Below are 56,881 nucleotides of genomic sequence, written 5' to 3' on the forward strand. Positions count from 1 at the left end.
AGGCGCCGGGCGGCCGCGAAGGCGTCGGTGATGCGGTCGACGTGGGCGTCGGTGTGGGTCGCCTGGAGGGTGACGCGGATGATGCAGCACCCTTCGGGTACGGCCGGGGGGCCGACGGGGTTGGTGTAGACGCCTGCGTCGAGCAGGCGCTGCCACAGCCCGACGCACGCGGCGGGCTCCCCGGCCCGTACGGCGATGACCGGTCCGGCGGGGTCCGCGGTGGACTCTTGGGTCGCCGTCGCCGGGCCCGTGTCGTAGCCGAGGCCTGCGAGTCGTTCGCGGAGGCGGGCGGCGAGGGCCAGGACGCGGTGGCGCCGCCAGGGCTCGGCGATGCTGATCTCCAGGGCGCTCCCGGCGGCCGCCAGGGCGGGCGGGGGCATGGAGGCGGAGAAGAGGACGGCCCGGGCCGCGTAGCGCAGGTAGGTGATGACGCGGGCGGGGCCGGCGAGGAACCCCCCGGTGGAGCCGAAGCACTTGGAGAAGGTGCCGGTGAAGAGGTCGACCCGGTCGTGGACGCCGAGGTGCTCGGCGGCGCCGCGTCCGGAGGGCCCCAGCAGTCCGATGTCGTGGGCGCCGTCGACGATGGTGCGGGCGCCGTGCCGGCGGGCCGCGGCCGTCAGGGCGGGCAGCGGGGCGAGGGCGCCGTCCATGGAGAACATGCCGTCGGTGACGACGGCCTTGGCGGCGGCGGGGTCGGCGTCGGCGAGCAGCCGGTCCAGGTGCGCGGGGTCGCGGTGGCGGTAGCGGAGGCGGTGGGCCGCGCCCAGCCGGATGCCGTCGATCAGCGAGGCGTGGTTGGCGGTGTCGCTGAGGACGAGGTCGCCGGTGCCGAAGAGGGCCGCGAGGGCGAGGTTGGCCTGGAAGCCGGTGGTGACCACGGCGGCGTCCTCGGTGCCGAGGAAGTCGGCGACGGCGGCCTCCAGTTCACCGTGCAGCGGGAGGGTGCCGTTGAGCGTGCGGGCGCCCGAGCAGGAGGCTCCGTAGGTGCGGAGGGCGGCGCCGGCGGCGGCGGTGACCCTGGGGTCGGTGGCCAGGCCGAGGTAGTCGTTGCAGCCGGCCATCACGACCTGCCGTCCGTCCATGACGGCCTCGCCGTCGCGGGCGTGGAGGGGGCGGTAGTAGGGGCGGACCGGCGTGGCGTGAACGGCTTGCAGGAAGGGGGAGTTCAGGGGCTTGTCGAAGAGGTCGGCGGGTCGGTTGCTGTCGGGCATGGGGGCGTGGGGCTCATTCCGTCGGCGGGAGGGAGCTGGGGGCCGTGCACGGGGTGGGGCACGGGAGGAGCGGGGGTGGTGCGCCTGCAGCCTGCCGTGCGGGGACGCGCGGAGCCAGGACGTCGGGGCCGCTTTCACTCACGCGTGGTCCTCATTGGATTTTCCGCTCGTCCCTCTATACGATCGCCCGCCCCTCGACCCGGGTGGTGTACGCCGGTCACCGCCGGGCCCACGCCGGGTTGCGGGGTGGTGGGGCCGGGCGCAAGGTGAGCGTAAAGATCACCCGCCCTGCCCGAAGGAGTTCGTTCATGGGTGCTTCCCGCAGAACCGCCCTCATGGTCTCCGGTGTTCTCTGTGGTGCGCTGGCTCTGGGCGCGACCGGCCCCGCCGTCGCATCGGCCGGATTCCCGCCCCCGATGCCGCCCACCGCGCCCGTCCTGACCGACCCGTCGGCCGCGAATCCCCGGGCGGCCCGCGAAGCGGCCGCCCGCGGCGCCCGGGCCATCGACCGCAACGTGATCGGCCGGCGGGCCGTGGAGGCCGTCGCGAAGTGCTCCGCGGCGGACGCGGACGGGGACGCGGAGCAGGGCGAGAACTGCGCGAAGCTGAAGGGGCACCTGAAAGAACTGCGGCGCGCCCGGGCGGCGCTGGCCGGGCAGGCGAAGGCCGCCCGGCCGGACCTGCAGAAGATGGCCACGGCCACGACGGCCGCCGCCGCGGCCACCGCGTACCTGGCCAAGGACGGCGTCGACGTCTCCGACCTGGCCCGCAGCCCGGGGCACAAGGGCGGGCACAAGGGCGACCGGTACGACGACCACGACTCCCCGGGGCTGCTGTCGGTGGTCACGTGGCTGCTGGGCGGCCTGGTGAGCACGGTCGGCGGTGTCGTCGGCGGGTTGACGGGCCTGGTCGGCGGGGTGCTGCTGGGCATCCTGAGCTGAGCGCCTGCGGAACCGGCGGAGCGGTGCGGGCCCCGAGGGACCCGCACCGCCCTCCGGGCAGACCCCGTTCCCGCCGGCCCCGCGCCCGTACCGCCGCGGCCCTGCTGTCCGCCCTGGCGGCGGTGGCCGCCCTCGGAGGCACGGCGCCCGCGGCCTCCCGCCCCCGGCCCGCGGAGCCCGCGGCACGCGCCGCATCGGCGCCCGCCCCCTCCCCCGGCGCCCCGCACCGGGGCACGGTCACCGGCGCGCGCACCTCCGACCGCTCCGCCGCCCGCGAACGGGCCGCCCGCATCTTCGTGGAGGGCCGCCGGGCCGCCACCACGGCCGGCTCGCTGAGCAACCACGCGCGCACGACCGGCGGCGGGACCGCGACCCCCGAGACCGGCCTGACGCACAACTGGTGGGGCGTCTTCCCGCAGCCCGGCACCCACGACGGCATCATGGCCACTCACAGCGTCGACGCCTCCTACCGGGTCTCGGACGGCGAGAACTTCACCTACTCCCCCACCACCAAGGCACAGAACTCGTGCATGGAGGTGGTCACGGCCTACTGGAGCGGCGGCAACGAGATCTGGGCCTGGGACTGGTGCTCCGACCCGGGAGGACCCGCGAGGACCGTGCCCGTCGACGCCTCGTTCCTCGCCACGTACACGAACGGCGCGACCGGGCGGCCCGCCTACAGCGTGCAGATGGTCCAGGACCACGCGCCGTCCAACCGGTGGTCCGCGTACCTCTACAACCACCGCACGGCCGGCTGGGACCTGCTCTTCCGGAACGCGGGGCGGGACCGGAGCGGGCTCTCGCACGGCTGGGACATGTTCGAGATCTACGCGAGCGTCAACCCCGCGACCGGCACCGGCTACTACTGCGGCGAGGCGCGGAACACCGTCTTCGACTCCAGCTCCGTCGCGCTGCGCAGCCGCGGGGCGTGGAGGCCCGCCCGGCCGGCCGACGCGCCGTGGACCGAGGCCGGCCCTCGGGGCCGTGACTTCCTCTGCCCGCCGCTGAAGTTCCTCCAGGCCGGGGCCAACGACCACTGGACGGTCCGTCAGTAGCCGCACGCGGCGGGGAACACGCCGCCGGGACCGCCGGACGACCCGGACGCCTACGCACAGTGATCAACCCACCAGAACTCATGAGCGGGCGGCGGCGAAAACCGAAGGTGCGCCAGGGGAAGAGGACTACCCGGCCCCGGCCGCCGTCACACGCTGCGTCACCGGAGCGGGGGAGAGATCCCCGGATCCGGCCTCCTCCGCCCGGTGGATCCCCCGAGAGTTGCCCTCATGAGCCTCACCACTGCAGGCAAAACTCCCGGACCCGTCCGCTTCTACCTGGCGTGCGACCACCACGGCTGCACCACCCACACCACCTTCGACCTCGTCATCCCCGACCCCGGTCCCTCGCGCGACGACGACCTGTGGGGACACCTCCTGCACCACACGCACACGGCCACGCCCCACATCAAGGAGCTCGGCTGGAGCTACCTCCACGGCAACGGCTACACCTGCCCGACCCATCAAGTGCCGGCCCTGCCCAGCGCCTCCTGACGTCCCGTCGAGGCGCCTCCCGGCTCCGGCCCCTGCCAGGGGGCCGGGCCCGGGCCGGCAGGACGGCCCCCGGCCCCGTCCCGGCACCCGGCGCCCGGCAGCGCCCCCCGCAGGTGGCATGCTGACGGCGTGAGCAGACCGGAAATCCATGTCACCGTCGCCCCTGAGCTGCAGCTCTTCGTCAATTCCGAGCTGCGGCGCAAGCGCGCGCCCGTAGCGATCGACGCGTCGTCGTCGCTGGGCCACGTCGTCGAGTCCCTGGGCGTCCCGCTCACCGAGGCCGGCCGGCTGCTCGTCGACGGACGGCCCGCGCCCGCGGCCCACGTCCCCTCGGCGGGGGAATCGGTGGAGGTGTGCGCGGTCGAGCGCCCGCAGCAGGTGCCCGGCGCGCCGCTGCGCTTCCTCCTCGACGTGCACCTCGGGACGCTCGCGCGCCGGTTGCGCCTTCTGGGCGTGGACGCGGCCTACGAGAGCGAGGACATCGGCGACCCCGCCCTCGCGGCGCTCTCCGCGGCGGAACGCCGGGTGCTGCTCAGCCGTGACCGCGGGCTGCTGCGGCGGCGCGAGATATGGGCCGGCGCCTACGTCTACAGCGACCGGCCCGACGAGCAACTGCGCGACGTCCTGGGCCGCTTCATGCCGGTGCTGGCGCCGTGGACGCGGTGCACCGCCTGCAACGGGCGGCTCGCGGACGCCGAGAAGGACATGGTGGCGGAGCGGCTGGAGCACGGGACGCGGCGCACGTACGACGTCTTCGCGCAGTGCACGGCCTGCGAGCGCGTGTACTGGCGCGGGGCGCACCACGAGCGGCTGGAGGCCATCGTCGAGGACGCCGTGCGGGAATTCGGCGGACGGGCGGTGTGAGCCGCCCGCCGGGGCGTGCCGTACCGCTGAGGGCGGCGTGACGGAATGTAGCGTGCTGTCCGGATTCCGCAAGCCGGTTCCGACTCCGGGAGCCGGTCGCGCACGGGAGCCGTCGCGTCCGGAGGACGGTCATGCTCAAAGGATTCAAGAACTTCGTCATGCGCGGCGACATCGTCACCGTCGCCGTGGGCCTGATCATCGCACTGGCCCTCAGCACGCTCATCAAGGCGTTCACCGACTTCATCATCAACCCGATCATCGCCCGGGCCCAGGGCGGGCATTCGATGGGGCTGGGCTGGCAGCTCGGCCGGGCGGGCAACAAGAACACCTACCTGGACCTCGGCTCGTTCCTCTCCGCGGCCGTCTACTTCCTCGTCTTCATGGCCGTGGTGTACTTCTTCATCGTCGTCCCGTACAAGCACGTGCAGGCGCGGCGCGGGGTCGTGGTCTTCGCGGAGCCGGGCCCGCTCAGGACCTGCCCGGCCTGCCTGTCGGAGGACCTCCCCGCGGCGGCGCTCAAGTGCCGCTACTGCGGCAGCGAACAGCCTCCGCCGGCCGCGCCGGGCGGGCGGCCCGCGGCCGGGGCGCGCTGAGGGCACAGGGCGAGCCGGGGGCCTGCGCCGTGCGGGCCCGCGGCCGGCGGCGACCGGCCCCGCCCGCCGGGGTCAGGGCCAGGTGCGGTTGCGGGCCTCGGCGCGGGCGCGCCGCTCCTCCGTCCGGATGCGGCGCTCCTCGGCGGCCCGCCGCACCCCCTCGGCCCGTCGCTCCGCGTAGCCGTTGGGCTCCACGACGTGGAAGCACTGGCCGCAGACGTAACCGCCCTCGGGGCCCTCGATGACCGGATTCAGACAGTCCTTACACAGCATCACGACAGCATTCGGCCGGGAAACAAGACTCCACCATTATTCCGCCCGCCTCCCGCAGCGGCAGCACAATCCGTCGCCATCAGCCACCCGGAGTAACCGACCTCTCGCGCGATACCACTCCCCTATATACGTCCTATAGGGCATTGTGAGGCCGCGCGGGCGCACCGGGAGCTGCTGGGCGATGAAAGATACGACGAAGAGGGCCGCAAGCAGGCGTTGTGCGGTCACGGCAGGCGTAGTCGCCGCACTCGCGGGGGTGACGGGGTGCCCGGGGCCGGGCCACCCGGCCGATCCGGTCCGGGAGCGGGCGACGGAGGAGGGCGGGACGCACACCCGCCCGGGCACCGGGGTGCGAACGGCGCCGCCCGGGCCGGCCCGCACCGGATTCACCCTGGTGGCCTCCGGCGACGTCCTGCCGCACGACGAGATCATCCGGCAGGCGCAGCAGGACGGTGCCCGGTCCGGACGCCCGGGCGGCAGGGGTAAAGGCGCCCGCAAGGAGCCCGACTTCGGTCCCATGTTCGCCGGGGTCAAAGGGACGGTGTCCGCGGCGGACCTGGCGATCTGTCACATGGAGACGGTCTACGGCAGGAGGGAAGGGCCGTTCCGCGGCTATCCGTCCTTCGTCTCGCCGCCGCAGGTCGCGCGGGCCCTCAAGGAGACCGGGTACGACGCGTGCTCGACGGCGTCCAACCACACGACGGACGCGGGGAGCGCGGGGGTCGCCCGTACGCTCGCGGCCATGGACGAGGCGGGGCTGCGGCACGCGGGATCGGCGCGCTCGGAGGCCGAGGCGCGGCAGGTCACGCTCCTGCGGGCGGGGCCCGCCCGGGTGGCTCACCTCTCCTACACCTACGCGACCAACGCTCCCGTTCCGGAGGGCCGCCCGTGGATGGTCAACCTGACCGACCCGGCGCGGATCCTGTCCGACGCGCGGGCCGCCCGGGCGGCGGGGGCGGACGTCGTCGTGGTGAGCATGCACTGGGGCACCGAGTGGCAGAGCGAACCGGACGGGGAACAGCTGTCCCTGGCCCGGCAGCTGACGCGGGCGGGCGGAACGCGGCGGCCGGCCGTCGACCTGATCCTCGGCACGCACAACCACGTGCCGCAGGCCTACGAGAAGGTCAACGGCACGTGGGTCGTCTACGGGATGGGCGATCAGCTCGCCGGGAGGATGATCAACCCGCAGGGCGAACCGGACCGGCGGGGCAACGAGAGCACCATCGCCCGCTTCACGTTCGCCCCGCCCGCCCGGGAGGGCTCGCGCTGGCGGGTCGTCAAGGCCGAGTTCCTCCCGCAGATCACGGACCACGGCCCGCCGTGGCGCGTCCTGGAGCTCCCTCCCTCACTGCGCGCCCGGCCGGGCGGGCGGGCCGACCTGGAGCGGGCGCGGCAGGAGATCACCGAGGTCGTGCTGTCCCGGGGTGCGGCCGGGGACGGCCTGACGCCCGCCCGCTGACGGGGCCGGCCCGGTGCGGGCGGTTCGTGCGGGGGCCGCGGATCGTGACGGCGGCTCAGCCCATCGCGGCCCGGGTGGCGGGAGAGTCCTCCAGGGTGCCGCGGTTGACCTCCTTGCACAGCGGGACGGCGCTGACGTTGCCGACGTAGGCCGCCGCGACCCAGGTGGGCCGGGTGCGCAGCATGTACCAGACGTCGTTCCCGCCGACGCTCTGGGCGTGGACCTTGCAGCGCAGCCCGATCTTGGCGCCGCGGCCGAAGGTTCCCCGTACGGCCGAGTCCGTGCTGGGGTACATCCGCTCGTTGACGCCCGTGGGGCTGGTGATGGTGCCGGCGGGGCGCTGCGGCACCGGCGGGACGCCGGGGCCCGAGGCCGCCTGGGCGGATCCGGCGACCAGCAGCGAGCCGGCGAGGGCGGCCACCACGATGGCGTCCGTCGAGATCTTCTTGCTGCGGGCTGCGAGGGTCCTGGGCATGGGGGCTCCCTGTGTGAGGGGTTGATGAAGCAATGCCGACGTACCACGCCGCAATCCCGATTAAACCCGGGTAAACCACTATCAGTCGGACGGGGGTGACTCCTTGCGGGCCCTGCTCGGCTGGACGCGCTTGGGCTCGCCCTTCATCTTCGGGTGCTCCGGCGGGTAGGGCAGGTCGCCCAGGCCGTGCTCGCGCTCGTCCCGGTCGGCCAGTTCCAGGGCCGCCTCCAGCCCGCACGGCCGGTCCTCCATACCCGCGTGCAGATCGCCCAACGCCTCGAACCGGGCCGGCATGGTGGCCAGGTCGAAGTCCTCGGGCACCGCGTCGCCGGCCACCTCGTCCCACGTCAGCGGTGCGGAGACCGGAGCGTGCGGGCGGGGCCGCACCGAGTAGGCGCTGGCGATGGTGCGGTCGCGGGCGGTCTGGTTGTAGTCGACGAAGACCTTGGCCCCGCGCTCCTCCTTCCACCACGCCGTGGTGACCTCCTGCGGCGACCGCCGCTCCAGCTCGCGCGCGACGGCGATGGCCGCCCTGCGCACCTGGACGAACGTCCACCGCGGCGCGATGGGCACGAACACGTGCAGCCCGCGCCCGCCGGAGGTCTTGGGCCAGCCGGTCAGGCCCAGGCCGCCGAGGACCTCCCGGAGTTCCAGGGCGGCACGGACGGCGTCCGCGTAGCCGGTGCCCGGCTGCGGGTCGAGGTCGATGCGCAGCTCGTCGGGGTGCTCGGTGTCCGTCCGGCGCACGGGCCAGGGGTGGAAGGTCAGGCAGCCCAGGTTCGCGGCCCACAGCACGGCCGCGGCCTCGTTGGGGCAGATCTCGTCGGCGTAGCGGCCGCTGGGGAAGGCGATCCGGCCGGTCGGGATCCACTCGGGCAGGTTCTTCGGCGCCCGCTTCTGGAAGAAGGACTCCCCCTCGACCCCGTCCGGGTAGCGCTCCATCGTGGTCGGGCGGTCCTTGAGCGCCCGGACGATGCCGTCGGCGACGGCGAGGTAGTAGCGCGCCAGGTCGTACTTGGTGAAGCCGCGCTCGGGAAAGTAGACCTTGTCCGGGTGCGACAGCCGTACCGTCCGCTCCCCGGCGGTGAGCTCCAGCGCCTCCTCTGCCATACCCCTCACGCTAGAGGCCCGCGCCGCACGGCGCCTGCGGGCGGCGGTGCCGGGAGCGCGGGGCGCGCGCGAGGAGGCGGCCGGGGCCCGGGGCCCGCACAATCGCGGTCATGGATCTCCCCGTGATGCCCCCGCTGCAGCCGATGCTCGCCAAGTCCGTGGCGAAGATCCCGCCCGGCATGCTGTACGAGGCGAAGTGGGACGGCTTCCGGGCCATCGTCTTCCGCGACGGCGACGACGTCGAGCTGGGCAGCCGCTCCAGCAAACCCCTCACCCGCTACTTCCCGGAGCTCGTCGAGGTCTTCCGCGAGCAGTTCCCGCCCCGCTGCGTGCTCGACGGGGAGATCGTCGTCAGCCGCGGCGGGCGGCTCGACTTCGACGCCCTGCTCGAACGCATCCACCCGGCCGACTCCCGCGTCCGCCATCTGGCCGAGGTCACCCCGGCGAGCTTCATCGCCTTCGACCTGCTCGCCCTCGGCGAGGATTCCCTGCTGACGACCCCGCAGCGGGACCGGCGGGACGCGCTGACCTCGGCGCTGCAGGGGGTACGGGCCCCGGTCTACATCGCACCCGCCACCTACGACCTCGAGACGGCCCACGCGTGGTTCGAGCAGTTCGAGGGCGCCGGGCTCGACGGGGTCGTCGCGAAGCCGCCCGCCTCCCCGTACCGGCCCGGCGAGCGGGCCATGGCCAAGATCAAGCACGAGCGGACCGCCGACTGCGTCGTCGCCGGGCTGCGCCATCACAAGAGCGGGCCCGTGGTGGGCTCCCTGCTGCTCGGCCTCTACGACCCGGCCGGGCGGCTGCAGCACGTCGGGGTCTGCGCCTCCTTCCCCATGCGCCGCCGGCAGGAGCTGATGGAGGAGCTCGAACCCCTGCGGATGGACACGGCGGAGGGGCACCCGTGGCAGGAGTGGGCCACCGAGGAGGCGCAGGCCACCGGCCGGATGCCCGGCGGGCCCAGCCGGTGGACCGGCGCCAAGGACCTGTCCTGGGTGCCCCTGCGCCCCGAACGGGTCTGCGAGGTCGCCTACGACCACCTCCAGGGCGACCGCTTCCGGCACACCACGCAGTTCCGCCGGTGGCGCCCCGACCGCGAGCCGCACCAGTGCACGTACGCCCAGCTGGAGGAACCCGCGGCCTACAAGCTGGCCGACATCCTCCGGCTGTGAGGTCCGCGGCGGGCGCCGCCCGCGGCGTCCCCGCTCAGAGCGTGCGCAGGGCGGGGAGCAGCTCCCTCCCGGCCCAGTCCAGGTACGGGGCCTGCTGGTCGCCGCCGATCTGGACGAGGGCGACCTCGGTGAACCCCGCCTCCGTGTAGGCCCGCACCGCCTCGACGAAGCGGTCCGTATCGGATCCGCAGGGGATCGCCTTCGCGACGTCGTCCTTGGTGACGAAAGCGGACGCGGAGGCGAAGGCCGCGTCGTGCGGCAGCTCGGAGTTGACCGGCCAGCCGAGCCCGAACCAGCGGAACTGTTCGTGGGCCCGTTCGACCGCCGCGTCGTGGTCGGTGTCGTAGCAGACGGGCAGCTGTCCGATGCGGGGCTTGCCCGCGCCCCCGTGGCGGTCGAACTCCTCCAGCAGCTCCCTGCGGGGCTCGGTCGCGATGACCATGTCGGCCAGTTGGCCCGCCAGGCGGCAGGAGTGCTCCCCCGACACGGCGATGCCGATGGGCGGAGGCGGCTCGGGAACGTCCCACAGCCTGGCGTGTTCGACGTCGTAGTGGGTGCCGTGGTGGGTGACGAGCTCCCCGTCCAGGAGCGCCCGGATGAGGAAGACCGCCTCTTCGAGCATCTCGAGCCGGACGCTGACGCCCGGCCAGCCGCGTCCGACCACATGCTCGTTGAGGTTCTCGCCCGACCCGAGCCCCAGGCGGAAGCGCCCCTGCGAGAGCAGTTGCACCGTGGCCGCCTGCTGGGCGACGACCACGGGGTGGTAGCGCGTGGTGGGACAGGTCACGAACGTCATGAGCGGGATCCGCGACGTCGCCTGCGCCGCGGCCCCCAGGACGGCCCACGCGTTGGGCGCATGGCCCTGGGACGCGAGCCAGGGGAAGTAGTGGTCGGACGTGACGGAGAAGTCGAATCCCGCCTCCTCCGCGCCCACCACGTGCGCGACCAGCTCACGAGGGCCCGCCTGCTCGGTCATCATCGTGTATCCGATGCGTACCACCGCACTTCTCCTCCGATTTCCCCTTTTTCGGATCCCGTTCGGCGTAATCCGACGTGTCTGACGGGTCGGCACCTGTCACTCTGTCTGGAATGGACAGATAGGCCGATATGAAATATTGGGGGATCTATGGCACATAAGTCCCGGCGACACACGGCCCGGCCCCGCAAGGCCCGGGCGTCGACGACGAGAACCACAAGAGCGACGAGACCGGCGGGAACGAAGAAGAAGACGAGGAGCCGGGCCCTGCGCTGCGGCGCGGTCGTCCTGGTGTGCGCAGGGGCGCTGTCACTGGCCGGTACGGCCTGCGAGGCGCTGACGGAGGACGACGACAACCTCGATGCCACGTCCCCGTTCTGGGTGGAGCCGCGGGGGCCGGCGGCCCGTCAGGTGCGGGTCTGGCAGGAGCAGGGGCGCGAGGACGACGCCGTCGTCCTGCAGCGCATCGCGAAGGAGCCCGTGGCGGTCTGGCTGACCGGTGACGATCCGAAGGCACAGGCCGAGAGCGTCACCCGGCAGGCCGAGCGCAGCGGGGTCATTCCCGTGCTGGTCGCCTACAACATCCCCCAGCGCGACTGCGGTCAGTACTCGTCGGGCGGTGCTCCCGACGCCACCCACTACCGCTCCTGGGCCGCGCGGGCCGCGGCCGGGATCGGCTCGCGCCGGGCCTGGATCGTCCTCGAACCGGACGCGCTCGCCCAGTGGGCGTCGGGCTGCGTCCCCGCGGCGGCCGCCAAGCAGCGCCTGGCGCTCATCGCGCAGGCCGTGCGGACCTTCAAGTCCAAGCCCGGCGTCTCCGTCTACATCGACGCGGGAAACCCGGGCTGGATCCGGGACCACAACATGATGGTGACGGCGCTCACCGAGGCGGGGATCGCGGAGGCCGACGGGTTCGCGCTGAACGTCTCCAACTTCCACACGACGCCCGTCACCCGCGCTTACGGCGACCACCTCTCCGCCCTGCTCGGCGGTGCCCATTACGTCATCGACACGAGCCGCAACGGCAACGGCCCGCTGCCGGCGCCGCCGGAGGGCGGGAAGAAGAAGGACGACCACAAGAAGGAGAAAGAAAAGGAGAAGGAGAAGAAGCCGGAGGAGAAGAAGGAGGGCGGCAAGGAGGAGGACAAGGGGCAGCGGCAGCCCGTGCCGTCGGCCGCCGAGGCCAGGAGGGCCGTGGGCACGCGGGAACCCGGGGACGGAGCGGAACCGGAGGACGGGGAGGAGGAACACGAGCCCGAGTCCTGGTGCAACCCGCCCGGGCGGGCGCTCGGCGCCCCGCCCAGCACCGCCACGGGGAACCCGCGCATCGACGCCTTCCTGTGGATCAAGCGGCCCGGGGAGTCCGACGGCGCCTGCCGCGGCGCGCCGCCGGCGGGCCGCTGGTGGGCCGAGTACGCGCTCGACCTCGCCCGCGCCACGCCGTCGCACCTCATGCCGCCCTCCCTGGAGGCCGGGCAACCGGAAGTCCCCCTCCTGCCGTCCGTGCTTCCCGCCGATCCACCGGGCGGCGCACCGGCCGACGGCGCGCAGGCGCCCGCCGCTTCCGCCCCCGCGTCCGCTCCCGGGCCCGCGCCGGCACCCGTGCCCGCCCCGGTCCCCGCACCCGCCACGGCGCCGAAGGCCGGATCGGCCCAGGGGCCCGCTCCCACCGCTCCGGCGGCGCCGCCCGCCGGGCCGCCCACGGATCCGCCCGGCGACAAGCGGGTTCCGCACCTTCCCGGCCCGGGCCCGGCAGAGCCGGGGCATCATGGGTGAACGACTGACCGGGCGGGTGCGGGGCTGACGCGGAGGGCTGCGATGAACCCTGACGGACGGGTCAACCGAACGGTGGCGTTCATCGCCGGCGCAGGGCACTCCGGCACTACGCTCCTCGGGCTGCTACTGGGCACGCACACGTCGGTCTTCTACGCGGGCGAGGCGTGGAACAGCACGCGCCTGGGTGCCGTGAAGGACAACGGGGAGACGGTCCGGTGTATCTATTGCGGCGCCGGTTGCCCCGTGTGGGCCGGCCTGCGCCCGGGCAGCGACGGCCTGGGGGCGGCGGGCTCGCCGGACCTGTACGAGACCCTGTCCGTGCGGTCCGGGCGCCCCGTCGTCGTGGAATCGACCAAGGCCGTCCGCTGGATCGAGATGCAGGCGGCAGCGGTGCGGGACGTCGTCCCGGCCCATCTCCTGCTCCTGGGCCGGGACGGACGGGCCGTGGTGAATTCGCAGCTGCGCAAGTACCCCCGCATCCCGGTGCGCGAGCACGCCGGCAAGTGGGCGGCGCAGATCCGCGCCTCGGAAGAGCTCGCCGCCCGCTGGCCGGGCCCCGTGTCCCGCCTCCATTACGAGGACCTGGCCACGAGGACCGAAAGCACGCTGCGGCGGCTGACCACCTCGCTCGGTCTCGCCTTCGAGCCCGCGATGCTCGATCCGTGGAACAGCGAGCATCATCCGCTCGGCGGCAACAGCGGAACCCATTTCCTCCTCGCCCGTTCGCGCGGCTCGCGCGCGAACGGCGCGACACCGGCGGTCGTCCCCGTCGACGCGGCCAAACGTGAGCACTACTCCCGGCATCCGCCCGCCGTGGTGCTCGACCTGCGCTGGCACCAGGAGATGCCGGAGGACGCCCTGGCGGTGTTCGAGGAGGTGGCCGGCGAGGTCAACATCCCCTACGCGCGATAGCCCCTCTGCACCGGTCGCCGCGCGGAGACCGGTGCAGAGGCACGCTGTGCGCGGCCTGCGCGCTCCGGGGCCGTCAGTAGTGCCAGCGAGGCTTGCCGCTGTCGCTGCCGCAGATGATGGACCGGCCCTGGGCGTCGTGCGTGCGCGACCCGACGTCGGACGAGCGGCAGTACTGGCCCGCCTTGTAGCAGTTGCCGGCGTTGGAGCGGATCTCGCAGGTCGTACCGGCGTTGCCCGGCGCGGGCGTACGGGCCGCGGGGCCGGCCTCGCCGGTGTGCCCGGCGGCGGGCGGGGTGGCCGTCTTGCGCGGCGGCTTCGGCAGGACCGGCGAGGGCGCCGCGCTGCGGGAGGGCGCGGTGGCCGGAGCTTCCGACGGCAGTTCCGAGGGCGAGGGGGACGGGGTCGCGGACACCGGGGCGGAGACGGAGGGCGAGGACTTCTTGCCCGGCGACGTGTCCTCGTCACCCCCGGTGCAGCCGGCCAGCGTGAGCACGCCGGCCAGGGCTATTCCGCAGGCGGCGGCCCAGCGACGGCGAAAGACCGAGGGAGACGGGGGCGGGGAAACCGGGGAGGTTTTGGAGGAAGACATGGCCAGAGGACTCCACGAGCGGAACGGGCAGGGGAATAGCCGCACTTCGAAATCCGCGATTCCGCTTTGTTGCGGACACGGGAAATCGCTGCCGACACGTGGGGGGAACCAACTTGGCTCACCCACATTAGCGGCATCACACCACGCAGGTGAACCAAGATCTCAGGGAAATGCGCGGCCGTCCTGGCGGTGCTGTGCCGTGTGCGGGACGGGAGTTGACCGGCCGGTTCCCGCCCGCGCCCGGCCCGTTCGGCCCGCTCGGCGATCCGCGCGGTCTGGAATGATGGCGCCGTGGACGAAGAAGCCATCCCCGTGCTTTATGTCGAGAACGCGAGCACAGCGGTCGCGTGGTACGCCCGGCTCGGTTTCGCCGAGCAGTGGGAACACCGTTTCGAGCCGGGCCTCCCCGCGTTCGTCGAGGTGGCACGCGGGCCGGTGCGGCTGTTCCTGTCGGAGCATCAGGGCGACGCCCGGCCCGGCACGCTCATTTATCTGCGGGTCCGTGATGTCGACGCCGTCGCCGCCGAGTTCGGCGTCCCGCCCGTTTCCGCCCCCTGGGCGCGCGAGATCGAGTTGCAGGACCCCGACGGCAACCGGCTGCGCGTGGGAACTCCCGTTCATTGACGGACGCGGCACGGACCGGGCGGGTGCCCGGCCGGCCGCCCGCCGCCCCTGCCCCGGAACTCCTCCGCTTTGTTGACCGAATATCGACGTTTCGGTCGCGTGAAGCGCGGCTGCGCCGCTTCCCGACTTGGAGTCGTTGATCGCTGGTACTACCATCCAACTGGTTGCCTAAGTCAACTGCTGGCAATCGTACTGCCGCATCAGGAGGAATCACCCATGACCGCCACGGCGCAGCAGTTCCGCACATATGTGGAGCGGAACCTCGACGTCCTGGGAGCCGAACCCACCAGGACGGCCGTCGTTCACCACGACCGCCGCGTCACCGCCGGCGAACTCCGCGACCTCGTCCACCGCATGGCCCGCGCGCTGCTCGCCCAGGGCGTCCAGCGAGGGGACACCGTCACCCTGCTCAGCGGCAACCTGCCCGAGACGATCGCCGCCCGCTACGCCGCCAACCTGATCGGCTGCTCGGTCAACCACCTCTACAACAAGCTGGCGGCCGATGTTCAGGCCAACATCATCCGCGACGTCGAGACGCGCGCCCTGATAGCCGACCCCGCCTACGCGTCGCGCGCCGCCGAACTGGCCGCGCTGACGGAGGTCCGCACCGTCCTCTCGCTGGGCCCGGCCGAGGTGGGCGCGGACCTGCTGGAGCTGTCCGCGGGCGAGTCCGCCGAACCGCTCGGCGGACTCGCCCGCCCCGAGGACATCTGCATGATCCGCCACACCGGCGGCACCACGGGTCACCCCAAGGCCATCTGCACCGCCTTCGAGCGGCTGCCCGGCTTCCAGGACGACGTCGACGAGATCCTGGAGCCGGAGGGCACGGACGAGGACGGGATGCGGCAGCTGGTCTGCACGACGCTCGCCCACGCCGCCGGCCTGCTGGCCGACGTCACCCTCCGCACCAGCGGCGGCACGGTCGTCCTGCTCGACGACTTCGACCCCGCGGAGGTCCTGGCGGCGATCGAGCGCGAGCGCATCACCCACATGTTCCTGCTGCCGCCCCTGCTGTACCAGCTCATGGACCAGCCCGAGGTGGAGCACACCGACACCTCCAGCCTCCGCAACATCACCTACGGCGGCTGCCAGTCCTCCCCCGCCCGGCTCGCCTCGGCCGTCCGGCGCTTCGGCTCCGTGCTGACGCAGTTCTACGGGCAGAACGAGGCGGGCGGCATCAGCGTCCTCGGCCCCGAGGACCACGACCCCGGCAACCTGGACCGGCTGCGCACCGCGGGCAAGGCCATGAAGGGCGTCGAGATCGCGATACGCGACGAGTCCGGCCGCGACCTGCCCACCGGTGAGCACGGCGAGGTCTGCGTGCGCTCCGAGCACATCATGCAGGGGTACTGGAAGCAGCCCGAGCTCACCGCCGAGGTCCTGCGCGACGGCTGGCTGCACACCGGCGACATCGGGTTCCTGGACGACGAGGGCTACCTGACCATCGTCGACCGGCTCAAGGACATGATCGTGGTGGTCGGCGGCCACGTGTACACCACCGAGCTCGAGGACCTGCTCAACACCCACCCGCAGGTCCTGCAGAGCGCCGTCTTCGGCGTCCCGGACGCCAACCGCATGGAGCACGTGTACGCGGCGGTGGTGGCCGCCCCCGGCAGCGAGCTCGACGAGAAGGAGCTGCGCGAGATGGTGAACCGCGAGCGCGGCGCCATGTACGAGCCGGCTCGCATCTCCTTCATCGACGCCCTCCCGCTGACGGACGCAGGCAAGCCGGACAAGAAGCTGCTCCGGCGCGAGGCGGAGGCCGAGACGGAAGCCGAGGCCGCAGCCTCGATGTGACCCGCAGGGCCGGCCGTCGCGCCGCGGCCGGCCCCTCGGCGAAACCATTCGGTCGTCACACCGAGAGTCGTCACACACCGACCCCGGGCCCGCAGCGCCGGCCCGGGGTCGGTGCAGGTCAGCGGCCGGAGTCGAGGGCCGCCTGCTCCGTGGCCTGTTCGGCTCGCAGCTGGGCGGCCACCGTGTCCGTGCGGGCCCGCAGGGCGAGGACGCGCTCGCCGGTCTTGGTGCCGTGCAGCGGCGGCTCCGCGGGGAGCACGGGGATGCCCTTGGCCTGGGCCGTGAGCACCAGGCTGTGCATGACCTCGGCCTGCTGGGCCAGCAGGGCCGTGCTGAACATGTTGGCCCGCAGGGTCTTCTTCATGCCCAGCGCGCCGCGGTAGGTGATCTCGCAGGCGACGTTCACCGTCTCCAGCCGCTGCTCGCCCGCCTGCTCGAGCGCGGCGAGCATGACGGAGGCGAGGCCCTCGACCACCTTGGTGACGACCCACTTCCGCCCGGGGAGCATGGGCAGGAGGTCCCGGATCCGGTCGATCTCGGCGTCGAGCGCCTCCGTGGTCATGGCGCTGAAGGCGTCGTGCAGCTGGAGGTGGACGACCTTGTCCCAGGGGATGTCCTCGCCGTCGAAGCCGACCGACTCGGGTCCGAAGCGCAGCGCGCCGATGCCGTCCAGCGGACGCAGGGCCTTGGCGGTGATGGCAGGGACCTTGGGGTGGCGGCAGATCAGGGCGCCGAGGGAGAACTCCCACTCCACGGGTGTGGGCGCGGCGGGAGCGGGCAGCGAGCGCAGGACGGACAGGACCCAGTCGCCGGAGGCGTTGGTCCCTGCGCGCCCGGCGTCGACGCCGCGCTGCACGGCGTGGGCGACGTCCTTGCCGAAGGAGGTGGCCGCCGTCCCCACCTGGTCGCCCAGGTTCTTCACCCGGTTGAGTATGCCCATGCCCTGACCCCGTTTCACCTGCGTTGTTCGTGTGGCGGCGACACTTTACCCAGTGATCGGGACGGGCGGCGCGGCGCTCGCTCCCCGGCGGAGGGAGGGAGAGAGGGCCCGGTCCGCGAGGCCGGCGATCGGCAGCCGTTCGTTCGCCGGCGGAGCGGCCGTGCTCACCCGCACCAGGGGTCTCGACTAGCCTGAGGGCACAATGAACCGTTTGATGACGCCATGGGGCGAGCTGGGCCTGACTCGTTTCCCCGAGGACCCCCGCGACCGGCTCCGAGCCTGGGACGCCGCCGATGAATACCTCCTCAGCCATCTGGCGGGGAGCACGGAGACCGCGGACGGCCCCACGGACCTGTCCGGCACGGTGGCCGTGCTGGGCGACCGGTGGGGCGCGCTGACCACCGCCCTCGCCGCGCCGGGCCACGGCCCGGTCCAGATCACCGACTCGTTCCTCGCCCAGCAGGCCACCCGTCTGAACCTCGAGCGCAACGGCGTCGCGCCCGGCGCCGTCACCCTGCTGTCGACGCAGGACGCCCCGCCGGACCGCATCGACGTCCTGCTGGTCCGCGTGCCCAAGAGCCTCGCGCTCCTGGAGGACCAGCTGCACCGGCTCGCACCCCGGCTGCACGCGGGGACCGTCGTGGTCGGCACCGGCAAGGTGACCGAGATCCACACCTCGACGCTGAAGCTGTTCGAGCGGATCGTCGGCCCCACCCGGACCTCGCTGGCCGTGAAGAAGGCCCGGCTCATCTTCTGCTCGCCGGACCCCGCCCTCCCCCGGGCCGCGAGCCCCTGGCCCCACAGCTACTCGCTGCCGCTGGGCATCGGCCCGGCCTCCGGGCTGACGGTCACCAACCACGCCGGCATCTTCTGCGCCGAGCGGCTCGACATCGGCACCCGCTTCTTCCTGCGCAACCTGCCGCAGCGGCGCGGCCCGGAGCGCATCGTGGACCTCGGCTGCGGCAACGGCATCGTCGGGACGGCCGCGGCCCTGGCCAACCCGCAGGCCGAGGTGGTGTTCGTCGACGAGTCGTACCAGGCGGTGGCGTCCGCGGAGGCCACCTTCCGGGAGAACGCGGGCGAGCGGGCCGCGGCCGAGTTCCGGGTGGGCGACGGGCTGTCGGGGATGCCCGCCGACTCCGTGGACCTGGTGCTCAACAACCCGCCCTTCCACTCCCACCAGTCGACCACCGACGCGACGGCCTGGCGCATGTTCACCGGGTCGCGTGCCGTGCTGCGGCCCGGCGGGGAGCTGTGGGTCATCGGCAACCGTCACCTCGGGTACCACGTGAAGCTGCGCCGTCTCTTCGGCAACTGCGAGATGGTGGCGAGCGACCCGAAGTTCGTCGTTCTGCGGTCGGTCAAAAACTGAACTTTCCCCACCGGGAGACCCCACTGGCGGGCAGTGATCCAGATCACTGCCCGCCAGTGGTTTAAGGCTTCTGAGGGCCCCTTCGGCCATGGCATGATCATGCCGTTACCGGCGGGTAGCCGTCCGGTTCACCCGTCCATGCCGTGTGATGCGGGCCGGAGTGCGTACTCCCCCGGCCTGCCCCCACCTCACGCTCCCGAGGATCGAATTTGCGCAAGCCCGCACGATTCATAGCTTTACCCGCCATCACCGCTGCCTCTCTGCTCGCCACCGGGTGCTCCGCGGCCTCCGGGCCGTCCGGCAGTGACACCGGTGCCGGCACCGAGCAGGCCGCAGCGGCCCGACCGCCCGCCGCGGAACCCCAGCTCGCCGTCCGGGCCGCGCCCGAGGGCGCGGGCGCCCCGACCGCCGTGGCCCGCCCGTCCGGCTCCGGCAAGACCGCGCAGAAGTCCTCGCTGAAGGTCGCCTCGTTCGACCGGAAGAGCGGACGCGCCGTCATCTCCGGCGCGGCGAAGCCCCCGAAGGGCCTGGCCCCCGGCCGCACCCCCACGCCCTCCGGCTCGGCAAGCGCCGGAAGCAGTGCGGCTCCCGAGAAGAGCAACCAGGTGGACGTCGGCGACATCATCGCCAGCGCCCCCGCCCCCGGCGCCCCCGACGGTGTCCTCGCCAAGGTCACCAAGGTGCTCGGCAAGACCGAGAAGGGCACCGAGGTCAACACCGCCCCGGCGACGATGGGCGCCCTGCTGGGCGACGCCAAGGCCGGCGGATCGGTCCCCGTGGACCCGTCCACGGTCGGCGTCGAGCCGCTCGTCAAGGGCGTCAAGGTCTCCTGGGCCAAGACCGGCGACCTGCGCTTCGGGCCCAAGGGCGCGAAGCTGCCGCTGGGCAACCTGCGGATCGACGTCGGCACGTCCATCGCCACCGCCAAGGACGCCCCCGCGTCCGCCTCGGCGTCGGCATCGGGCTACGTCCAGCTGGCTCCGGAGGTGAACTTCGCCTACGACGGCGGCGGTTCCGGCTTCGGCGGGGCACCCGCCGGCGCCTCGGTGTCCCTGTCGGGCGACTGGTCCTCCCAGTGGGAGCTCAAGGGCCAGGCCGCCGCGTCGACGGACGGCAAGCCGCTGCGGCTGCCGTTCGCCAAGCTGCACGCCTCGCCGGTCATCCAGGTCGGCGCGGTGCCCGTCGTGGTCAACCTCGGCCTCACCTGCTACCTGCAGGTGGACGCCGACGGCCACGTCAACGTCGACGTCAAGGAGGACCTCAAGGGAGGCTTCCGCGTCGGCGGCGAGTACACCAAGGGCAAGGGCTGGTCGCCGGTCAACACCTCCGACATCACGGCCACGTCGCCGCAGGCGTCGGTGGAAGCGGCCGGCAAGGTGAAGGCCACGCTCGGCGCCGAGGCCTCCGTCGGCCTGTACGGCGCGGTCGGCGTCACGGCCGACGTCGCCCCGTACCTGCGGGCCGAGGTCGAGGGGCGGGCCGCCGCGGCCGCCGACGGCTCGGCTTCGGCCACCGGCAAGTGGGCCGCGTACGGCGGGCTGGACCTGGCCGGAGCCCTCCAGCTCCAGCTGAAGATCTTCGGCACGCCGATCTTCCAGAAGCCCATTCCGCTGGGCTCGCTCCACAAGGAGTGGAAGCTCGCGGGCGGAGAGGGAACCGTCTCCACGGCGGGCCGCCGCAAGTAGGCCCCGCACAGGCGGGCAAGAGCACCGGTACGCGCTCCCGAAGCGCGTACCGGTGCTCTTCCCTTTCGGCCCCCGTGCTCCTACTCCTTGGACGCGCGCAGCGAGTAGACCATCGGCACGCGCGGGCGGCCCTCCGGGAGGCGGTAGACCGTGCTCCCGCCTCCCCGGCTGCCGCTGGTGTCCTGTCCCCGGACCATGTCGTCGAGGAACTCGAACAGCGTGAAGTCGTACTCGTGGAGGAACTCCAGCCGCAGCCCCGCCGCGCTCACCGCGCTCACCACGTCGCCCATCGTGTGCAGCCACTCCACCGAGCGGTTGTGCCGCGTCGGGGCGCTCATGTCGGCGTACGAGCCCGGCTCGTCGTAGGTGAGCGGCCCGCGGGCGAAGTAGTCCTCGGCGAAGGCCCTGCCGTCCTCGCCCAGGCACATGGCCACGGGGTGGAACTCCGCCAGGTACAGGAAGCCGCCCGGCGCGATCAGCGAGGCGGCCGTACGGGCCCAGCGCTCCAGGTCGGGCAGCCAGCACAGGGCCCCGAAGCCCGTGTAGACGATGTCGAAGGTCTCGCCCCGCAGCGCGGCGGGCGCGTCGTACACGTCCGCCTCGACGAACCGGGCCCGCTCCTCCCCCACTTCCGCCGCCAGGTCCCGCGCCGCCTCCACCGCCGCGCCGGAGAAGTCCAGACCCGTCACGTCCGCACCCTTGCGGGCCCAGGACAGGGTGTCGGTGCCGATGTGACACTGCAGGTGCAGCAGGCGCTTGCCGGTGACGTCCCCGACCTCGTCCGGCTCGAACCCGCGCAGGTCGTTGCGGCCGGCCCTGAACCCCGCGAGGTCGTAGAAGGCGCTGCCCGTGTGGAGCGGAACCCGCTCATCCCACATCGCGCGGTTGGTCTCGCGCCACCCCTCCGCACGACCGGCCCGCCCGCTGTCCGTCTGTCCACTGGTCGTCGTCACGTGCGTGACGCTAGCGGGAGGGCTCGCGGACGGGCCAACGGTTTTCCCGGACGGGCCGCCGGCCCCGGGCGCGGGCGCACCCCCAAGTGCGGGCGCCCGGAGGCCGTGCCGTGGCGCGGCCCCGGGCCCGGCTCCGTGTCCACGCCCGCGTGCGGATCAGGCGGGCGTGGACAGGCTCGCCGGGCGGTCGGGCCGGCGGCACCGTTCCCCCGTGAACCGGCGCGGTGCAGCGCCGGTGAGACCACGTTAGGTCCCGGCGGGCGGGTGCGGACACGTCACGGATGCACGGTTGTGCGCCGGTTTCTGTCACGGGTGCACGGTGACCAGGCCCGGCTCTCCCCGGTGCGACGCCTCACGCGGCGCACATGACGCAGCCGGGCCGGGAACCGAGGTCCACTTCCTCCAGGGCGGCGCACGCGAGGACCACTTCGTAGAGGTCGCCGCCGCCCGGGACGAGCCGGCGGCCCAGCAGCTGCTCGGCGCCGCGCAGGTGGTCGCGCACGGTGCGGGGGTGTACGCCCAGGCGGGCCGCCGTCTCCTCGACCGCCGTGTTCTCGGCGATCCACGTGCGCAGGGTGCGGCGCAGGTCGCGGTCGGCGGCCGCGAGGCGCCCGAGGAGTTCCTGCGCCCAGTCGCGGACGGGGCCGGCCGCGAGCAGGCGTTCCAGGCCTGCCGGCCGGGAGCCGTCGTCCGCCGCCGTGCCGGGGGCGGCGGGGGGCATCTGCAGCGCCAGGTGGAGTGCGGCGCGGGCGCGTACGTCCGCGAGGTCGGCGCCGAGCAGGGCGGCCGTCCTGTCCATCCGGGCGCGGACGGTGTTGCGGCTGATGCCGAGGATCTTGGCCGCGTTGACCGCCGTGAACTCCAGCCCGAGGCCGACCGTGGCGAGCAGGGGGCCGCGCCCGTGGTGCGGCAGCGTATCCAGCGGCCGCAGGACGCGGGCGGCCCAGGCGCCCGAGGCGGCCGGGTCGAGGAGGGCGGTCAGCCGGGTCTGGGGCAGGTGTTCGGCGACCCGGCCGGGCCGGTAGCGGGCCACGGCCAGGGCGCGGGCGGCTTCGCCGTAGGCGTCGGCCAGTTGCGCGAGGGGGTGGAGGCCGCCGGAGCCGAGGAAGACGCCGGGGTGCTCTTCGACGAAGCGGTGCAGTACGGCGGCGACGTCGTGGTCGCCGGCGTCGTGGGCGGCATCCTCCTCCGGCCCGCCCCGCCGCGTCGTGGGGGCGACGACGATGAGCTGGCTGTCGTACGCGGCGCAGCGCACGGCCAGGGCGCGCTCCCCGGTGGCCTCTTCGCATGCGCGGACGAGGATTTCGCGCCGGTGGCCGGGGAGTTCGAGGACGTGGACGCGGGCCGTGTCGGCGTCGAGCAGGCCGGAGCCGAGGCCGGCGGCGGTGCGCTGGGCCAGGGCGACGTCCCCGCCCATGAGGAGCTGGAAGACGGCGAGCCGCAGGCATTCCGTGGCGCGTTCCGCGCTCCGGCGCTGCTCCTCGGCCTCGCGGGCCTTGAGCAGCAGGGCCAGGACGGCTGCGGCGTGGCCGAGGAGGGCCGCGTCCTGTTCGCCGAACGGCCGGGGCAGGGCGGCGGCGAGGACGGGGTGCGGGGCGCGGCGTCCGAGGGCTACGAGCCGCAGCTGCCCGTGGTGGTCGTCCACGGCTGCGGCGTGGAGCCGGCCACCGGCGACCTGGCCGAGCAGTTCGCCGGCGCGTGCGGCGAGTTCCCGGTGGGCGGCGGCTTCGGCGCGGGAGGCCGGGCCGGTCAGGGGTTCTCCGTCCCGTCCGGCCAGGGTGACGGCGCCGCCGAGGGCTCCGGCGAGCCAGGTGACCAGGCGGCGGACGGACGCGTCGTCGCCGCTCTCCCCCGCGCGTGCGAGGTCCAGCAGCCGGTTCAGCCGGGCCGCGTGGTCGTGTGACTGCCCCCGGAGTTGTTCGCCGCCGTCTTCTGTGACCACAAGGCCACCCCTTTCCCACCCTTTTCACCCTTTCCCCCAGGCTACTTGAGGGCGCGCGGAGTGCTCGCGCCGTTGTACGGAGGTGCGTTGGGCGTGTGCACGCCGGGGGGCGCGTGCCGTGGCGCGGCAGGCCGGTCGCACTGCGGGTGGAGCGTACGCAGAGGCGGTTCGCGCGTTGTGCTGGGTAGGGAGGAGCCAGGCGTCACGGATGAGCACCTGCGTGACGGGACGAGACGTACGGGGAGGGAAGTCACGTTGATCCGTCTGGCGCGGGGGGCTACGGGTTTCCGGGGGCCGCACGAGGCCCCTCTGCCGCGGACCGAGGCGGCGCTGTTCCGGGCCGCCTGCTTCACCGCGGCCATGGAGGCCCGGGGGCGGGCCGGTGAGATGGTCCCCGGCGAGATGCACACGTTCCGCCATGCGACCCTCACCGACGGGTACGGCCGGGCGTTCACCGCGCTGGGCCACGTCCATCTGCCCGTGGTCGCCTTCACCACCGACGCGGTCAGCGAGGGCAAGCCGGTTCCGGGCTTCGCGGACCCGCCGCTGTGGGCGCAGGCCTTCGAGACGGCGGGGCTGCAGGTGATGGGGGTCAAGGAGCTGATGACGCCCTTGGAGGAGGTCGACGTCACGGACCTGACCCCGGCCGAGCTGACCGAGATCCGCTACTGGAAGCCCGCGTGCCTGGGGGACGTCCTGTTCAACTGGTGGGACTGACCGGCGGGCGGGCCCCGATCCCCGCCCGCCCGTCCGGGCGCGGACGCGGCGGTGTACGGTCTGGTGTCCGTCGGCCGGAGGACGGTGAAGGCCGCAGAGCGAGAAAGGCGGAGGTGGCGTCGCGATGACCCCTCGCCGCAGTGCCGGTCCCGGCGCGCCGACCTTCACGGAGCGGGCGCGCCGGCAGCAGATCATCGAGAGCACCATCGACCTGATCTCCACCCGGGGCTATCCGGCGACGTCGCTGTCGGCGATCGCGGAGCGGGCCGGGATCTCCAAGGCCGCGGTCCTCTATCACTTCTCGTCGAAGGACAACCTCACGCGCGCGACGTTCGCGCAGGTGCTGGAGCAGTTCGGCGCGTACGTCACCGAGCGCGTGGAGCGCGAGGCGGATCCGCTGGACGCGCTCGTCGCCTACGTGCGGGCGATGGTCGGCTATCAGCAGGCCAACCGGCGGCACGTGCGGGTCATCACCGAGATGCTCCTCGACGACGAGGGCGGCACGCAGCTGAAGACGCCGGGCCGGCACGACACCGGCGGCCGCTGGCAGGCCCTGGCGGAGCTGCTGGCGGCCGGGCAGGCGGCGGGCCGGCTGCGGGCGTTCGACACGCGGGCGGTGGCGCTCGCGATCGGCGGGGCGATCGACGGGGTGGTCGCGCACTGGCTCGCCGACCCGGACGTCGACCTCGGCGCGGCGGCCGAGGAGCTGGTGACGTTCACTCTCCACGCGGTCCGGGCCCCGGCCTGAGCCGGGTGCCCGTCGCGGTGTGCGCCGGGGCCTCGCGAAGCCGGGTGCGCTACGCCCTCGCGAAGGCGGGCGCGTGCTCGGGCCGTATCCCGATGCCGCCCAGGTAGGCGGTGACCGTGCGCAGGGGTGCCGCGCGGCGCAGGAGGCGCATCGGCAGGGGCAGGGCGGCGGCGTCGAGGGTGCCGTCGAGGGCGCTCCGGATCAGCCGGTGCTCGCCCAGCTGCGACTGCTGCACCAGGGCCGTCGGCAGCCGCCGGCGCTTCTGCACCCGGGCGAGGTCGTGGAGGCTCACCCTTCCCTCGCGCAGCGGGCCGGCGAGGATGCGGGCGGCGGCCACGGCGTCCTGGATCGCGAGGTTGACGCCGACGCCGCCGACGGGCGACATGGTGTGGGCCGCGTCGCCGATGCAGAGCAGGCCGCCCGCGTACCAGCGCGGCAGCCGTCCCATCGTCACGTCGAGCAGCTTCACGTCGTCCCAGGAGCGGATGGCGCCGGTGACGTCGGCGTCCCAGCCGAAGAGGCCGCCGAGCCGGTCGCGGAACCACTGGACGTCGTGGGTGCGCAGCTCGGCGTCGCGGCCCTTGGCGATGAGGTAGGAGGTCTGGAAGTAGGCGCCCCGGTCCATGGTGACCGCGGCCTGCCCGCCGCCGAAGCGGGCGAAGACGCGGCCGTCCTTGACGCCGCCGCGGGGTGCGTCCACGCGGACCTGCCAGACGTCCATGGGGACGTCGAACTCGTCCTGGGCGAGGCCGGCTTCCCTGCGGACGACGGAGCGGCGGCCGTCGCAGCCGACGGTCAGGGCGGCCTCGATCTCGCCGGGCGTGCCGTCCTCGGCGGTGTAGCGCACGCCGGTGATGCGGCCGCCCTCCTTGCGCAGGCCGGTGACCTCGGTGCACATGCGCAGGGTGAAGGAGGGTTCGGCGGCGGCCGCGCTCGCCAGCAGGTCGAGGAAGTCCCACTGCGGGACCATGGCGATGTACTTGTGGCGGCCGGGGATGCGGCGGAAGTCGGCCGCGACGACGGTGGTGCCGCCGATCTCCATCCGCATCTCCTCCAGCTTGGGGAAGGGCAGTTCCGCGAACCGCTCGCCCAGGCCGAGCTCGTCCAGCAGCCGCAGGGTGGAGGGGTGGACGGTGTCGCCGCGGAAGTCGCGCAGGAAGTCGCGGTGCTTCTCCAGGACGGTCACCCGGATGCCCGCCCTGGCCAGCAGCAGTCCCAGCATCATGCCCGCAGGCCCGCCGCCCACCACACAGCACGTCGTGCTTTCCATGATTCCCGCCTCTCGCCGCGCATGACTCCACGCATGACTCTGACCGATCGGTCAGCAATCTAACCGATCGGTCAGGCGGCGCACACGGGAGGGCCCGAAAAGCCGTCAGGAGCGGGGGCCGGCCCCCGCCTTCACGCCGTCAGCACTTCCCCTTCCGCCGCGTCGGCGCCCGCCGCGGCCGCGGCAGCCAGCTGCTCCATGGACAGGTTCAGCACGGAGGCCAGCGCCACGATCGTGAAGAAGGCGGGCGTCGGCGCGCGGCCGGTCTCGATCTTGCGGAGCGTCTCCGCGGACAGCCCCGAGGCAGCGGCGACCTCCACCATGCTCCGCTCGCCGCGCGCCTCGCGGAGCAGGGCGCCGAGCATCTCGCCGCGGCACCGCTCCCAGGGGGTCAAAGGGGTCCTCACCATGCACCCGATACTAGACCGTGATACTAATACCGGTATAAGAATGCCGGTATAAAAATTGGCAGTACGTCGAGGGGGTTCGGAACCATGGTGGAGATCAAGACCGACGGTGAACTGGAGGCCATGCGCGCGGCGGGCCGGGTCGTCGCCCATGCGCTGACGGCGGCCCGTGACGCCGCGAGGACCGGAGTACGGCTGCGGGAGCTGGACGAGGCGGCGCGCGCCGTGCTGAGCGAGGCCGGGGCGAGCTCCCCCTTCCTCGGCTACCGGCCCTCCTTCGCCCCCACCCCCTTCCCGGCGGTGATCTGCGCCTCGGTCAACGACGCGGTCGTGCACGGCATCCCGGACGACTACGCGCTGCGCGACGGCGACCTGGTCAGCATCGACTGCGGCGCCCGGCTCGACGGGTGGACGGGCGACTCCGCGGTGAGCTTCATCGTCGGCACGCCCCGGCCCGCCGACACCGCCCTCGTCGACGCCACGCAGCGGGCCCTGGACGCCGCCATCGCCGCGGCGGTCGTCGGCAACCGCATCGGGGACATCGCCCACGCCGTCTCGACGGTCGCCCGCGCCGGGCGCTACGGCATGCCCGAGGAGTTCGGCGGTCACGGCATCGGCCGGCAGATGCACGAGGACCCGCACGTCCCCAACTGGGGACGCCCCCGCAGGGGCCTGCCGCTGCGCCACGGCCTGGTCCTCGCGATAGAGCCGATGCTCATGGCGGGCGGGCGCAACGACTACCGCACGGACCCCGACGGGTGGACGCTGCGCACCGTCGACGGCAGCCGCGCCGCGCACATCGAGCACACGGTCGCCATCACGCACGACGGCCCGCGGGTGCTCACGCTGCCGTGAGGCTGCCGTGAGCCGGTCGCAAGACCGCCGGCGCCCGCTCAGGCGGAGAACTGCCGCATCAGCCGCACCCCTTGGGCCGGCGTCATGTGCGGCAGGTACGCCTTGCCGATGGCGCGGGTGATGGCGGGGAGGGCGGCCGGGTCCGGATAGGCCATGTACATGGGGTGGTACTGCGGCTGGAACTTGGACTTGAAGGTCAGCAGCGACCGGAAGCCGTAGACCGGTTCGAGGACCTTGCCCCCGTAGTCGAGGATCCGCTGGAGCGCCGCAGGCGGCTCCTCCGTGGCCTTGCGGGCGAGCGGGGCGCCCGAGAGGCTGAGGAAGCGGGCGCCCTCCTCCTGGAAGCCGAGCGCGGCCGAGGCGATGAGGAATTCCATCGAGCCGCGGAAGCCCGCGGCCCGGCGCCGCATGAAGTCCAGCGTCCAGCCGACCGGCCGGCCCGCTTCGTAGACCGGCATCCAGCTGGTGATGCCGTGCACCGTGCGGTCGGCGTCCACGGCGATCAGGCAGCGCACGGCCGGGTCGTCGAGCTCGTCCAGGCCGCCGAGGGTGAAGCCCATCTCCGGCAGTCCCTTGTCGGCGACCCACTCCTCGGAGATCGAGCGCACCTGGTCGGTGATGGCGACCGGGGCGTCGGGGTAGGACCACCACTCGGCGGCGATGCCCTCCTTCTTGGCCTTGTTGAGGGCGGTGCGCACGTCCTGCCACTTCTTGCCGGTGAAGGCGAGGTCGGGCAGGGGCACGACGGTGTCCTCGGCGACCTGCACCGAGCGCCAGCCCAGGGCCTCGGCCGCGGCACGCGACTCCTCGCCGACGCTGTAGAAGCACGGTGTCCAGCCGCGCTCGTCGCAGTGGCGCGAGAAGCCCGCGACGGCCTCGGCCCGCGCGTCGGGCGCGCCGAAGGGTTCGCCGGTGGTCAGGGCCACGGTGGCGACCACCCGGTAGGCCACGGCCGCCCGGCCCTTCGCGTCGAACCAGTAGTAGTTGCCGTCCCACGTGGTGAGGTAGCTGAGCGTCGAGCCGCCGTGCGCGACGAGGAGTGCGCGGGCGCGCACGGCGGCGTCGGCGTCGGTGTGCAGGCGCGGGCGGCGGAAGGTGACCAGCAGCGCGATCAGGGTGACGAGCCAGAAGACGAGGCCGCAGTAGTGGAAGAGGGCCTGCGCGGTCCCGCCGACCGGGACCGGCCAGTCGGTGAAGGTGGCGAGCAGCGTGGGCGGCAGGAACTCCGAGGCCAGCCCGGAGAAGAGCACCGACGGCGTGGCGTCGGGGTCGTACTGGTCGCGCACGGCGTAGCCGATCCCGACGTACGCGGCACAGGCCAGGACGAGCGCACCGCCGACGACGGCGGCGAGGCCGCGCGTGGCCGAGCGCGGCAGCCGCAGGTCGAAGCGGGTGCGGGTGGCGATCAGGAGGACGACGATCAGGACGGGCAGCAGCATCTGCTCCGCGAAGGCCTGGGCGTACGTGGAGCGTTCGGCGGGCTCGGCCCACCCGGCGGGGTGGCTGAGGAAGTCGTCCAGCCACCAGGAGAAGAGGGCGATCCAGGCGAGGTGGACGAGTACGGCCAGCGCCCAGGCGAGCCGCAGCCCTCGGCGCAGGCCCTCGGCGAGGACGAGCATGAGGGCGGGGACGAGCACGGCCATGACGGTGGCCGGGGAGTCGTGGAAGTTCCGCAGGGCGTGGACGAAGTGGCAGTCCTCCTGCGAGGCCGCGCAGGCCTCGGCGACCTCCTGGCCGGTGGGCTGCACGGAGACGTAGAGCTGGAAGGAGTTGAGGGGGCCGTAGGCGTCGCGGTAGAGGATCGCGACCATGGGGCCGATGGCGGCGGCGGCCACGACGAGCGCGACGAGGACGCGGGCCTCGGTGTGGGAGGAGTGCCGCAGGCGCCAGGGGCCGGTCCGGTGGTACAGCACGGCGCCGATGACGAGGCCGACGACGGCGCCGCCTAGGCGCAGGACGCCCTGGAGGTGGCCGACGTAGAGGGCCATGACGAGGGCGAAGGCGACGATGCCGAGGCGGGTGCGGCGCCGCCACAGGGCGGTGAGCCGGTAGCTGAGGACGCCGCCGACGGCGAGGGCGCCGACGGTCGGGGTCACCGCGAGGTAGCCGGCGAGCTCTTCCAGCCACCACTCCCCCGCGATATTGCCGAGCTGGACGATGCCGACGCCGAGGAGCGTGCCCAGGATCTGGCCGCCGATGAGGACGGCCGCGGTGCGGGCCACGCCCAGGCGCCGCTCGGAGGGGGTGACGAGCAGCAGGATGACGACGGTGGAGCCGATGTAGCCGCCGAGTCCGGGGCACCACAGCAGGGAGCTGACGGGGGTCCACCAGCGGCCTTCGGCGAGTGCGGGGACCCCGACGCCGACGTGCTCCATGCGGTGCGGGCCCGGCCCGCTGCCGAGGCTTCCGGTGACCGCCCCGACGATCCACAGCACCGCGAGGAAGGCGAGGGTGAAGGGGGCGTGCCGGACGGGGGCGAGCAGCCGGTCGAGGGTGACGCGCCAGGGGTGGGTGGTGTCGCCGGTGGTGGGCGCGGGCGGCGGGGCGGTGGTCCCGCTCATCGGATCAGCCCCGTCTCGCGGGAGATCCACGGCAGTTGCCGCTCCAGTCCGGGCCGCCAGACCTGCCAGCTGTGGCCGCCGGGCAGCAGGACCCATTGGGCGCGCATCCCGGCCTTGACGGCCGCGTCGTACACCGTGCGCTGCTGGGGCCGGTAGGTGCTGTCGCTGCTGCCCGCGATGAAGGCGGCCTTGGTGCCGGGGAAGCGCTGCCGTGCCATGACGTCGAGGGGGTTGACCGCGGTGAAGGCCGCCTCGTCGCCGCCGAAGGCCTTGTCGACGGTCTTCTGCCGGCTGCCGAGCGTGGGCGCCTCCTGGCCGGAGATGTCGTTGACGACCCCGTAGACCTGAGGGGCGTTGACGCCGAGCTGGATCGAGCAGGTGCCGCCGAAGGAGATGCCGGAGATCACCCAGGAGGTGCGGGCGGTGGCGACCTGGAGGTGGGTGCGGATCCAGTCGGGGACGTCGGTGGCGAGGTAGGTCTGGACGTTGCCGAGGCGGGAGTCGAGGCAGAGGGTGTTGGCGAACTGGGAGCCGAGCGGGTCCACGACGACGATCACGGGCGCGAGTCCGCGGTGCGCGCCGGCGAAGGCGTTCATCATGTCGACGAGCCGCCCGGAGTTGATCCAGTCGTCGGGGGACCCGGGCTGGCCGGCCATGAGGACGACGACGGGCAGCAGGGGGCGTGGGGTGGCCCGGTAGGCGGGCGGCAGGTAGACGTAGGCGCTGCGGGCGTCGAAGCCGGACCGGGTGCCGGGGATGGACGACTTGGAGAGGGTGCCGTTCCCGGCCATGCCCGGGGGCGGGTGCCAGACGTCGGCGACGGCCTTGCCCGCGGGGACGCGCAGGGCGGGCTCGGTGCGTCCGGTGGCGTCGGTGATGCTCGTGGTCTTGGTGAGCCAGGAGTTGAGGGCGGAGCGCGCGGTGGGGTACTGGTCGAAGTGCTGATTGATCTCGGAGGCTCCCAGGAGCACGGCGAGGAGGGCGGCGAGGGCGGCGCCGGCCCAGTAGCGGGGGCGCAGCCGCGGGATGCGGAAGGCGGCGAGGCAGACGCCGAGGACGGCGATCCCGGCCCAGATGACGACGTTGAGGGGCAGGGGGTCGGGGAAGGGCTGCCACCAGTCGTCGACTGCGGTCCGCAGGAGCCAGGTGAGGATTGCGGCCAGCAGGACGGCGAGCGGGGCCCACCGGGTCCACCAGGTGCGGCGGCGGGAGAAGAGGAGCACCGCCAGGGCGCACAGGCCCACGGCGAGCAGGGCGACCGGAATCCATCCGCTCACCAGGGACCAGTCCAGCGGTCCTGCCGCGATCCGCATCCGACGCACCTCCCTGAAAATGCTACATATCCCTATAAAGGGAGCAACTCGGGAACGCACGTCGCAGCCCTTGCCACGGAAGGGGTGCGGTGGGAAATTCTCGGTGGCCTCGTCCGGCCGTTCAGCCGGAAGCGTTCTCCCCCATAGGAGATGCCTCGTGCCCACGACGTCGACAGGGAGCGGCAGAGCCGGCGCACTCGTTCTGCCCCAGGCCCCCGACGGATTCCGCAAGGCCCTCAAGGCGCTGCGCGCCCGGGCGCCCCTGCGCAGTGCCCGGCTCCCCGCGGAGCCGCCCTGGCGGAGCCGGTTCGTGTCGCCGCACCCCGCCGGGCCGGTGACCTCCCTGCGGGAGTTCGGCTACCGCGAGGAGGAACTGTGGCGCTGGAAGGGGCGGGTGGACGATGCGGCCCTCGCCGGGCCGTGGCGCATCCTGACGGAGGAGGGGCTGGACAGCCTCGCCACGGTGTGCGGGCGGCTCGAAGCGGCGGCGCAGGACGCCGGGTTCACCGCGACGCGGCGGCTGCGCGCCGCCGACCTGCTCTCGCCGTTCATCGCCAACATGATCCGCGACCGCGACTTCCTCCTCACCTGTTCCCGGCTGGTCGGCGTCCCGCTGATCCCCCATCCGCTGCGGCTGCCCACGGCCCAGGTCAATTACGGCGAGGGCCGGGGCCGGCAGGGCGGCGTCCGCTGGCACCGCGACGGCATGGATTACGTCTTCACCATTCAGCTGAGCGGCTACGACGACTACGACGGCGGCCGTTTCACGTACTTCCAGGGACGCACGGACGAATTCCCCGGCCCGGAGCGGGCGGATTCCCGGTTCCGCGAGGCGGACTGCGGGGAGCGCGGCGCCACGCTGTTCCTGCACGGCAGCCGTATCTTCCACGCGGTCACCCCCGTGACGAGGGGTCACCGGGTGACTTTGGTGATCTCCCTCTTCTGCCCGTATTTCGCGCGCCAGGATTCGAATACGTTCTGGCACCTGGCGGCCGACGACGGCATTCCCGCCACCGTTCCCGGCTGGCTGCGCCTGAAGTGGCCCGCGCGGAATCCCGCCGTGGATTACAGCCTGCGCGCCGGCAGCCCGGTCGTCACCTGGGACGACCTCCGCTAGGCCCGGGGCGTGCCGGGCGACACGCGCAGCGTCCGCCCGGCGCACACGGGGAATGCGGCGCGCTCCCCCGCGTGCGCCCACGGCTGCGCTGCCGCGGGCAGGGAAGAGCGCCGGGCGGCGCTGGAAAAGAGCGGGCCACAGATCATTTTTCTTCCCGGTGCCGGTTCCCTCCTGTTCCGTAACGGCCCGTAAGGCGCTGGCATTTGATCCATGCCATGCACATGCATACCCGGCGCGGTGAGCAGCAGGACCGTTTTTCGCATGATGCCTGGTGGGGCCGGAATCCCACCCTCACCCCGCCATCGCCTTCACCCTTCTCGAACAGGAATCCATGGCATTCGTATGGTCATCGCATCACCCTCGATCAAGTAATACGCTCCGAAAAAAGTGGCCGGAACAAATATCCCCCGGCCCAACCCGGCCATGATTCGCTGACCGCGTATGTACGCATACCGCCCGACCACGGCGAGGAGAGACTGATGGCCGAAGTCAAGAAAATGATCACGCCGACGCCCACGGCGTCGTCGCGCCCCTGCGGGTTCGTCTCGCCCGACAAGGGCAACGCACCGACGATCACGCCGGTGCCGAAGGCGGAGTCCGTCACGGAGGTCTCCGAGACGAAGGCGCCGGCCACGCCCGCCTAGTCGTCCCGGCGCACCGGTTCCGACGGGCCCGCCGCCTCACGCCCGCGGCGGGCCCGTTCCACGAGCGCGCTCCCCCGGCCCGCCCCGGCCTGTTCGATCTCGCACCGTTTCCAGGAGGAAGTCCACCGATGTCGGCTCCGGTTTACCAGTCCTCCCGCTACGTCCGTACGATGCGCACCGCCAAGGACCGTGACTTCGCCCGGTTCGGCGGCCGGCTCGACGCCTACGACGGCACCGAGCGCACGGTGGCCTTCCACTCCCTCTTCGGCAACGCCCGCCTGGTGGACCGCGACACGGTCGAACTGCTCCGCGAAGCCGCCGGCGGCATCCCCCTGGACGCGCTGCGGGAGCGGGCGGGCAGCGAGGCCGTCGACAGCCTCATCGAGGCGCAGTACCTCGTGGAGGCCGGGCACGACGAGGCCGCACAGATCGACGAACTCCTCGCCGCCCGGGGCGAGGCGCTCAGCAGCGGCGTCTTCCACTCCTCGATCCAGCTGGTGCTGACCAACGCGTGCAACTTCTCCTGTCAGGGCTGTTTCGCCTACAACTTCGACGGCGGGGTGGAGGAACGCAACACGTCCGGGGAGTCCGTCAAGCCGGGGCCGGTCCTCGTCCAGCTGCGCACCGCGCGCGGCGACAGCGGCCCGACGCTCGCCCGCGGCGACTGGAACGAGGGCACCGACGGCGCCCGCAACCCCTCGATGCACATGTCCCCGCAGGTGGCGGAGAAGACGCTGCGCGAAGCGGTGGCGCTGCGCAAGGCCAACGGCGGCGGCGAGCTCACCGTGTCCTTCTTCGGCGGCGAGCCGACGCTCGCCCGCAACACGATCCTGCACATCCTGCGCACCTTCGGGCACTTCCACGACGGCGTCTCGCTGTCGTACGACATGACGAGCAACGGCTCGCGCATCGACGCCGAGCTGCTGCGGGCCCTGGCCGACTTCCGGGTCTCCACCACCGTCTCCATCGACTACCTCGTCCCCGAGACCGGCGAGTTCCGCGGCGGGCAGCAGCAGCGCACGCCGTGGCCGGTGGTGCGCAAGGCCATCCTCGACATGAAGGCCGCGGGCGTGCCCGTCAGCATCACCACCGTCCTGTCGCAGTACACGTGGGACAAGTGGGGCACCCCGCTGATCGACTTCGTCGCCGAGGCCGGCCTGGACTCCCTGGACGTGATCGTCTCCTTCCAGGCCCGCGAGTTCTTCGAGCAGCACAGCCCGCACGACGTGGCACAGAAGCTGCTGTCCGCCGTCGACTACGGGCGCGAGCGCGGGGTCCAGCTCAGCGGCTACTGGTACCAGACGTTCCAGATGATCGCCGACGAGGCGAAGTGGGCCGCGCAGGCGGACTACAAGACGTGCCCCGCCGTGGGCCGGCAGCTGTCCATCGAGCCCAACGGCAGCGTGTTCGCCTGCAAGGCGACCGCGCGCAAGCTCGGCACCATCGACGACTGGCGGGGCGTGTTCAACTCCTCGGCCTACCGGGACTACGGCATGCGCGCCTACACCAACGGGCCCGGCTGCCAGGGCTGCGAGCTCCAGGGCACGTGCTCGGGCGGCTCGGCGGGCGCCCTGGAGGAGGAGAACGGATCCATCCAGGTGATGTCCCCCGGCTACTGCGCGTACATGCGCGAAGTCGTCCAAGGGCTGCTGGAGCGCCACCACGCCCAGTTCTGCGCGGGCGTCTGAGGAGCCCGGCAGATGCCGACGATCGGACTCAACTTCGGGCACGACGGGGGCGCGGCACTGGTCCGGCCCGGCGGGCTCCACCTCATCGAGGGCGAGCGGCAGGTGGGGCTGCGGCACGTGTGCGGCGGCAACGCCCGGTTCGCGGGCGAGATCGGCGACTGGGTGAACCGGCTGCACGCGCTGGCCCGCGGCCCGGTCACCGCGGTCGCCGTCGCCGACTGGTACACCCCCGCGTGCCGGATCCTGCCCGAAGGGCTCGTCGAGCTCGTCTCCGAGGACATCACCTGGAGCCGCCCGGGCGACGCCCTGGCCACGTCCGTGCTGCGCCCGGTGAAGTCCGTGGACTGGCCGCTCGCCGACGGCCCCGCGGGCCCCCTGCCCGTCGTGGCCGTCCGCCACCACTACGCGCACGCGGCCCTGGCCCACCACACCTCCGGGGCGGCCAGGACCCTCACGCTCGTCCTGGACGGCACCGGCAACTACGCCGAGTGCGGCATGGTGTGCCTGGGCGACGGCCCGTCGCTCACCCCCGTCCTGTCCTTCAACAACCGAACCGGCCCCCGCTTCGGGCTGGTCTACGAGGCGCTGGCCCGCAGGGCGCACGGCGGGCAGTTCGACACGGGCAAGCTGCTGGGCCTGGCCGCCACCGGCGCCACCGACCCGGACCTGCTGCCCGTGCTGCGCACGATGCTCGCCGGGGAGCGCGCCCGGCGCACCACGCCCGACCTCCTCGCACCCCTGGGCGGCCGGGCGCCCGCCGGCAGCGCCGTGCGGTACGAGGACACCTGGTACCCGTACGACGAGGACGCCGGCGGCTACCTCGACGGGCTGCTGGCCGACGCCACCGACGACGACGTCGTGCACTCCTACGGCGGGGTGTTCCCCGACGAGATCCGCACCCCGCACGGGCACCGCTACCTCGTGGGCCACAGCCCGGGCGACCCGGTCTGCCGCACCCTGGCGGCGACGCTCCAGACCGCCGTCGAGGAGGACCTCGCCCACCTCGTGACCGGGCTGCACGAGCGCTGGCCCGGCTATCCGGTGCTCTGCTACGCCGGGGGCTGCGCCCTGAACATCACGGCGAACACGCGCATCGCGGAGAGCGGCCTGTTCACCCGGGTCTCCATCCCCACCTGCTGCGACGACTCCGGGATCGCGCTGGGCGCGGCGCTGGCCGTGGCCGCGCCGGAGGACCGGCCGGCGCCGGCGGCCGGCGGGATCCGCCCCGGGCCGGAGCTGGCCTACTGCGGCCCCCGGCTCACCGCGCGCGACCCGCTGCGCACCGGGCGGACCCGCCTGACCCTCGCGAGCGACACCGCCCTCGTCGACCACGTGGCCGCCCTGCTCGCCGGGCGCAAGTGCGTGGCCTGGCTCGGCGGCGGGATGGAGACCGGGCCGCGCGCCCTGGGGCACCGGTCGCTGCTCGTCTCGCCGCACTGGACCGGAGCCCGGCGGCACGTCTCGCAGACCATCAAACGCCGCGAGTGGTTCCGCCCGGTGGCCCCGCTGTGCCCCGCCGAGGTGGCCGACGCCTACTTCACCGGCCCGCTCGACCACACCGACACGATGCTCTTCGCGGTGCGCGTCCGCGAGGAGATGGCGGAGCAGCTCGCCGAGGTGCGGCACATCGACGGCACCGCGCGCCTGCAGACCGTGTACGCCGCGGAGCATCCGCTGCTGCACCGCCTGTGCCACGCGCTGGCAGGCCGCACCGGACTGCCGATCCTCATCAACACCAGCGCCAACGGCGGCGGACGGCCCATCCTCAACGACCTCGGGGACGCGCTGGAGCTGCTGGACACCACGGCGCTGGACGCCGTCGTCCTGGCCGACGAGCGGGCCGTCATCACCTGAACGGACCGGGTGACCGCCCACCCCGTCCGCCGCACGCCCGTCCGTCCGCCCGCCCGTCCGCAGAGCACGAGTCACAAGGAGTACCGAACATGGCGAGGACCCAGCTCAGGGACATCCGCAAGGAGCTGCCCCTGCGTGTGCTGTCCCCCGAGGACTGGGAGCACTGGACCACCCGCGGCTACGTCGTCGTCCGTCAGGCCGTGCCCGCCGGCAACGTGGAGCGGCTGGAGCGAGCCCTGTGGGACTTCGAGGACATGACCCCCGGTGACCCCTCCACCTGGTACGCGGACCGCACGGACAACCAGCGGCTGCCCGGCCACAGCGGCCTGGTGGAGATCTACAACCACCAGGCCATGTGGGACAACCGGCAGACGCAGCGGGTGTACGACGCGTTCGTCGACATCTGGGACACCACCGGCCTGTGGGTCGTGATCGACTTCGCCAACGTCAACCCGCCCAACCGCGGCAGCCGTGCGTTCGGCGGGTTCGTCCACTGGGACGTCGACACCTCCCGGCGGCCGCTGCCCATCAGCTGCCAGGGCGTGCTATCGGTCAGCGAGGGCAACGAGGAGATCGGCGGCTTCCAGTGCGTGCCCGGCATCTTCGAGAAGCTGGACGGCTGGCTGGAGGAACAGCCGCCGGACCGCGACCCGATGACGCCCGACATCACCGGCTACGAGATCGAGACGCTGCGGGTGGACCCCGGCGACCTGATCATCTTCAACAGCCTGCTGCCGCACGGAGTGCGTCCGAACCGCTCCGCGGACCGGGTGCGTATGGCACAGTACATCTCCATGGCGCCCGCCCTGGAGGACGACGCCGCGCTCCGGGACAGCCGCGTACGGTTCTGGCGGGACCGCATCCCGCCGCACGAGCACGAGCACCACGGAAGCCCTCGCAAGAAGGAGCGCGAGCTCTACGGGCGCGCCGAGCTCACTCCGCTGGGCGAGCGGCTCCTGGGGCTCACGAGTTGGTCGTGACCGCGCCGGGCGGCGGGGCCGCGGGGCACGGCCGGACGCGGAGTGAAGTCCCTTGACCAAGACCGGGGCACCGGCCCGCAAGCCCGTGCTGGGCAGCCGCTTCCGCCGGCTGTGGTCGTCGTCCGTGGCGTCCAACGCCGGGGACGGCGTCACCCGCACCCTGCTGCCCCTGCTGGTGGTCGCGAGCCACCCGCAGCCGATGGTGGTGGCCGGGCTCACGGCGGTCAACATGCTGCCGTGGCTGCTGTTCGCCCTGCCCGCGGGCGTCCTGGCGGACCGGCACGACCGGCGGCGCATCCTGCTCGTCAGCAACCTCACGCGCGCCGCCGCGCTGCTGGCGGCCGTCGCGGCGTTCGCGGCGGGTACGTCGCTGGCCGTGCTGTACGTGCTGTCGTTCGTCCTCGGCATCGCCGAGACCCTGGCGGAGACCGCGGCGCCCGCGATGCTGCCCGACATCGTGGAGCCGGAGCACCTGGAGCACGCCAACGGCAGGCTGTTCGCCCCGCAGATCATCCTCAACGAGATGGCGGGCCCGCCGCTGGCCGGCCTCCTGGTGGGGGTCGGCGCGACGCTGGCGCTGGCGACGGGCGGGGCGCTCTACGGGCTCGCCGCCGTCCTGCTGCTGGGTCTGGCAGGCGTCAAGGCGGCCCCCCGCACGGCGCCCCCGCCCGGCACGTCCGCGGCCCGCTCCCTGTGGCAGGACCTGCGCACAGGGGTCTCCTTCGTGCTCACGCGGGCGGCGCTCACCCGCACGCTGGCCGCCAGCGCCCTCTACGGCCTGGTGTACTCCGCGACGTTCTCGATGCTGGTGCTGCTCGCCCACCGCACCCTGCACCTGCACGCCACCGGCTACGGCCTGCTGCTGACCGTCGGCTCCGTCGGCTCGATCGCCGGGACGTGGCTCGCGCCCCGGCTGGCGCGGCGGCTGCCCACGCTCGTCCTGGCGCAGTGGTCGCTGATCCTGTCGGGCGCGGCCTACGTGGGCCTGGGGCTGGCGGGGAACACGGTCCTCGCGGGGGCCGCGATCTTCTGCAACGGCCTCTTCATGATGAGCTGGAACATCCCGGTCCTGTCCCTGCGCCAGCGGTTCGCGCCGCCGGAACTGCAGGGCCGCGTGATGAGCGTGTCACGGCTGTGCTCGTGGGGAACGATGCCGATCGGAGCGGCCCTCGGCGGCCTGCTCGCCCGCACCACGTCCGTCACCACCGTCTTCGTCTCGTCCGGGGCCGTCCTGATCCTGGGATCCGTCGCCCTGCTCGCCCCGCTGCGCCAGGACGTGCTCACCGGCGAACAGCCGGAGTCCTCCCGCGTACCGCACCAGCCCCAGCACCAGCACACCGACACCGAAAGAGGAGAGCATGACCGCGGAAGCGTATGACACCGTGATCGTCGGCGGCGGCCCGGCGGGCCTCAACGCGGCGCTGTACCTGGGCAGGTCGCGCAGGCGCGTCGCACTCGTCGACTCCGGCGACGCCCGGAACATGGCGGCGGGCGTCATGCACAACATGCTCACCAACGACGGGGTGACCATCGCGGACTTCCGCGCCCGCGCCCGCGCCGAAGTCTCCCGCTACGGCGTGGAGTTCCTCGACGACGAGGTGATCACCGTGGCGCCGGAGGGCGACCGCCTGGTGACGACCGCCAAGGAGGCCGGGGCGCTCACGAGCCGCACGGTGCTCTACGCGGCCGGCGTGCGCTCGAAGCTGCCCGACGTGCCGGGGCTCGCCGCGCTGTGGGGCAAGGGCGTCTTCGAGTGCCCGTACTGCCACGCCTACGAGGTGCGCGACGGCTCCTTCGGCGTGTACGGCGGTGCGGTGCCCGGCGAGTGCCTCGCCGCGACCCTGACCGCCTGGACGTCCTCGCTCACCTACCTGTCGGACCGGCGGGAGCTGCCCGAGGAGGAGCGCGGATTCCTGGCCGCCTCGGGGGTGGAGACCGTGCCCGACCAGGTCACCGGCGTCTCGGCCCACCCCGACGGGGTGGCCGTCGAGCTGGCCGGCGGGCGCTCGCTGTCCTTCACGGCCCTGTTCCTGCACATGGACACCGAGCCGCGCGTGGAGCCGCTGCGCCCCTGGCTGCAGGCCGCCGACCTCACCTCGGTGCAGACCGACGAGCGCGGCCGGACCTCGCTCCCCCGCCTGTACGTGGCCGGTGACCTCGGCAAAAACATGCAGCAGGCGGCCATGGCCGCGGCCAGCGGCGGCCTCGCGGCCATGGCCATCAACGCCGACCTGGTCCGCGAGGACCGGCCCGGCGCGCTCTACGACCTGCCGCCCGCCGCCCACTGAGAGCGCGGCCCGCCGCCCGCCGCCCGGACAACCGAGGAGAGCCCTGCCCCATGAAGTCCCCGCGCGCCGAACTCGTCCCCCACATGGAGCACTACACCTTCGTCCTGGAGGACCAGCCCTACATCGGCTTCTTCCAGTACGGCAACGAGCGGACCCCGGTGTACTCCACCGACTCCTGCGGATTCCGGGTCACCCACACGACGGACGGGCCGGCGACGGTGGCCGACGGCCGCCCGCCGGGTCCCGTCCGGCTGCTGGCCGGCAGTTCCGCGGTCTTCGGCGTGGGGGCGAGCGGGGACCACGCGACCGTCTCCTCGCGGCTGGGCAGCCACCACGCGCCCGGGCTGCCATGGCTCAACTTCGCGGGCCAGAGCCTCAATTCGGCACAGGAGCTGATGCTGCTCACGCTCTTCCAGCATCTGCTGCCGCCCGAGGTGGCGGAGATCGTCCTCTTCTCCGGCGTCAACAACCTCGTCCTCAGCCGGCTGCCCGCGGCGCAGCACGGCCGGCACGGCGCCTTCTTCGAGTGCGGGCCCGCGCCGGACGCGTCCGCGGTGCCGGGCCCGGCCGAGCGGATCGCGCACGCCACCGCGCTGACGATCCGCCACCTCGGCGGGTGGAAGCTGCTGGCCGGGGCGCTCGGGGCGCGGCTGACGTTCGTCCTGCAGCCGCTGGCGCCCTGGGTGCGGGAGGAGCCCGCGGCCCAGGAGAAGGCACTCTTCGACGAGCTGGACGACGTCTCCAACTGGCGCCGGCTGCACAACGACATCGCCTCGATGGACGTCGGCCGCGCCTACGCGGCGGCCCTGCGCGAGGGCTGTGCGGGGCTGGGGGTGCCGTTCCTGGACATGAACGAGGCCCTCGGGGCGGCGACGGGGCCCGCGGAGTGGCTGTTCGTGGACCGGGTGCACTGCGTCGACGCGGGGTACGACGCGGTCGCCCGCGTCCTCGCCGACCGCCTCGGCACGGCCTGAGGGACCGGACGGACACCGGGAGGGGAGGCATCGCATGGCACTGCTCCGCAGGATCCTGGCGCGGCTGCTGCGCCGCAAGCGGGCGCTGAAGCCGCAGCCGGCGGACGACGCGTCCATCTATCCCATGTTCTGATCCGGGGTTCGGATGCGGGTTCGGGTTCGGGTTCGGGTTCTGATGCGGGAAGGGACGCCGCGTGACGCAGCTGGTTCTCGGCCTGTCGGCCTTCTACCACGACAGCGCGGCCGCGCTGGTCGCCGACGGCGTCCCGGTCGCGGCCGCGCAGGAGGAGCGGTTCAGCCGCAGGCGGCATGACCCGTCCTTCCCGCACGAGGCGGTCGGCTACTGCCTGCGGGAGGCGGGGGCGGAGCTCGGTGACGTCTCCGCGGTCGCCTACTACGAGGATCCGGCGCTGAAGTTCCGGCGGGTGCTCGCGACGTACGCGGAGGCCGCGCCGCACGGCCTCCCGTCGTTCCTGGACGGCATGCCGGCGTGGCTCGGCTGGAAGCGGCACGCCACGCGGGCGGTGCGCGACCACCTGGCCGGGCCGGGGGGACGGGCGGTGCCGCAGGTCGTGGCGCGGCGCCACCACGAGTCCCACGCCGCGTCCGCGTTCTTCGCGAGTCCCTTCCCGTCGGCCGCCGTGCTGTGCGTCGACGGGGTCGGCGAGTGGGCGACGACCACCGTGTGGCAGGGCGTGGGCACCCGGCTGCGGCACCTCGCCGAGCTGCGGTTCCCGCACTCGCTGGGGCTGCTGTACTCGGCGTTCACCTACTTCTGCGGGTTCAAGGTCGACTCGGGCGAGTACAAGCTGATGGGCCTCGCGCCGTACGGGACGCCGCGCTTCGCGCCGCTGATCCGGGAGCGGCTGATCGACGTCAAGCCGGACGGTTCGTTCCGGCTGGACGTCGGCTGGTTCGAGTTCCTGCGGGGGCGGGTGATGACCGGCCCCGGCTTCGAGCAGCTCTTCGGCGGGCCGCGGCGCCTGCCGGAAGGGCCGCTGACCGAGCGGGAGTTCGACCTGGCGGCGTCGGTGCAGCAGGTGACGGAGGAGGTGGTGCTCCGGCTGGCCCGCACCGCGCGGCGGCTGACCGGGGAGCCGCGGCTGTGCCTGGCCGGCGGCGTCGCGCTCAACTGTGTGGCCAACGGCAGGCTGCTGGAGGACGCGGGCCTGACGGAGCTGTGGGTGCAGCCCGCGGCCGGTGACGCCGGGGGCTCGCTCGGGGCGGCGCTCGCGGAGGCCCACGAGCGGGGGGCGCCGCGGGCGCACCTCGGCTCCGGGCGGGACGCGATGGCGGGTGCGCTGCTGGGCCCGGCGTACTCGGACGACGAGATCGGCGCGTACCTGGACGCCCACGGCATCCCGTACGAGCGCCCGGGCTTCGACGGCGTGGCGCGGCAGGTGGCCGGTGCGCTGGCGGGCGGTGCGATCGTGGGCTGGTTCCAGGGCCGGATGGAGTTCGGGCCGCGGGCGCTGGGCTCGCGGTCCATCCTCGCCGACCCGCGCGACCCGGGCATGCAGTCGGCGCTCAACCTGCGGACGAAGTTCCGCGAGTCGTTCCGGCCGTTCGCGCCCGCGGTGCTCGCCGAGGACGCGAAGGACTGGTTCGACCTGCGCCAGGAGAGCCCGTACATGCTGATCGTGGGCCGGGTGGCGGCCGCGCAGCGGCTGGCCGCCGGGGTGCCGGAGGGGGTGCGCGGCCTGGATCTGCTGCACGTGCCGAGGTCGACCGTGCCCGCGGTGACGCACGTGGACGGCTCGGCGCGGGTGCAGACCGTGGACGGGCGCCACCCGCGGCTGCGCAGGCTGCTGCTGGCGTTCAAGGAGCGCACCGGCTGCCCGGTGCTGGTGAACACGTCGTTCAACGTGCGCGGCGAGCCGATCGTCCGCACCCCGCGGGAGGCCTACGCGTGTTTCATGCGGACCAACATCGATCTGCTGGCGCTGGGCGGGTTCCTGCTGCGCAAGGAGGAGCAGCCGCCGTGGCAGGAGGAGCGGGACTGGCGTGGCGGGATCCCGATGGACTGATTGCCGGGGAAGGAGGTGTGACGCCGTGCGGACGGTGCTGCTGACCGCGGTGTACTACCTGGCGGTCACCCCGTGGGGCTGGTGCCGGCGGAGGGTGCGCGACCCCTTGGCCCGGCGCCGGCGGCCGCGGGCGCAGACGTACTGGCACTTCACACCGGGGAGCGGACCCGGGGAGCGCTGATGGCGGGGCGGGCGGGCCGGGACGGGTTGCGGCCGGTGCGGGCGTGCCTGATGGTGGAAATCAATCATGACGCACGTCACCGGCCCGGACGGTCAGCCCCAGGCGCCGCGCCTGCCGCATCGCGCGCGCCTCCTCGTCGTGGCGGCGTACGTGCTGCTGGGCACGGCCGTCGTGATGGACCTCGCGTCGGATCCGCGGTGGACGGTGTCCCCCGTCCTGGCCACCGCGCCGGTCCTCGCCGGTTTCGGCTCCCGGAAGGCCCTGGTGCCGATGCTGGTCGGCCTGGGGGCGCTCGTCCTGGTCGCCCCGCTGGCGCTCGCCGACGACGAAGTGCCGCTGCTCGTCCACCTGACATCGGGCTTCACGGTGCTGGCCATCACCTGCGTCAGCACAGCGAACGTGCTGCTGGTGGCCACGCGGGAGCGGGAGCTGCTGCAGTCGCGGTCGGTGGCGGAGGCCGCGCAGCAGACGCTGCTGCGACCGCCGCCCGAGCGGCTGGACGGGCTGCGGGTGGCGGTGCGCTATCTGGCGGCCGCCGCGGAGGCGCGGGTGGGCGGCGACCTGTACGAGACGCTGGCGACGCCGTTCGGGACGCGGCTGCTGCTGGGGGACGTGCGCGGCAAGGGGCTGTCCGCGATCGACACGGCGGCGGCCGTGCTGGGGACGTTCCGGGAGGCCGCGCAGGTCGAGCCGTCCCTGGCGGCCGTGGCGGGGCGCCTGGACGCCGCGATGTGCCGGCGGCGGCCCGGCGAGGAGTTCGTGACCGCGGTCCTGGTGCAGGTGGCCGGGCCGGGCCGGGCGGAGCTGGTGAACTGCGGCCACCTGCCGCCGCTGCTGTGCCGGGCGGGCCGGGTCAGGGAGGTGCCGGCCCCGGTCCCCCAGCCACCGCTGGCGCTGCTGGGCATGGTGGGGGACGCGTACCGCGGGCAGGCCTTCGTCTTCGAGCGGGGCGACCTGCTGCTGCTGTACACCGACGGGGTGACGGAGGCACGGGACGCGGCGGGCCGCTTCTATCCGCTGGCGGAGCGCCTGGCCGGCATGCCGGAGTCGGCTCCGGCGGCGCTGCTGGACCGGGTCGTCGCGGATCTGCTGGCCTACGCGGGCGGCGAGCTGTCGGACGACGCGGCGCTCCTCGCGGTGCGGCGCGAACAGTAAAGCTGTTCAACGCAACGGTGATATCTGCCTCTTGGCGGTTCCGCCTGTGGTGCATAGCGTCGTTGGCATGCAGACGATCACTTTGGGTGGAGTGGACATCACCCGCATCGTGGAATGGCACTCGCCGGTCGCGCCCGTCCCCGCGATCTTTCCCTCCAGCACGCCGCGGATGTGGAAGGAGAACGAGTCGTGGCTGGCGCCGGACTTCTGGCGTCCGGCCACCGACCAGCTGGTGTGCAACGTGCAGACGTGGGTGCTGCGCAGCGGGGGCCGTACGGTGCTCGTGGACACGGGGCTGGGCAACGACAAGGACCGGCCGCACATGCCGGACTGGTCGCACCTGAAGAGCGGCTACCTGGAGCGGCTGGCCGCCGCCGGGGTCCGTCCCGAGGACGTGGACGTCGTCGTGAACACGCATCTGCACTCGGACCACATCGGCTGGAACACCCGGTTACAGGACGGCGTGTGGGTGCCGACGTTCCCGAACGCGACGTATCTCGTCGCCAGGGCGGACTTCGACTACTGGAACCCGGACGGCCCGCACACGCCCCGGGGCGTCCTCGGGGACCTGAGCCTCGCGGAGGGCGTCGCCGAGGTGTTCGAGGACAGTGTGATGCCGGTGCACCGGGCCGGGCAGATGGTGCTGTGGGAGGGCGGGAGCCACCGTATCGACGCGGGGCTGAGCCTGGAGGCCGCTCCCGGGCACACGCCCGGCTCGGCCGTGGTGCGGCTGGAGTCGGGCACGGAGCGCGCCCTGTTCATCGGCGACCTGGTGCACAGCCCGCTGCAGATATCCGAGCCCGACTGCGACACGTGCCTGAGCGAGGACCAGGCGCAGGCCACCCGCTCGCGGCGGCGGTTCCTGGAGGAGGCCGCCGACACCCGGGCCCTGGTGTTCCCGGCGCACCTGCCGGGTCACGGGGCCGCCGAAGTGCGCCGGGAGGGCGGGAAGTTCGCGCTCGCGCGCTGGGCGGCGTTCGACCGGACGGAGGACGGTGACCCGGGGCCGGCCTGACGCGTCGTCGGGCCGGGGAACGCCGACGGGCCGGCCCTTGCGGAAGGGCCGGCCCGCGGTGTCGCTGCGCAGGTGCGCTACTTGCCCGGGCTCTTGCCCGCCCGGACCGTGAAGGGCAGGTCCTGGTGGAAGAAGGACGAGTCGCCGTTGCCGACCGTCAGGCCCGCGTCGACCTTGGTCACGTCGCGCGGGGCCGATCCGGCGACGGCGATCCGCAGCCGGTAGGCGGCGGTGGCGCCCGGCGCCAGCGGACCCTTGGTGACCGGCAGCAGCGCGGCGCTCATGCCGGGGTCGCAGCCGCCGGCGACGAGCTGGACGCGCTCCCAGCCGTGCCCGGGCCGGTACTGCTGCAGGACGAGGTCCTTGGGGGCCAGGGCGTGGGCGGTGCCGGCGCCGTAGGCGAAGTAGGCGGCGTACAGGGAGGGGTAGGGGCGGTCGGTGGTGTTCTTCACCGTGAGGGTGAAGGGGGCGCTCGCCGCGCCGCCGCGGCTCAGCGCGGTGCCGCTCTTCCAGCCGCCGGCCGAGACGTCCGGCCGGGTGGCCGTGGCGGTGCGGGCCGGGGCGCGGTGGGTGCGGCCCTTGCCGTCCTCGACGGTGGTAGTGACGGTGACGGTGCCCGGGCGGTCGAGGTCCTGCAGGCGCAGGGCCACGCTGTGCGGCCGGGACGCGCTCGCGTCGGCGGTGAGGGGGAAGGTGAAGACGCCGTGCGTGCCCGAGCCGGACGGACGGGTCTTCAGGTCCGTCCAGCTGTGGGTCCTGGGCACGTAGCGCTGGATCACGAGGGAGTCGGTGCTGAAGCCGCGGCTGCGGACGTCGAGGCGGACGGTGCCCTTGGAGACGGGCGTGCGCAGCGTGACGCCGGCGCGCGACCACATGCCGATGGGCAGCTGGGAGGGCAGGCTGAAGGAGACCTTCTCCGCGGCGGTGCCGACCGCGGCCGCCGGCGGCTCCGCCGTGGCGGCACCCGCCGCGGCGGCCTCGGCGGCGGACGGACGGCGCGCCTCCTGGTCGCTGCCGCAGTCCGGTGCCGCCTGCGTGCTGCCCGCGGCCGGTATGGCCGCGGCCGTCCCGGGCGTCCCCGCGACGAGGATCAGCCCGGCCGCGAGCGCGGCCACCGATCCCATGGCGCCCCGCACCGCCGACAACCGCCGCTGCGCGACTCTTCGTGACATGTACCGCCCCCTGCTTCCGGGTCGTACGCACACTCGTGCGTCTCTGACGTACGAGATTGTCTTCCGTACCTGATGGTTCCCTGTGCCACCGGAAATACCGCGGAATCTCGTAGTTGTGCCGCGCATCGGTTCGGCGCGACACCCCGGATGCCGCAAGCCCGGGACGACAGCGCGCCCCGGCGCGCGGTGCGCCGGGGCGGACTGTACGGCGGTTCGGGCGATGTGAGTGCGGGTCAGCCGGCGCCCTGCGCCTGGATCCGCATCAGCGCGGCGGCCAGCTGGTCCACCTCCTCGGCGGTGTTGTACAGGGCCAGCGAGGCCCGGGTCGCGGCCTCCAGCCCGTAGTGGCGCAGCGAGGGCTGGGCGCAGTGGTGGCCGGCGCGGACGGCGATGCCGTCCCGGTCCAGTGCGCGGGCCACGTCCATCGGGTCCCGGCCCGCGAGCGTGAAGGTCAGCACCGCGATCTTCTCGGGCGCGCTGCCCAGGACGGTGAGGCCCGGTACCGCGGCGAGGGCCTGCTGGGCGTGGCCGAGCAGCGCGGTCTCGTACGCGGCGACCGCGTCGCGGCCGAAGGAGGTCAGCCAGTCGATGGCGGCCTTGAGGCCGACGACGCCGGAGATGTGCCCGGTGCCGGCCTCGAAGCAGTGCGGCGCGGGGGCGTAGGTGACGCGGTCGAACTCCACCTGGTCGATCATGTTGCCGCCGCCCTGCCACGGCGGCATGGCGGCCAGGATCTCGGGCTTGGCGTACATCGCGCCGATGCCCGTGGGGGCGTACAGCTTGTGCCCGGAGAAGACGTAGAAGTCGCTGTCCAGGTCCTGGACGTCCACGGGGAAGTGGGCGACGGCCTGGGCGCCGTCCACGAGCACCTTGGCGTTGTAGCGGTGGGCCAGTGCCGTCATCTCCTTGACCGGCGGCACGGTGCCCAGCACGTTGGAGGCGTGGCTGATCGCGACGAGCTGGGTGCGGAAGGAGAGCAGGTCCGCATACGCGTCCTGGTCGATGCTGCCATCGGGCAGCAGGGGGATCGGCACGACCCGGGCCCGCCGCTCCTTGGCGATCATCAGCCAGGGAACGATGTTGGAGTGGTGCTCCAGGGTGGAGACCAGGATCTCGTCGCCGGGGCCGAGGTTGGCGCGTCCCCAGCTCTGGGCGACGAGGTTGACGGCCTCGGTGGTGCCCCGCGTGAAGACGATGGTGTCGGGTGACGGGGCGCCCAGGAAGCCGGCGACCGCGGCCCGCCCGCCCTCGTACATCTCGGTGGCCTCGCGGGCCAGGGTGTGCGCACCGCGGTGGATGTTGGAGTTCGCGGTGGCGTAGTAGGCGGCCAGGGTCTCGATGACCTGGCGGGGCTTCTGGGTGGTCGCGCCGTTGTCGAGCCAGACGACGGGGCGCCCGTTGACGGGCCGCTGCAGGACGGGGACGTCCTGCCGGGCGGCCTCGGGGGTGAACCCGCCGCTGCGGGTGGCCGCGCTGCCCCCGGTGGGCTGCCGGGGCACGGCGGGCACGGCCGGCGCCCACGGGAGGTCCGGGGACGGTGCCGTGCCGGCGGGCGGCGTCGTCCCCGGTGCCTGTACGCCCGGCATCGGGGCCATGCCCGGGGCGTGCGCGCCCCACGACATGTCAGGAGTAGTCATGGTACTTGGACACCTCGACGTTCTGGAGCACGGCGAGGGCGTCCTCGACCAGCACCGCGGCGTTGAAGTAGGCCGTCATCAGGTACTGGGTGATGCCCTTCTGGTCCATGCCCATGTTGCGCATCGACAGACCCGGCTCGACCTCGTCGGGCACCTTCGCGGGGCGCAGGCCCACCACTCCCTGCTCGGCCTCGCCGACACGCATCAGCAGGATCTCGGTGGTGCCGGCGCCGTTCGGGCCGGTGATGCGCACCTTGTCGGAGGGCAGCAGCGGGACGCCGCGCCAGGTCAGCAGGGGGCTGCCGAAGCGGTTCTCGATGACCGGGGGGACGCCGCGGCGCGTGCACTCGCGGCCGAAGGCGGCGATGGCGCGCGGGTGGGCGAGGAAGTAGGAGGGCTGCTTCCAGACCCTGCTGAGCAGCTCGTCCATGTCGTCGGGGGTGGGGGCGCCGGTGCGGGTCTGCACCCGCTGGCCCGGGGCGACGTTGTTGAACAGGCCGAACTCGGGGTGGTTGAGCATCGACCGCTCCTGGCGCTCGCGCAGCGCCTGCACGGTCAGGTCGGCCTGGGCCCGGGTCTGGTCGATGGGCTCGTTGTAGAGGTCGGCGACACGGGAGTGGACGCGCAGCACGGTCTGGGCGAGCGTCATGTGGTACTCGCGGGGGACGTCCTCGTAGTCGACGAAGGTGCCCGGCAGGTCGGGCTCGCCCACGTGCCCGGCGGTGAGGTCCACCGGCACCTCGGAGCCGGGGGCGGTGCGCTCGCCGGCGTTGAAGGCGGCGAGGGCGGCGCTGAGCGCCTCGTCGCGTCCGGCGAGCCGGGCCAGCTGGTCGCGGTCGGCGCAGAGCGCGGTGCCGGGGGTCAGGGCCCGGACGCGGTAGGGCGCGGGGTTGCCGTGGGACCAGGAGTCGAGGTCGAAGAACTGGCCGTCGCCGACGACTTCGAGGAGCGCGTCCTCGCCGTAGCGGCCGGTGGCCCGCTTCTCCGCCCGGCCCTGGACGAGGACCCACAGCCTGCAGGTGGTCTCGCCCTCCTCGACCAGGGTCTGCCCGGCCTCGAAGGCGACCTCGGTGAAGGAGGAGGCCAGTTCGCGCAGGAGGTCCTCGCCCGCCTCGCGCAGGTAGGGGATCTCCCGCAGGTCCTCCGGGACGATGTGGTGGGCGTCATCGTTCCGGTACGTGGTGATCCGGTCGTCGCCGAGTATGAAGGTCCGCCGGCGGTTGACGCGGTAGGTGCCGGACTCGACGTCCACCCACGGCAGGGCGCGGAGCAGGTAGCGGGGCGTGATGCCGCGCATCTGCGGGGCGGTCTTGGTGGTGGTCGCAAGCTGCCGTGCCGCGTCCGGGCTGAGACTCAGCCGGTCGTTCATGAGGACCTCCTCGTGTGGGTAACGAGGATGATCGTCTTGTTGGAAACATTGCGTTCACAAGACTGCAGTAATGCGACATGGCTTTAAAACACTACCTGTTGGGGAAGTGACAGGTTCAGGCAGAAGTGAACTCGCCCTGTTCGATGGGTTCCTGATCAGGTTCGATTTCCGGACGGACCGCGCGGCGTCCGAGCGGACGGAAGACCTCCGCAGCCCTTCACCCTCCTGCACAATCGACCAGATTCGATCGTCACGTACTCCTGTGACGACCGGTTCTGCCCAGTCCTCCGAACGAGGCGGCGAGCAGGGCGAGCCACACCCCGACGAGCACCAGGTGCGCGCGCTGCGGGACGCCGTGCCAGCCCGGGCGGCCGAGCAGCGGTCCGACCGTGAGCAGCGCGGCCGTCAGGGCCGCGGCCAGGACCCACGGCCCCCAGCGGCGGACCAGCGGCCACCGGGTGCCGCCCGCCGCGGCCGCCACCATCAGCGCCATCGAGGCGAACAGCGCCGCGTGGGCCAGCGCGCTGGTGGCCGTGTGCAAGGGGTTGACTACCTCGCAGGCGCTGTTCACCGAGGGGGCGCAGCGCATCGGCACGATGACGTCCGCCACGGAGGACGCGGCGAAGGCGACCAGCGACCAGCGGCTCGCGAGGACGCGGCGGCTGCTGCCGGGCGGGCGCGGGAGGGGAGCCGCCCCCGCGGCCACGAGCAGGGCGGTGACGATCTCGATCGCGCCGAACAGCCCGTGGAAGCGCTGGTCGGCGGCGTAGAGCTCGCTGACGTAGGAGTGCCGGGCGTCCAGGCCCGTGGGCAGGACGAACTCCAGCAGCCAGGCGTTGTAGGCCACCGCCGCCGCGGCCAGCAGCCATGCCGGGCGCGGCTCGCGCGCGGCCGCCCGCGCCCCGGCGGCGGCCGGGGCCGGACGGGTCCCGGCCTCCTGCGACCGGGGCGCGAGCGGCGCGTCGGGCATCGGAGGCGGTCTCAGATCCGCCGCCGGGCGGTCCGGCTCATGGCGCTCCTCCGGATCCGGCCTTCCGGTTCTGCGGGCCGTAGGCGGGCCCGGGCTCGGTCGGCGGCGGGGGCGGCGCGCTGGGAGGCGACGCCGGCGGGGACGAGTACGGTTTCGACGGCTCGGTGCTGCTCGGCTCCTCCGACGGAGGCGTGGCCGGGCCGGACGTCACGCCGCCCTTGGGGGGCGGGATGCGGCGGTCCTTGCTGCCGTCGGTACCCACCGGCCGCTCGAACCATTCGCCGGTGCGCGGGTCGTAGATGATGATGACGACGATGACGGTGCGGGCCGGGGCGACGGCGACCGTCTGGGACGACTTGTACGTGCTCCAGCTCTGCCCCTTCGTCGTCTGGCTGCCCTTGATCGCGACCGGCCCGCTGAGCGGGTTGCCGCAGGCGCAGCGCACCCGGGGCACGCCCCGGTTGTCGGCCAGGACGGCCGTTCCGGCCTGCAGGACGGCCTGGTAGGGGGTGGCCGAGCCGTTCTTGTAGCCGTGGTTGGTGACGCGGGTGTCGGAGCGCAGCTGCACGGGGGTCAGGCCGCGCAAGTAGCCGGGAATCTCGCCCTGCTGGATGCCCGCCGCGCTCGCGAAGGCCCGGGCCTTGTTCTGATTTTCCGTCAGGTATTTGATCTGGCGCTCCACGTCGCAGCTCGACTCGTTCTCGCTGCCGCCGTAGAGGCCGGGGCTGGAGCCCTCGATGGTGCGGGTGCCGCCCGGGGCCGGGGAGACGGGGGCCGCGGTCGCCTCCTTCGTGCCCTTCTCCTTGGCCGTGGAGGGGGTGAAGGGGTCCCTGCCCTCGGCCGATGCGGCCTGCAGGAAGACCTCGCCGCCGCCCTCCGGCCGGAGGAAGTAGACCGCGAGCGCCGCCACGACCACCGCGAGGCCGCCGACGAGGGCGACCTTGGGGCCGGAGCGCCACCAGGGGCGCGGGGGCTCCCCGCCGGGCGGCGGCGCGGCGTGGCCGCCGGTCGGCGGCGCGGGCGGGCCGGGCGGACCGGGCGGCTCCGGGGCCGAGGGCACGCTCCGGCCGCCGCCGGACGACGGCCAGTCCGCCCGGGTCGGCTCCGGCGGCTCGGCCGGGGTGGGCGGACCGGTCCGGCCGGATCCGCTTCCCCCGCCGGAGAGAGGGCCGGACGGCGGGCCGGTGGGGCGGTCTTCTGACGGTGGTTCGGACGACACGGGCCCTGCTCCTCCGTTTGGGTCCTCTGATGGGTCCTGCGCTGGGATGTCACCGCCCCCCGTGATCATTGTGTGCCGCAGACCGGCGCGGGCCGCAAGCCGGGTTCGCCCGGGGAGGGGTGGCCCGGTGGGCGGATCTCCGACAGGTGGAGCGGACCGCGCGGGCGTACGTTGAGCTTGCGGGCTCCCCCTCCGGAGCCCGGGTACCCGACCGTCGACGAGGCATGCGGAGGCAGTGTGAGCCAGCCGCCCGGGGGCGCGCCCTCCTTCGTGCGCGTCTGGTGGGACGCCTTCGCGGCCGTGGCCGCCGCGGTGGCGGCCATGTTCGCCGTCGCCGCGCTCGGGCTGTGGGCCGCCGGGGCCGACGGCCTGCAGGGCGCGTTCCCGGCCGTGACCGCGGCCACCGTCGTCTCGGCCGTGGGCGGCACGGTGGAGCTGTCCGGCGGCGCGGGCGTCCTGGGCCGTACGGGGGCCTCGCTCGACGTCGTGCCGCTGTCGGTGACCCTGGCCGGCGCGGTCGCCCTGGCCGGCGTCTTCCTGCGCCCGCTGCGCCACCACGCGGTGGCGGGCGGGCGCGACCTGCTCGCCCGCGTCGCCCGTACGGCCGTACTGTGGCTGATCGCCCTGCTCCTCATCGCCCTCGGCGCACGGCACACCTTCCGCATCGACCTGGGCGAGTCCCTCCTCGGCGACATCGGGGAGGCCCTGGACGTCGCCCCCAGCGTCGGGTTCCGCGCGTCGATCGGGCCCACTCTCGGCTACGGGCTGCTGTGGCTGCTCGTCCTGCTCGCCGTGGCGGTCGCGGCCTCCCGCAAGACGCCGCTGCCGTCGCGGCTGCTGCGCTTCCAGGACCCCGTACGGCCCGCCGCGTTCGCCGTGGTGGCGCTGCTGCTCGGCTACGTGCTGCTCTTCCTGCTCATCGGGCTCGTCTCCGCCGTCACGCGCGGCAACGCGGCGGGGACCATGGCGGTGCTCCTGCTCGGCCTGCCCAACCTGGCCTGGATCTCGCTGGGTCTCGGTCTCGGCGGCTCCTGGGAGGGGCGCGTGCCGGGCCAGTCCCTCGGGCTGCCCCTGCCCGAGGCGCTCACGGCGGTGCTGCGCGGGGGCGGTGACGAGCCGTCCACGGTGACCATCGCCTCGCTCGCGGAGCACGACGGGCGGGCGTGGCTGCTGGTGGCCCTCGCCGTGGTCGCCCTGCTCGCGGCGGGCCTCCTGCTGGCCGTGCGCTCGCCCGCGACGATGCAGCCCTGGGAGCACGCGATGCAGTTGGGGGTGGCGATGGCCCTCACGCTGTTCGTCATCGGCACCCTCACCCGCATCTCCGCCCGCGTCGGGCTGTCGCTGCTGGGCATCGGCGACCTGTCGTCCTTCGGCGGCGAGGTCGCCCTGACCCCGCACCTGCTGACGCTGACCGGCGTGGGTCTGCTGTGGGGCATGGTGGCGGGCTACCTGGGCAGCCTGCTGTCCCGGAGGATCGGGCGCCAGGGCCTCACCGAGGAGGCCGGAAAGCCGTAGGGGGCAGGCCGAGCGATCAGCCCGCGCCTGCACTCCCCCGGCCCGGCCGCCTTCCGCTCACCGCCACCGTTCGGGGAACACCGCCGCGGCCCACGCCGGCGGCTCGGGGACCTCCGGCAGCTCGTCCAGCGGTTCTTCCGGCGGCCGGGGCGTCGCACCGCGGTCGACCGGGCCTGCGCCGGACCTCTCCGTCGTCGCGGACCGCAAGGCCGCCACGAACCGGCAGCAGCCGTCGTAGCGCTCGTCCGGCGTCTTGGCCAAGGCCTTGCCCAGGACCTCGTCGGCCGCGTCCGGCAGCCCGGGCTGACGCTCCGACAGTTTCGGCGGCGCGTCGTACTGGTGCGCCCACAGCAGCGCCATGTCGTCCTCGCGCCGGAACGGCGGCGCTCCCGTCAGCATCTCGAAGACCACGCACCCCAGGCTGTACACGTCGCACCGCCCGTCGACCGGCTTGCCCGCGATCTGCTCGGGGGCGACGTAGTCCAGCGTGCCGACGAACTGGCCCACCCGGGTGTACCCGGTCAGCGACAGGGACTTCTTCGTCAGCCCGAAGTCGGTGAGGTACACGTGCTCGGGGTGGTCGGCGTCGGTGCCCTCGGCCACGAGGATGTTCCCCGGCTTGACGTCCCGGTGCACCAGGTCGTTGGCGTGGGCGGCGTCGAGTGCGGAGGCGACCTGGCCGGCGATACGGCACACGGCGTCCGGCGGCAGCGGCCCCTCGCGGTCGAGCAGAACCCGCAGGTCCTGCCCGGCCACGTACCGCATGGCGATGTAGAGCAGCCCGTCGGCCTCCCCGGCCTCGAACACCGGGACGATGTGCGGGTGGTCGATGGCCGCGGCCACCTGCGACTCGTGCCCGAAGCGCTTGCGGAAGGTGTCGTTGCGGGCCAGTTCGGGGGCGAGCAGCTTGAGCGCGACGATCCGGCCGAGCCGCAGGTCGCGGGCGCGGTAGACGACGGCCATGCCGCCGCGCCCGATCTCGCTCTCCACCTCGTAACCGGCGATGCGGCGGCCGATCAGCTCGGACGGGCGTTCACCGGCCCCGGCCATCAGCCCTCACCGCCGGGCCCGGCCGGGGAGGCGAGGGCGGCCATGGCCGTGCCGTCGCAGTAGCACCACATGTCCCGCCCGGCGTCGTAGAGCCAGACGGCGTCGCCGTCCACCACCGCTCCGATCCGCAGCCCCCGCGTCGTGCGGCCGAAGGTCTCCCCGTCCGTGCGCCCGGCGGCGAGGTCCTCCATCGCCGTGCGGTACTGCCCGAGGGTCTCCTGGACCCGGGCGAGGAGGGCGCGCGCGTCCTGCGTCCGCTCGGGCAGGCCGCCGGCCGCGGGCGGCCCCTGCGGCAGCGAGACCAGGAGCCGGGCGTCGGTCCACGCGGCCCAGCCGTTGGAGCACAGCACCTGCCCCCATTCGCCGCGGCGCTCCACCAGCCGTACGGGCAGCAGCGGGTCCAGCGGCTCGGTGGGGACGGCCCCGTCGGGGGCGGTCCAGGTGGCGAGCCCGCCGGGGGGCACGACGTGGGTGGGCAGGAATCCGGGGATGCCGGACGCGCTGCCGGGCGAGAGGGGGACGGTGCTCATGAAACGACTCCGACTCCGTCACTTCCGCATGACCGCGGGCTCGTGGCGGCGCAGGAGGCGGGCCACCAGGAAGGCGAACACGAGGGACAGGACCACCATCATGCCCATGTCGAGCAGCCAGGTGCCGACGGCGTGCCGGAAGAGCGGATCGCCTCCCCCGGCCGACGGCGGGAGCTGCCCGGTGGCGGGCGGGATGTGGGTGAAGTCGATCGTGGCGCTCATGGCCGCCAGCGCCCAGCGCGAGGGCACCAGCCAGGAGAGCTGCTCCAGCACCAGCTTGTTGTTGAGTTCGATCATTCCGCCGCAGAAGACGACCTGGACCAGGGTGATGAGCACCAGCAGCGGCATGGTGACCTCTTCGCGGCGGACGATCGCCGACACGAGGAGGCCCAGCAGCATGGAGGTGAACGACAGCAACGCCAGGGCCAGCGTCATCTCGATCAGGGGCGGCATGAGCACGCCCTTGCCGCCGGGCGCACGGGTGTCCACCCCGCCCAGGCCGACGATGGACAGGACGATCGCCTGCGCCACCGTGATCACGCCCAGGACGATGATCTTCGACATCACGTAGGCGGACCTGGACAGGCCCACGGCTCTTTCGCGCCGGTAGATGACCCGTTCCTTGACGAGTTCGCGCACGGCGTTGGCGGCGCCCGTCAGCACGCCGCCGACGCACAGGATCAGCAGGACGGTGTTCGCCTTGTCGGCGGAGGCGAAGCGGGTGCCCGAGGACAGCCGGGCCATCGCGCCGGTGACGAACGGCAGCACGATCATGATGATCAGGAAGGTGCGGTCGGTGCTGAGCGCCATCACGTAGCGGCGCATCAGCGTCCACAGCTGGGCGCCCCAGCTCTGGGGCTTGGCGGGCGGCGCGGGCGGCGCCTCCGGAGCCTCCGCCGCAGCGAGCCGCGGCTGTTCGGCCGCGGCCTCGACGAACTGCCGGTGCTGGGACGAGGCGCGGAACTCCCCCGGCCAGTCCCGGTCCTTGTCGTTCTCGAAGGCTTCGAACGCCTCGGGCCACTCCTTGAAGCCGAAGAACTCGGGCGTGTCGCCGGGCGGTCCGTAGAAGGCGGTCCGCCCGCCGGGGGCGAGGACCAGCAGCCGGTCGCAGACGTCCAGGCTGAGCACGCTGTGGGTGACGACGATGACCGTGCGGCCGTCGTCGGCGAGGGTGCGCAGCGTGTTCATCACCGAGCGGTCCATGCCCGGGTCGAGGCCGGAGGTCGGCTCGTCGAGGAAGAGCAGCGACGGCTTCGTCAGGAGTTCCAGGGCGACGCTGACGCGCTTGCGCTGGCCGCCGGAGAGGCTGTGGATGGGCTGGTCGGCGCGCTGTTCGAGGCCCAGTTCGCGGATGACCTCCTCGACGCGGGCCAGGCGTTCGGCCTTGGCCGTGTCGCCGGGGAAGCGCAGTTCGGCGGCGTAGGACAGGGCGCGACGCACGGTGAGCTGGACGTGCAGGATGTCGTCCTGGGGGACGAGTCCGATACGGGCCCTGAGCTCGGCGTAGTCGCGGTACAGATCGCGGCCGTCGTAGAGCACCGCGCCCTGGTCGGCGGGGCGCAGGCCGGTGAGGGCGTTGAGGAGGGTGGACTTGCCCGAGCCGCTGGGGCCGACGACGGCGAGCAGGGACTTCTCCTCGACGGGGAAGGAGACGCCGTCGAGGAGCCGCTTGCGGCCCCCGTCGGCTTCGACGTGGACGCACAGGTCCTGGACGTCGAGGGAGATCTCGCCGCTGTCGACGTACTCCTGGAGCTGGTCGCCGACGAGGCAGAAGGCCGAGTGGCCGATGCCGATGATGTCGCCCGGGAGGACGGGGGCGCGGCGCACGGGATGGCCGTTCAGGAAGGTTCCGTTGTGGCTGCCCAGGTCGACGATCTCGTAGGCGCCTCCCGGCCCGGAGCGCAGTTCGGCGTGGCGTCGGGAGACCACCAGGTCGTCGACGGTCACGTCGTTGTCGGGGCCGCGGCCGATGCGCACGGTGCGCGGGGTCAGCGGGCGTACCGAGGTGGGCTGGCGGAACGTGCCGGTGGCGGCGGGCATGGCGACGGACGAAGGGCGCTCCGCGGGGGCCGCCGCGGGATGCTCCGCCGGGGGCGGCGGTGGCGGCGGGACCGGGGGCGGCGCGTTCCTGAGGACGACGGCGGGCCCGTCGGTGGGGTTGCCGAAGCGCAGGACGGTGCCGGGCCCCACGTCGAGGACCTGCACCCGGCGGCCTTCGGCCCAGGTGCCGTTGGTGCTGCCGGTGTCCTCCAGCGTCCAGTGGCCGGCGGCCGGGTGCAGCACGGCGTGGTGCCAGGAGACCCGGTCGTCCTGCAGGACGACGTCGCTCAGGGGATCGCGCCCCACGAGATAGGAGCGGACCGGGGCCATCGTCTTCGAGCCGCCTTCGGACTCGATGACGAGTTCGGGGGCGG

General features: G+C 73.4%; 49 protein-coding genes and 2 pseudogenes (1 of these 51 cut by a window edge). 30 read left to right on the forward strand and 21 right to left on the reverse strand.

All coding sequences use genetic code 11. The annotated features are described in order from the left end of the window. On the reverse strand, positions 1 to 1,211 hold a 1,211-nt coding region (locus NQU55_RS11320), incomplete at its 3' end, for an aminotransferase class I/II-fold pyridoxal phosphate-dependent enzyme (protein WP_256790413.1). Between the two features lie 308 nt (positions 1,212 to 1,519). Here NQU55_RS11320 and NQU55_RS11325 point away from each other — a divergent pair. The 5 genes from NQU55_RS11325 to NQU55_RS11345 all read left to right on the forward strand — a co-directional run bounded on the left by NQU55_RS11325 (position 1,520) and on the right by NQU55_RS11345 (position 5,156). Further along, complete coding sequence (locus tag NQU55_RS11325) at positions 1,520 to 2,152, forward strand: hypothetical protein (protein ID WP_168096484.1); 633 nt, start codon at positions 1,520 to 1,522, stop codon at positions 2,150 to 2,152. Positions 2,153 to 2,175: 23 nt separating this feature from the next. Next, positions 2,176 to 3,207, forward strand: a complete 1,032-nt coding sequence (locus NQU55_RS11330) for a carbohydrate-binding protein (protein ID WP_168096483.1) — start codon at positions 2,176 to 2,178, stop codon at positions 3,205 to 3,207. Positions 3,208 to 3,435: 228 nt separating this feature from the next. Continuing rightward, positions 3,436 to 3,699, forward strand: coding sequence for a hypothetical protein (locus NQU55_RS11335; RefSeq protein WP_168096482.1), 264 nt, complete (start codon positions 3,436 to 3,438; stop codon positions 3,697 to 3,699). A gap of 129 nt (positions 3,700 to 3,828) precedes the next feature. Next, the gene (locus NQU55_RS11340) at positions 3,829 to 4,563 is read left to right on the forward strand and encodes a Mut7-C RNAse domain-containing protein (protein ID WP_168096481.1); all 735 of its coding nucleotides are present in this window, start codon (positions 3,829 to 3,831) and stop codon (positions 4,561 to 4,563) included. A 131-nt stretch (positions 4,564 to 4,694) separates the two neighbouring features. Next, entirely contained in the window at positions 4,695 to 5,156 is a 462-nt protein-coding gene (locus NQU55_RS11345) for a large conductance mechanosensitive channel protein MscL (RefSeq protein ID WP_256790416.1), read from the forward strand. A 72-nt stretch (positions 5,157 to 5,228) separates the two neighbouring features. Here the strand turns inward: NQU55_RS11345 and NQU55_RS11350 are convergent, their stop codons facing one another. Next, entirely contained in the window at positions 5,229 to 5,429 is a 201-nt protein-coding gene (locus tag NQU55_RS11350; RefSeq protein ID WP_058043383.1) for a hypothetical protein, read from the reverse strand. A 181-nt stretch (positions 5,430 to 5,610) separates the two neighbouring features. On the opposite strand from NQU55_RS11350, the gene NQU55_RS11355 reads away from it, so the two are divergent. After that, positions 5,611 to 6,888 (forward strand): CapA family protein, encoded by a 1,278-nt coding sequence (locus tag NQU55_RS11355; RefSeq protein WP_168092656.1) that lies wholly within the window; start codon positions 5,611 to 5,613, stop codon positions 6,886 to 6,888. 55 nt (positions 6,889 to 6,943) lie between these two features. On the opposite strand, the gene NQU55_RS11360 is transcribed toward NQU55_RS11355, so the two are convergent. Both NQU55_RS11360 and ligD read right to left on the reverse strand, forming a co-directional pair. After that, a complete protein-coding gene (locus NQU55_RS11360) occupies positions 6,944 to 7,363 on the reverse strand; it encodes an SH3 domain-containing protein (RefSeq protein WP_168092657.1) in 420 nt (139 codons plus the stop codon). 81 nt (positions 7,364 to 7,444) lie between these two features. Then, a complete protein-coding gene (ligD, locus tag NQU55_RS11365; protein ID WP_168092658.1) occupies positions 7,445 to 8,473 on the reverse strand; it encodes a non-homologous end-joining DNA ligase in 1,029 nt (342 codons plus the stop codon). Positions 8,474 to 8,583: 110 nt separating this feature from the next. On the opposite strand from ligD, the gene NQU55_RS11370 reads away from it, so the two are divergent. Beyond that, a complete protein-coding gene (locus NQU55_RS11370; protein ID WP_168092659.1) occupies positions 8,584 to 9,645 on the forward strand; it encodes an ATP-dependent DNA ligase in 1,062 nt (353 codons plus the stop codon). A gap of 34 nt (positions 9,646 to 9,679) precedes the next feature. Here the strand turns inward: NQU55_RS11370 and NQU55_RS11375 are convergent, their stop codons facing one another. Beyond that, the gene (locus NQU55_RS11375; RefSeq protein ID WP_168092660.1) at positions 9,680 to 10,645 is read right to left on the reverse strand and encodes a TIGR03557 family F420-dependent LLM class oxidoreductase; all 966 of its coding nucleotides are present in this window, start codon (positions 10,643 to 10,645) and stop codon (positions 9,680 to 9,682) included. 126 nt (positions 10,646 to 10,771) lie between these two features. Here NQU55_RS11375 and NQU55_RS37310 point away from each other — a divergent pair. The 3 genes and pseudogenes from NQU55_RS37310 to NQU55_RS11385 form a co-directional block, all read left to right on the forward strand. Beyond that, positions 10,772 to 11,602, forward strand: a pseudogene (locus tag NQU55_RS37310) (glycoside hydrolase family 6 protein); the annotation flags it as partial. Positions 11,603 to 11,836: 234 nt separating this feature from the next. Further along, a pseudogene (locus NQU55_RS37315) lies at positions 11,837 to 12,064 on the forward strand (glycoside hydrolase family 6 protein); the annotation flags it as partial. Between the two features lie 375 nt (positions 12,065 to 12,439). Beyond that, complete coding sequence (locus tag NQU55_RS11385) at positions 12,440 to 13,309, forward strand: sulfotransferase family protein (protein WP_168092662.1); 870 nt, start codon at positions 12,440 to 12,442, stop codon at positions 13,307 to 13,309. Between the two features lie 73 nt (positions 13,310 to 13,382). Here NQU55_RS11385 and NQU55_RS11390 read toward each other — a convergent pair whose 3' ends face one another. Beyond that, positions 13,383 to 13,898 carry a hypothetical protein gene (locus NQU55_RS11390; RefSeq protein ID WP_168092663.1) on the reverse strand — a complete coding sequence of 172 codons (516 nt, stop codon included), beginning with the start codon at positions 13,896 to 13,898 and terminating at the stop codon, positions 13,383 to 13,385. A 291-nt stretch (positions 13,899 to 14,189) separates the two neighbouring features. On the opposite strand from NQU55_RS11390, the gene NQU55_RS11395 reads away from it, so the two are divergent. Both NQU55_RS11395 and NQU55_RS11400 read left to right on the forward strand, forming a co-directional pair. Next, positions 14,190 to 14,522: a glyoxalase superfamily protein gene (locus tag NQU55_RS11395; protein WP_168092664.1), complete on the forward strand. Its 333-nt coding sequence runs from the start codon at positions 14,190 to 14,192 to the stop codon at positions 14,520 to 14,522. A gap of 216 nt (positions 14,523 to 14,738) precedes the next feature. Continuing rightward, positions 14,739 to 16,319: an AMP-binding protein gene (locus NQU55_RS11400; RefSeq protein WP_168092665.1), complete on the forward strand. Its 1,581-nt coding sequence runs from the start codon at positions 14,739 to 14,741 to the stop codon at positions 16,317 to 16,319. 118 nt (positions 16,320 to 16,437) lie between these two features. Here NQU55_RS11400 and NQU55_RS11405 read toward each other — a convergent pair whose 3' ends face one another. Beyond that, the gene (locus NQU55_RS11405) at positions 16,438 to 17,259 is read right to left on the reverse strand and encodes a hypothetical protein (RefSeq protein WP_168092666.1); all 822 of its coding nucleotides are present in this window, start codon (positions 17,257 to 17,259) and stop codon (positions 16,438 to 16,440) included. Positions 17,260 to 17,470: 211 nt separating this feature from the next. Between NQU55_RS11405 and NQU55_RS11410 the strand changes: the two genes are divergently transcribed. Continuing rightward, positions 17,471 to 18,631 (forward strand): methyltransferase, encoded by a 1,161-nt coding sequence (locus NQU55_RS11410; RefSeq protein ID WP_168092667.1) that lies wholly within the window; start codon positions 17,471 to 17,473, stop codon positions 18,629 to 18,631. Between the two features lie 209 nt (positions 18,632 to 18,840). Continuing rightward, positions 18,841 to 20,316, forward strand: a complete 1,476-nt coding sequence (locus tag NQU55_RS11415; protein ID WP_168092668.1) for a hypothetical protein — start codon at positions 18,841 to 18,843, stop codon at positions 20,314 to 20,316. An 80-nt stretch (positions 20,317 to 20,396) separates the two neighbouring features. On the opposite strand, the gene NQU55_RS11420 is transcribed toward NQU55_RS11415, so the two are convergent. Continuing rightward, on the reverse strand, positions 20,397 to 21,194 hold the full coding sequence (locus tag NQU55_RS11420) for a class I SAM-dependent methyltransferase (protein ID WP_168092671.1): 798 nt from the start codon (positions 21,192 to 21,194) through the stop codon (positions 20,397 to 20,399). A gap of 427 nt (positions 21,195 to 21,621) precedes the next feature. Then, the gene (locus tag NQU55_RS11425; protein WP_168092669.1) at positions 21,622 to 23,211 is read right to left on the reverse strand and encodes a helix-turn-helix domain-containing protein; all 1,590 of its coding nucleotides are present in this window, start codon (positions 23,209 to 23,211) and stop codon (positions 21,622 to 21,624) included. Positions 23,212 to 23,466: 255 nt separating this feature from the next. Here NQU55_RS11425 and NQU55_RS11430 point away from each other — a divergent pair, with 255 nt between their 5' ends. Both NQU55_RS11430 and NQU55_RS11435 read left to right on the forward strand, forming a co-directional pair. Further along, the gene (locus NQU55_RS11430) at positions 23,467 to 23,928 is read left to right on the forward strand and encodes a hypothetical protein (protein WP_168092670.1); all 462 of its coding nucleotides are present in this window, start codon (positions 23,467 to 23,469) and stop codon (positions 23,926 to 23,928) included. Positions 23,929 to 24,052: 124 nt separating this feature from the next. Next, the gene (locus tag NQU55_RS11435; protein WP_256790428.1) at positions 24,053 to 24,676 is read left to right on the forward strand and encodes a TetR/AcrR family transcriptional regulator; all 624 of its coding nucleotides are present in this window, start codon (positions 24,053 to 24,055) and stop codon (positions 24,674 to 24,676) included. A gap of 49 nt (positions 24,677 to 24,725) precedes the next feature. Here the strand turns inward: NQU55_RS11435 and NQU55_RS11440 are convergent, their stop codons facing one another. Next, on the reverse strand, positions 24,726 to 25,946 hold the full coding sequence (locus tag NQU55_RS11440; protein ID WP_168095285.1) for an FAD-dependent oxidoreductase: 1,221 nt from the start codon (positions 25,944 to 25,946) through the stop codon (positions 24,726 to 24,728). Positions 25,947 to 26,077: 131 nt separating this feature from the next. Further along, positions 26,078 to 26,356 carry a helix-turn-helix domain-containing protein gene (locus NQU55_RS11445; protein WP_168095284.1) on the reverse strand — a complete coding sequence of 93 codons (279 nt, stop codon included), beginning with the start codon at positions 26,354 to 26,356 and terminating at the stop codon, positions 26,078 to 26,080. A gap of 84 nt (positions 26,357 to 26,440) precedes the next feature. On the opposite strand from NQU55_RS11445, the gene map reads away from it, so the two are divergent. Further along, positions 26,441 to 27,208: a type I methionyl aminopeptidase gene (gene map / locus NQU55_RS11450; RefSeq protein ID WP_168095283.1), complete on the forward strand. Its 768-nt coding sequence runs from the start codon at positions 26,441 to 26,443 to the stop codon at positions 27,206 to 27,208. Positions 27,209 to 27,246: 38 nt separating this feature from the next. On the opposite strand, the gene NQU55_RS11455 is transcribed toward map, so the two are convergent. Next, on the reverse strand, positions 27,247 to 29,769 hold the full coding sequence (locus tag NQU55_RS11455; RefSeq protein WP_168095282.1) for a bifunctional lysylphosphatidylglycerol flippase/synthetase MprF: 2,523 nt from the start codon (positions 29,767 to 29,769) through the stop codon (positions 27,247 to 27,249). Continuing rightward, the gene (locus tag NQU55_RS11460) at positions 29,766 to 31,082 is read right to left on the reverse strand and encodes an alpha/beta hydrolase (protein WP_256790431.1); all 1,317 of its coding nucleotides are present in this window, start codon (positions 31,080 to 31,082) and stop codon (positions 29,766 to 29,768) included. Before NQU55_RS11460 ends, NQU55_RS11455 begins: the two co-directional genes overlap by 4 nt. A 157-nt stretch (positions 31,083 to 31,239) precedes the next feature. On the opposite strand from NQU55_RS11460, the gene NQU55_RS11465 reads away from it, so the two are divergent. From NQU55_RS11465 to NQU55_RS11520, 12 genes are all read left to right on the forward strand, one after another. Next, positions 31,240 to 32,199, forward strand: coding sequence for a 2OG-Fe(II) oxygenase (locus tag NQU55_RS11465; protein WP_256790432.1), 960 nt, complete (start codon positions 31,240 to 31,242; stop codon positions 32,197 to 32,199). A gap of 479 nt (positions 32,200 to 32,678) precedes the next feature. Next, a complete protein-coding gene (locus tag NQU55_RS11470; protein ID WP_160330226.1) occupies positions 32,679 to 32,843 on the forward strand; it encodes a hypothetical protein in 165 nt (54 codons plus the stop codon). A gap of 128 nt (positions 32,844 to 32,971) precedes the next feature. Then, positions 32,972 to 34,531, forward strand: a complete 1,560-nt coding sequence (locus NQU55_RS11475) for a radical SAM/SPASM domain-containing protein (protein ID WP_168096676.1) — start codon at positions 32,972 to 32,974, stop codon at positions 34,529 to 34,531. 12 nt (positions 34,532 to 34,543) lie between these two features. Beyond that, the gene (locus NQU55_RS11480; protein ID WP_256790433.1) at positions 34,544 to 36,385 is read left to right on the forward strand and encodes a carbamoyltransferase C-terminal domain-containing protein; all 1,842 of its coding nucleotides are present in this window, start codon (positions 34,544 to 34,546) and stop codon (positions 36,383 to 36,385) included. Positions 36,386 to 36,474: 89 nt separating this feature from the next. Then, positions 36,475 to 37,365 carry a phytanoyl-CoA dioxygenase family protein gene (locus tag NQU55_RS11485; RefSeq protein WP_168095538.1) on the forward strand — a complete coding sequence of 297 codons (891 nt, stop codon included), beginning with the start codon at positions 36,475 to 36,477 and terminating at the stop codon, positions 37,363 to 37,365. A 52-nt stretch (positions 37,366 to 37,417) separates the two neighbouring features. Further along, positions 37,418 to 38,743, forward strand: a complete 1,326-nt coding sequence (locus NQU55_RS11490; protein WP_168095537.1) for an MFS transporter — start codon at positions 37,418 to 37,420, stop codon at positions 38,741 to 38,743. Then, complete coding sequence (locus tag NQU55_RS11495; protein ID WP_168095536.1) at positions 38,724 to 39,653, forward strand: NAD(P)/FAD-dependent oxidoreductase; 930 nt, start codon at positions 38,724 to 38,726, stop codon at positions 39,651 to 39,653. The genes NQU55_RS11490 and NQU55_RS11495 overlap by 20 nt, the downstream gene beginning before the upstream one ends. A 50-nt stretch (positions 39,654 to 39,703) precedes the next feature. Beyond that, the gene (locus NQU55_RS11500; protein ID WP_240976862.1) at positions 39,704 to 40,627 is read left to right on the forward strand and encodes an SGNH/GDSL hydrolase family protein; all 924 of its coding nucleotides are present in this window, start codon (positions 39,704 to 39,706) and stop codon (positions 40,625 to 40,627) included. 194 nt (positions 40,628 to 40,821) lie between these two features. Further along, the gene (locus NQU55_RS11505) at positions 40,822 to 42,654 is read left to right on the forward strand and encodes a carbamoyltransferase family protein (RefSeq protein ID WP_256790436.1); all 1,833 of its coding nucleotides are present in this window, start codon (positions 40,822 to 40,824) and stop codon (positions 42,652 to 42,654) included. Positions 42,655 to 42,679: 25 nt separating this feature from the next. Further along, the gene (locus tag NQU55_RS11510) at positions 42,680 to 42,835 is read left to right on the forward strand and encodes a hypothetical protein (RefSeq protein WP_168095978.1); all 156 of its coding nucleotides are present in this window, start codon (positions 42,680 to 42,682) and stop codon (positions 42,833 to 42,835) included. A gap of 66 nt (positions 42,836 to 42,901) precedes the next feature. Further along, entirely contained in the window at positions 42,902 to 43,990 is a 1,089-nt protein-coding gene (locus NQU55_RS11515) for a PP2C family protein-serine/threonine phosphatase (protein WP_168095977.1), read from the forward strand. A 67-nt stretch (positions 43,991 to 44,057) separates the two neighbouring features. Next, a complete protein-coding gene (locus NQU55_RS11520; RefSeq protein ID WP_168095976.1) occupies positions 44,058 to 45,005 on the forward strand; it encodes an MBL fold metallo-hydrolase in 948 nt (315 codons plus the stop codon). 77 nt (positions 45,006 to 45,082) lie between these two features. Here the strand turns inward: NQU55_RS11520 and NQU55_RS11525 are convergent, their stop codons facing one another. The 5 genes from NQU55_RS11525 to NQU55_RS11545 form a co-directional block, all read right to left on the reverse strand. Next, on the reverse strand, positions 45,083 to 46,177 hold the full coding sequence (locus tag NQU55_RS11525) for a hypothetical protein (RefSeq protein ID WP_240976926.1): 1,095 nt from the start codon (positions 46,175 to 46,177) through the stop codon (positions 45,083 to 45,085). A 233-nt stretch (positions 46,178 to 46,410) separates the two neighbouring features. Then, entirely contained in the window at positions 46,411 to 47,814 is a 1,404-nt protein-coding gene (locus tag NQU55_RS11530) for a SufS family cysteine desulfurase (protein ID WP_256790439.1), read from the reverse strand. Then, entirely contained in the window at positions 47,801 to 49,183 is a 1,383-nt protein-coding gene (locus NQU55_RS11535) for a family 2B encapsulin nanocompartment shell protein (RefSeq protein WP_256790440.1), read from the reverse strand. Before NQU55_RS11535 ends, NQU55_RS11530 begins: the two co-directional genes overlap by 14 nt. Positions 49,184 to 49,433: 250 nt before the next feature. Further along, positions 49,434 to 50,153 carry a DUF998 domain-containing protein gene (locus NQU55_RS11540; protein WP_168091572.1) on the reverse strand — a complete coding sequence of 240 codons (720 nt, stop codon included), beginning with the start codon at positions 50,151 to 50,153 and terminating at the stop codon, positions 49,434 to 49,436. A 37-nt stretch (positions 50,154 to 50,190) separates the two neighbouring features. Then, a complete protein-coding gene (locus NQU55_RS11545; protein ID WP_168091573.1) occupies positions 50,191 to 51,372 on the reverse strand; it encodes a DUF6777 domain-containing protein in 1,182 nt (393 codons plus the stop codon). A 237-nt stretch (positions 51,373 to 51,609) separates the two neighbouring features. On the opposite strand from NQU55_RS11545, the gene NQU55_RS11550 reads away from it, so the two are divergent. After that, positions 51,610 to 52,887 (forward strand): streptophobe family protein, encoded by a 1,278-nt coding sequence (locus NQU55_RS11550; protein ID WP_168091574.1) that lies wholly within the window; start codon positions 51,610 to 51,612, stop codon positions 52,885 to 52,887. A 57-nt stretch (positions 52,888 to 52,944) separates the two neighbouring features. On the opposite strand, the gene NQU55_RS11555 is transcribed toward NQU55_RS11550, so the two are convergent. The 3 genes in view from NQU55_RS11555 to NQU55_RS11565 are tightly spaced (at most 18 nt apart) and all read right to left on the reverse strand, a layout consistent with a single transcriptional unit that may run on beyond the window. Further along, positions 52,945 to 53,937 (reverse strand): serine/threonine-protein kinase, encoded by a 993-nt coding sequence (locus tag NQU55_RS11555; protein ID WP_168091575.1) that lies wholly within the window; start codon positions 53,935 to 53,937, stop codon positions 52,945 to 52,947. Next, positions 53,937 to 54,467: a hypothetical protein gene (locus NQU55_RS11560; RefSeq protein WP_168091576.1), complete on the reverse strand. Its 531-nt coding sequence runs from the start codon at positions 54,465 to 54,467 to the stop codon at positions 53,937 to 53,939. The genes NQU55_RS11555 and NQU55_RS11560 overlap by 1 nt, the downstream gene beginning before the upstream one ends. Positions 54,468 to 54,485: 18 nt before the next feature. Continuing rightward, positions 54,486 to 56,881 carry the 3' portion of an FHA domain-containing protein gene (locus NQU55_RS11565; RefSeq protein ID WP_168091577.1) on the reverse strand. The gene runs 25 nt beyond the window's last position, so 2,396 of the gene's 2,421 nt are visible here — the last part of the coding sequence; its start codon lies off the right edge, out of view; its stop codon occupies positions 54,486 to 54,488.

The sequence above is a fragment of the Streptomyces telluris genome (assembly GCF_024519335.1).
Lineage (GTDB): Bacteria > Actinomycetota > Actinomycetes > Streptomycetales > Streptomycetaceae > Streptomyces > Streptomyces telluris.

Coding starts and splice junctions, on each gene's coding strand:
- NQU55_RS11515 (WP_168095977.1), top strand. CDS start 42,902: ATGACGCACGTCACCGGCCCGGACGGTCAGCCCCAGGCGCCGCGCCTG.
- NQU55_RS11535 (WP_256790440.1), bottom strand. CDS start 49,183: ATGAACGACCGGCTGAGTCTCAGCCCGGACGCGGCACGGCAGCTTGCG.
- NQU55_RS11455 (WP_168095282.1), bottom strand. CDS start 29,769: ATGAGCGGGACCACCGCCCCGCCGCCCGCGCCCACCACCGGCGACACC.
- NQU55_RS11560 (WP_168091576.1), bottom strand. CDS start 54,467: ATGAGCACCGTCCCCCTCTCGCCCGGCAGCGCGTCCGGCATCCCCGGA.
- NQU55_RS11440 (WP_168095285.1), bottom strand. CDS start 25,946: ATGGAAAGCACGACGTGCTGTGTGGTGGGCGGCGGGCCTGCGGGCATG.
- NQU55_RS11530 (WP_256790439.1), bottom strand. CDS start 47,814: ATGACTACTCCTGACATGTCGTGGGGCGCGCACGCCCCGGGCATGGCC.
- NQU55_RS11360 (WP_168092657.1), bottom strand. CDS start 7,363: ATGCCCAGGACCCTCGCAGCCCGCAGCAAGAAGATCTCGACGGACGCC.
- NQU55_RS11480 (WP_256790433.1), top strand. CDS start 34,544: ATGCCGACGATCGGACTCAACTTCGGGCACGACGGGGGCGCGGCACTG.
- NQU55_RS11475 (WP_168096676.1), top strand. CDS start 32,972: ATGTCGGCTCCGGTTTACCAGTCCTCCCGCTACGTCCGTACGATGCGC.
- NQU55_RS11485 (WP_168095538.1), top strand. CDS start 36,475: ATGGCGAGGACCCAGCTCAGGGACATCCGCAAGGAGCTGCCCCTGCGT.
- ligD (WP_168092658.1), bottom strand. CDS start 8,473: ATGGCAGAGGAGGCGCTGGAGCTCACCGCCGGGGAGCGGACGGTACGG.
- NQU55_RS11470 (WP_160330226.1), top strand. CDS start 32,679: ATGGCCGAAGTCAAGAAAATGATCACGCCGACGCCCACGGCGTCGTCG.
- NQU55_RS11325 (WP_168096484.1), top strand. CDS start 1,520: ATGGGTGCTTCCCGCAGAACCGCCCTCATGGTCTCCGGTGTTCTCTGT.
- NQU55_RS11460 (WP_256790431.1), bottom strand. CDS start 31,082: ATGCGGATCGCGGCAGGACCGCTGGACTGGTCCCTGGTGAGCGGATGG.
- NQU55_RS11555 (WP_168091575.1), bottom strand. CDS start 53,937: ATGGCCGGGGCCGGTGAACGCCCGTCCGAGCTGATCGGCCGCCGCATC.
- map (WP_168095283.1), top strand. CDS start 26,441: ATGGTGGAGATCAAGACCGACGGTGAACTGGAGGCCATGCGCGCGGCG.
- NQU55_RS11405 (WP_168092666.1), bottom strand. CDS start 17,259: ATGGGCATACTCAACCGGGTGAAGAACCTGGGCGACCAGGTGGGGACG.
- NQU55_RS11435 (WP_256790428.1), top strand. CDS start 24,053: ATGACCCCTCGCCGCAGTGCCGGTCCCGGCGCGCCGACCTTCACGGAG.
- NQU55_RS11370 (WP_168092659.1), top strand. CDS start 8,584: ATGGATCTCCCCGTGATGCCCCCGCTGCAGCCGATGCTCGCCAAGTCC.
- NQU55_RS11390 (WP_168092663.1), bottom strand. CDS start 13,898: ATGTCTTCCTCCAAAACCTCCCCGGTTTCCCCGCCCCCGTCTCCCTCG.
- NQU55_RS11355 (WP_168092656.1), top strand. CDS start 5,611: ATGAAAGATACGACGAAGAGGGCCGCAAGCAGGCGTTGTGCGGTCACG.
- NQU55_RS11385 (WP_168092662.1), top strand. CDS start 12,440: ATGAACCCTGACGGACGGGTCAACCGAACGGTGGCGTTCATCGCCGGC.
- NQU55_RS11445 (WP_168095284.1), bottom strand. CDS start 26,356: ATGGTGAGGACCCCTTTGACCCCCTGGGAGCGGTGCCGCGGCGAGATG.
- NQU55_RS11540 (WP_168091572.1), bottom strand. CDS start 50,153: ATGCCCGACGCGCCGCTCGCGCCCCGGTCGCAGGAGGCCGGGACCCGT.
- NQU55_RS11420 (WP_168092671.1), bottom strand. CDS start 21,194: ATGTGGGATGAGCGGGTTCCGCTCCACACGGGCAGCGCCTTCTACGAC.
- NQU55_RS11400 (WP_168092665.1), top strand. CDS start 14,739: ATGACCGCCACGGCGCAGCAGTTCCGCACATATGTGGAGCGGAACCTC.
- NQU55_RS11525 (WP_240976926.1), bottom strand. CDS start 46,177: ATGTCACGAAGAGTCGCGCAGCGGCGGTTGTCGGCGGTGCGGGGCGCC.
- NQU55_RS11350 (WP_058043383.1), bottom strand. CDS start 5,429: ATGCTGTGTAAGGACTGTCTGAATCCGGTCATCGAGGGCCCCGAGGGC.
- NQU55_RS11335 (WP_168096482.1), top strand. CDS start 3,436: ATGAGCCTCACCACTGCAGGCAAAACTCCCGGACCCGTCCGCTTCTAC.
- NQU55_RS11520 (WP_168095976.1), top strand. CDS start 44,058: ATGCAGACGATCACTTTGGGTGGAGTGGACATCACCCGCATCGTGGAA.
- NQU55_RS11500 (WP_240976862.1), top strand. CDS start 39,704: ATGAAGTCCCCGCGCGCCGAACTCGTCCCCCACATGGAGCACTACACC.
- NQU55_RS11345 (WP_256790416.1), top strand. CDS start 4,695: ATGCTCAAAGGATTCAAGAACTTCGTCATGCGCGGCGACATCGTCACC.
- NQU55_RS11495 (WP_168095536.1), top strand. CDS start 38,724: ATGACCGCGGAAGCGTATGACACCGTGATCGTCGGCGGCGGCCCGGCG.